Annotated in this window: 46 protein-coding genes (2 of these 46 running past the window's edge); 18 read left to right on the plus strand and 28 right to left on the minus strand. The window is 58.5% G+C overall.

Annotated elements, in window-relative coordinates:
* Nucleotides 1-627, minus strand: the beginning of a protein-coding gene (rlmKL, locus tag GF111_RS03700) for a bifunctional 23S rRNA (guanine(2069)-N(7))-methyltransferase RlmK/23S rRNA (guanine(2445)-N(2))-methyltransferase RlmL (RefSeq protein ID WP_087762369.1). It extends 1500 nt beyond the left edge of the window; the window shows 627 of its 2127 coding nt (coding positions 1-627); its start codon is at nt 625-627; its stop codon lies off the left edge, out of view.
* Nucleotides 628-730: 103 nt separating this feature from the next.
* Between rlmKL and GF111_RS03705 the strand changes: the two genes are divergently transcribed.
* Nucleotides 731-1834: a YcbX family protein gene (locus GF111_RS03705; protein ID WP_060442461.1), complete on the plus strand. Its 1104-nt coding sequence runs from the start codon at nt 731-733 to the stop codon at nt 1832-1834.
* Nucleotides 1835-1840: 6 nt separating this feature from the next.
* Here GF111_RS03705 and GF111_RS03710 read toward each other — a convergent pair whose 3' ends face one another.
* Both GF111_RS03710 and pyrD read right to left on the minus strand, forming a co-directional pair.
* Nucleotides 1841-2389: a cell division protein ZapC gene (locus tag GF111_RS03710; protein ID WP_004928171.1), complete on the minus strand. Its 549-nt coding sequence runs from the start codon at nt 2387-2389 to the stop codon at nt 1841-1843.
* Nucleotides 2390-2565: 176 nt separating this feature from the next.
* Nucleotides 2566-3576, minus strand: a complete 1011-nt coding sequence (pyrD, locus tag GF111_RS03715; protein ID WP_038874252.1) for a quinone-dependent dihydroorotate dehydrogenase — start codon at nt 3574-3576, stop codon at nt 2566-2568.
* A 258-nt stretch (nt 3577-3834) separates the two neighbouring features.
* Here pyrD and ssuE point away from each other — a divergent pair, with 258 nt between their 5' ends.
* The 5 genes from ssuE to ssuB are packed head-to-tail and all read left to right on the plus strand — an operon-like array spanning nt 3835 to nt 8148.
* Nucleotides 3835-4413, plus strand: a complete 579-nt coding sequence (gene ssuE, locus GF111_RS03720) for an NADPH-dependent FMN reductase (RefSeq protein WP_038874250.1) — start codon at nt 3835-3837, stop codon at nt 4411-4413.
* A gap of 24 nt (nt 4414-4437) precedes the next feature.
* Nucleotides 4438-5403, plus strand: a complete 966-nt coding sequence (locus GF111_RS03725) for a sulfonate ABC transporter substrate-binding protein (RefSeq protein ID WP_038874248.1) — start codon at nt 4438-4440, stop codon at nt 5401-5403.
* Between the two features lie 20 nt (nt 5404-5423).
* Complete coding sequence (gene ssuD, locus GF111_RS03730; protein WP_048233264.1) at nt 5424-6572, plus strand: FMNH2-dependent alkanesulfonate monooxygenase; 1149 nt, start codon at nt 5424-5426, stop codon at nt 6570-6572.
* A gap of 11 nt (nt 6573-6583) precedes the next feature.
* The gene (gene ssuC / locus GF111_RS03735; protein WP_033646585.1) at nt 6584-7378 is read left to right on the plus strand and encodes an aliphatic sulfonate ABC transporter permease SsuC; all 795 of its coding nucleotides are present in this window, start codon (nt 6584-6586) and stop codon (nt 7376-7378) included.
* Nucleotides 7375-8148 (plus strand): aliphatic sulfonates ABC transporter ATP-binding protein, encoded by a 774-nt coding sequence (gene ssuB / locus GF111_RS03740; protein ID WP_038874242.1) that lies wholly within the window; start codon nt 7375-7377, stop codon nt 8146-8148. The genes ssuC and ssuB overlap by 4 nt, the downstream gene beginning before the upstream one ends.
* Before the next feature lie 56 nt (nt 8149-8204).
* On the opposite strand, the gene pepN is transcribed toward ssuB, so the two are convergent.
* Nucleotides 8205-10823, minus strand: a complete 2619-nt coding sequence (pepN, locus tag GF111_RS03745; protein WP_048233263.1) for an aminopeptidase N — start codon at nt 10821-10823, stop codon at nt 8205-8207.
* Nucleotides 10824-11157: 334 nt separating this feature from the next.
* Here pepN and GF111_RS03750 point away from each other — a divergent pair, with 334 nt between their 5' ends.
* The 5 genes from GF111_RS03750 (at nt 11158) to GF111_RS03770 (ending at nt 18794) form a co-directional block, all read left to right on the plus strand.
* Nucleotides 11158-12858: a GGDEF domain-containing protein gene (locus GF111_RS03750; RefSeq protein WP_038874237.1), complete on the plus strand. Its 1701-nt coding sequence runs from the start codon at nt 11158-11160 to the stop codon at nt 12856-12858.
* Nucleotides 12859-13113: 255 nt separating this feature from the next.
* Nucleotides 13114-14319, plus strand: coding sequence for a nicotinate phosphoribosyltransferase (gene pncB, locus GF111_RS03755; RefSeq protein ID WP_048233260.1), 1206 nt, complete (start codon nt 13114-13116; stop codon nt 14317-14319).
* 213 nt (nt 14320-14532) lie between these two features.
* Nucleotides 14533-15933 (plus strand): asparagine--tRNA ligase, encoded by a 1401-nt coding sequence (gene asnS, locus GF111_RS03760; RefSeq protein WP_038874233.1) that lies wholly within the window; start codon nt 14533-14535, stop codon nt 15931-15933.
* 301 nt (nt 15934-16234) lie between these two features.
* Entirely contained in the window at nt 16235-17359 is a 1125-nt protein-coding gene (gene ompC / locus GF111_RS03765; protein ID WP_304622125.1) for a porin OmpC, read from the plus strand.
* Between the two features lie 244 nt (nt 17360-17603).
* On the plus strand, nt 17604-18794 hold the full coding sequence (locus GF111_RS03770; RefSeq protein ID WP_019454526.1) for an amino acid aminotransferase: 1191 nt from the start codon (nt 17604-17606) through the stop codon (nt 18792-18794).
* A gap of 72 nt (nt 18795-18866) precedes the next feature.
* On the opposite strand, the gene GF111_RS03775 is transcribed toward GF111_RS03770, so the two are convergent.
* The 7 genes from GF111_RS03775 to cmoM all read right to left on the minus strand — a co-directional run bounded on the left by GF111_RS03775 (nt 18867) and on the right by cmoM (nt 29595).
* On the minus strand, nt 18867-19514 hold the full coding sequence (locus GF111_RS03775) for an MBL fold metallo-hydrolase (RefSeq protein WP_038880818.1): 648 nt from the start codon (nt 19512-19514) through the stop codon (nt 18867-18869).
* A 64-nt stretch (nt 19515-19578) separates the two neighbouring features.
* A complete protein-coding gene (locus GF111_RS03780; RefSeq protein ID WP_025302289.1) occupies nt 19579-20127 on the minus strand; it encodes a YcbK family protein in 549 nt (182 codons plus the stop codon).
* 180 nt (nt 20128-20307) lie between these two features.
* Nucleotides 20308-22116 carry a L,D-transpeptidase gene (gene ldtD / locus GF111_RS03785; RefSeq protein WP_071605332.1) on the minus strand — a complete coding sequence of 603 codons (1809 nt, stop codon included), beginning with the start codon at nt 22114-22116 and terminating at the stop codon, nt 20308-20310.
* Nucleotides 22117-22336: 220 nt separating this feature from the next.
* Complete coding sequence (gene mukB / locus GF111_RS03790) at nt 22337-26785, minus strand: chromosome partition protein MukB (protein ID WP_060434201.1); 4449 nt, start codon at nt 26783-26785, stop codon at nt 22337-22339.
* On the minus strand, nt 26782-27510 hold the full coding sequence (gene mukE, locus GF111_RS03795; RefSeq protein WP_033637863.1) for a chromosome partition protein MukE: 729 nt from the start codon (nt 27508-27510) through the stop codon (nt 26782-26784). The genes mukB and mukE overlap by 4 nt, the downstream gene beginning before the upstream one ends.
* Nucleotides 27491-28813, minus strand: coding sequence for a chromosome partition protein MukF (mukF, locus tag GF111_RS03800; RefSeq protein WP_004928228.1), 1323 nt, complete (start codon nt 28811-28813; stop codon nt 27491-27493). The genes mukE and mukF overlap by 20 nt, the downstream gene beginning before the upstream one ends.
* Complete coding sequence (cmoM, locus tag GF111_RS03805) at nt 28810-29595, minus strand: tRNA uridine 5-oxyacetic acid(34) methyltransferase CmoM (RefSeq protein ID WP_015377334.1); 786 nt, start codon at nt 29593-29595, stop codon at nt 28810-28812. Before cmoM ends, mukF begins: the two co-directional genes overlap by 4 nt.
* Before the next feature lie 152 nt (nt 29596-29747).
* Between cmoM and elyC the strand changes: the two genes are divergently transcribed.
* A complete protein-coding gene (elyC, locus tag GF111_RS03810) occupies nt 29748-30521 on the plus strand; it encodes an envelope biogenesis factor ElyC (protein ID WP_038880809.1) in 774 nt (257 codons plus the stop codon).
* Nucleotides 30522-30528: 7 nt separating this feature from the next.
* On the opposite strand, the gene GF111_RS03815 is transcribed toward elyC, so the two are convergent.
* The 6 genes from GF111_RS03815 to GF111_RS03840 form a co-directional block, all read right to left on the minus strand.
* Entirely contained in the window at nt 30529-31425 is an 897-nt protein-coding gene (locus GF111_RS03815) for a YcbJ family phosphotransferase (protein WP_038880806.1), read from the minus strand.
* Nucleotides 31426-31571: 146 nt separating this feature from the next.
* Nucleotides 31572-32321 carry a 3-deoxy-manno-octulosonate cytidylyltransferase gene (kdsB, locus tag GF111_RS03820; RefSeq protein WP_038880803.1) on the minus strand — a complete coding sequence of 250 codons (750 nt, stop codon included), beginning with the start codon at nt 32319-32321 and terminating at the stop codon, nt 31572-31574.
* Nucleotides 32318-32500, minus strand: coding sequence for a Trm112 family protein (locus GF111_RS03825; RefSeq protein WP_004928237.1), 183 nt, complete (start codon nt 32498-32500; stop codon nt 32318-32320). Before GF111_RS03825 ends, kdsB begins: the two co-directional genes overlap by 4 nt.
* A gap of 297 nt (nt 32501-32797) precedes the next feature.
* Complete coding sequence (locus GF111_RS03830) at nt 32798-34024, minus strand: winged helix-turn-helix domain-containing protein (protein ID WP_038880800.1); 1227 nt, start codon at nt 34022-34024, stop codon at nt 32798-32800.
* 113 nt (nt 34025-34137) lie between these two features.
* A complete protein-coding gene (locus tag GF111_RS03835) occupies nt 34138-34359 on the minus strand; it encodes a cold-shock protein (protein ID WP_004928241.1) in 222 nt (73 codons plus the stop codon).
* A 222-nt stretch (nt 34360-34581) separates the two neighbouring features.
* The gene (locus tag GF111_RS03840) at nt 34582-34791 is read right to left on the minus strand and encodes a cold shock domain-containing protein (protein ID WP_019454537.1); all 210 of its coding nucleotides are present in this window, start codon (nt 34789-34791) and stop codon (nt 34582-34584) included.
* 525 nt (nt 34792-35316) lie between these two features.
* Between GF111_RS03840 and GF111_RS03845 the strand changes: the two genes are divergently transcribed.
* Nucleotides 35317-36723 (plus strand): VOC family protein, encoded by a 1407-nt coding sequence (locus tag GF111_RS03845; protein ID WP_047727926.1) that lies wholly within the window; start codon nt 35317-35319, stop codon nt 36721-36723.
* A 2-nt stretch (nt 36724-36725) separates the two neighbouring features.
* Here the strand turns inward: GF111_RS03845 and lpxK are convergent, their stop codons facing one another.
* From lpxK to ansB, 9 genes are all read right to left on the minus strand, one after another.
* A complete protein-coding gene (lpxK, locus tag GF111_RS03850) occupies nt 36726-37706 on the minus strand; it encodes a tetraacyldisaccharide 4'-kinase (RefSeq protein ID WP_147190067.1) in 981 nt (326 codons plus the stop codon).
* Nucleotides 37706-39454, minus strand: coding sequence for a lipid A ABC transporter ATP-binding protein/permease MsbA (gene msbA, locus GF111_RS03855; protein WP_047727931.1), 1749 nt, complete (start codon nt 39452-39454; stop codon nt 37706-37708). The genes lpxK and msbA overlap by 1 nt, the downstream gene beginning before the upstream one ends.
* Nucleotides 39455-39489: 35 nt before the next feature.
* On the minus strand, nt 39490-41760 hold the full coding sequence (locus tag GF111_RS03860; protein ID WP_080346873.1) for a ComEC family protein: 2271 nt from the start codon (nt 41758-41760) through the stop codon (nt 39490-39492).
* A 276-nt stretch (nt 41761-42036) separates the two neighbouring features.
* On the minus strand, nt 42037-42321 hold the full coding sequence (ihfB, locus tag GF111_RS03865) for an integration host factor subunit beta (RefSeq protein ID WP_004928264.1): 285 nt from the start codon (nt 42319-42321) through the stop codon (nt 42037-42039).
* A gap of 62 nt (nt 42322-42383) precedes the next feature.
* Nucleotides 42384-44057: a 30S ribosomal protein S1 gene (gene rpsA / locus GF111_RS03870; protein WP_004928267.1), complete on the minus strand. Its 1674-nt coding sequence runs from the start codon at nt 44055-44057 to the stop codon at nt 42384-42386.
* Between the two features lie 184 nt (nt 44058-44241).
* On the minus strand, nt 44242-44931 hold the full coding sequence (gene cmk / locus GF111_RS03875) for a (d)CMP kinase (protein WP_004928270.1): 690 nt from the start codon (nt 44929-44931) through the stop codon (nt 44242-44244).
* A gap of 266 nt (nt 44932-45197) precedes the next feature.
* Complete coding sequence (gene aroA / locus GF111_RS03880; protein WP_048233255.1) at nt 45198-46484, minus strand: 3-phosphoshikimate 1-carboxyvinyltransferase; 1287 nt, start codon at nt 46482-46484, stop codon at nt 45198-45200.
* Nucleotides 46485-46597: 113 nt separating this feature from the next.
* On the minus strand, nt 46598-47683 hold the full coding sequence (serC, locus tag GF111_RS03885) for a 3-phosphoserine/phosphohydroxythreonine transaminase (protein ID WP_033633446.1): 1086 nt from the start codon (nt 47681-47683) through the stop codon (nt 46598-46600).
* 302 nt (nt 47684-47985) lie between these two features.
* Nucleotides 47986-49032, minus strand: coding sequence for an L-asparaginase 2 (gene ansB / locus GF111_RS03890; protein WP_147190069.1), 1047 nt, complete (start codon nt 49030-49032; stop codon nt 47986-47988).
* A gap of 148 nt (nt 49033-49180) precedes the next feature.
* Between ansB and ycaO the strand changes: the two genes are divergently transcribed.
* The 4 genes from ycaO to pflA all read left to right on the plus strand — a co-directional run bounded on the left by ycaO (nt 49181) and on the right by pflA (nt 55623).
* Nucleotides 49181-50944 (plus strand): 30S ribosomal protein S12 methylthiotransferase accessory factor YcaO, encoded by a 1764-nt coding sequence (gene ycaO, locus GF111_RS03895; RefSeq protein WP_033640817.1) that lies wholly within the window; start codon nt 49181-49183, stop codon nt 50942-50944.
* A 460-nt stretch (nt 50945-51404) separates the two neighbouring features.
* Nucleotides 51405-52265: a formate transporter FocA gene (gene focA, locus GF111_RS03900; RefSeq protein WP_019454548.1), complete on the plus strand. Its 861-nt coding sequence runs from the start codon at nt 51405-51407 to the stop codon at nt 52263-52265.
* A 54-nt stretch (nt 52266-52319) separates the two neighbouring features.
* A complete protein-coding gene (pflB, locus tag GF111_RS03905; protein WP_016928324.1) occupies nt 52320-54602 on the plus strand; it encodes a formate C-acetyltransferase in 2283 nt (760 codons plus the stop codon).
* Between the two features lie 280 nt (nt 54603-54882).
* Complete coding sequence (gene pflA / locus GF111_RS03910; RefSeq protein ID WP_015377324.1) at nt 54883-55623, plus strand: pyruvate formate lyase 1-activating protein; 741 nt, start codon at nt 54883-54885, stop codon at nt 55621-55623.
* A 47-nt stretch (nt 55624-55670) separates the two neighbouring features.
* Here pflA and GF111_RS03915 read toward each other — a convergent pair whose 3' ends face one another.
* On the minus strand, nt 55671-56822 hold the full coding sequence (locus GF111_RS03915) for an MFS transporter (RefSeq protein WP_047727941.1): 1152 nt from the start codon (nt 56820-56822) through the stop codon (nt 55671-55673).
* Between the two features lie 163 nt (nt 56823-56985).
* Between GF111_RS03915 and GF111_RS03920 the strand changes: the two genes are divergently transcribed.
* Nucleotides 56986-57351: a DUF1801 domain-containing protein gene (locus GF111_RS03920; RefSeq protein WP_038880770.1), complete on the plus strand. Its 366-nt coding sequence runs from the start codon at nt 56986-56988 to the stop codon at nt 57349-57351.
* 51 nt (nt 57352-57402) lie between these two features.
* On the opposite strand, the gene serS is transcribed toward GF111_RS03920, so the two are convergent.
* Nucleotides 57403-57671 carry the 3' end of a serine--tRNA ligase gene (gene serS / locus GF111_RS03925; RefSeq protein WP_038880767.1) on the minus strand. The gene runs 1024 nt beyond the window's last position, so 269 of the gene's 1293 nt are visible here — the last part of the coding sequence; its start codon lies off the right edge, out of view; it ends in the stop codon at nt 57403-57405.

The following is a 57671-nucleotide window of genomic DNA, read 5'->3' on the forward strand; positions in this document are numbered from 1 at the left end:
CATTGCCGCTTCGATCAAGAGCGTGCCGGAGCCGCACATCGGATCGAGCATCGGCGTGCCCGGCTGCCAGCCGGAACGCAGCACGATGGCGGCCGCCAGGTTTTCCTTCAGCGGCGCCTGGCCGGTGAGATCGCGGTAACCGCGCTGATGCAGGCCTTCACCGCTCAGATCGAGCGCCACGCTGGCCATATCGCGCTGCAGGAAGACGTTAACGCGAATATCCGGCTGCTGCTTGGCGACCGTCGGGCGTTGGTCAAGTTTGCGGGTAAAGCTGTCGACGATGGCGTCTTTCACCTTCAGCGCGCCATACTGGCTGTTGCGGATCTCTTCGTTCACGCCGCTGAAATGCACGGCAAAGGTTTTATCCACGCCAAAAATGCTCGGCCAGTCGATCGCCTGCACCCCGAGGTACAGATCCAGATCGCTGTGCACGCGGAATTCGTTCAGCGGCAACAGAATGCGCGAAGCCAGGCGGCTCCACAGCAGGCTTTGGTACAGAAGACGATCGTCACCCTGAAAATGTACCCCACCCTGCACCACTTTGCAGTCGTGAGCGCCAAGCGCTTCCAGCTCGCTTTTTAACAGTTCTTCCAATCCACGCGCCGTGCTGGCAAACAAAGAGTTCATATCGTGCTTATCACCAAAAAGAAAATTGTTGCGCATTATAGCTAATCCGCACCGCTTGTCATAAAGTTGCTCCCTTCTATTTAATAATCGCACGGAGATAAGGGTGATCACGCTTTCCAGACTCTACGTCCATCCGGTTAAATCACTGCGCGGTCTGCAGCTTTCTTACGCCCAGGTCGGCAGCAGCGGTCTGGCCTTCGACCGCAACTTTATGATCACCGAGCCGGATGGCACCTTTATTACCGCGCGCCAATACCCGCAGATGGTGCTGTTCACGCCGGCGCTGCTGCCGGACGGGCTATTCCTGACCGCGCCGGACGGCGAAAGCGCCGCCATTCGCTTCAGCGACTTCGCCGCCGCGCCGCAGCCGACCGAGGTGTGGGGCAACCATTTCACCGCGCTGATCGCGCCGGATGAGATCAACCGCTGGCTGAGCGGCTATTTCCAGCGTGACGTGCAGCTGCGCTGGCTGGGACCGGAGTTGACCCGCCGAGTGAAGAAGCACCCCGAGATCCCGCTGACGTTTGCCGACGGCTATCCTTATCTGCTGATTAACCAGGCTTCGTTCAACGATCTGCAGCAGCGTTGCCCCGGCAGCATCAAGCTGGAACAGTTCCGCCCCAACCTGGTGGTGAGTGGCGCGTCCGCCTGGGCCGAGGACGGCTGGCAGGTGATCCGCGTCGGCGACGTCATGTTCGATCTGGTGAAACCCTGCAGCCGCTGCGTGCTCACCACCGTCAGCACCGAGCGTGGCCGCAAGCACCCGAGCGGCGAACCGCTGAGCACGCTGCAAAAATTCCGTTCCGCCGACAACGGCGACATCGATTTCGGCCAGAACATGATCGCGCGCAACAGCGGCATTATTCGCGTGGGCGATACGGTGGAAGTGCTGTCGACCAAACCGCCGCGCCCTTATGGCGCAGGCAAAGTGGTGGAGAGCGTGCAAGCGCCGCAAGACAGCGAGCACAGCGTCACTATCGAATACGAAGGAAAGGTGTTTACCGGCAATAACCAGCAGATCTTGCTCGAGCAGCTGGAACAGCAAGGCATCCGCGTACCTTACTCCTGCCGCGCCGGGATTTGCGGCAGTTGCCGCATTACGTTGCTGAGCGGTGAAGTCGCGCCCCTGAAGAAAAGCGCGCTGGGCGACAACGGCACCATCCTGTGCTGCAGCTGCATCCCGAAAAGTGATTTGACCCTGGCGTAATCCGCCTTATACCGCCCTGTCGTAAGCCGGGGCGGCGCTTTCATCCTGCGCGCAGGGTTTCAACCGATCGTGCATCACCTTGATGGCATCGCCCAATACCATGGTGCGGCCGGCGACCGTCAGCTGATTTTGCGCCAGCAGACACAGGCTGGCGTTATCCCCGGCCTCTACCACCAGCAGGCGCGCTTCCGCGCCGCTTTCCATCACTTTCACCGCCGCCAGCTCGCCGTTTTTCGGCTGCAACGGGTAATGCTGCTGCGAAAAATGCCAGCTCTTCGGCATCAGCGGTTTCAGGAAGCGGTAGGCGACCAGCGCATTCAACACCAGCTCGGCGCGCTGCTCATGGCTGAGCTTGACCTGTTTGCACTGTTCTTCATAGGTGAAATAAAGGGCGGCGTCATCCACGCAAAAAGCGCATTCATCGAAGGCGTCCGGCGTTAACATTTTGGCCGGGAAACGTGAACGAAAGATCATACCATTAGCTAAATCCAACATTAGCCGATCGTGTTCGGCATCAAAATACCAACGCCAATTATCGTCAGGTTTTATCTTCATTTCGTATCCTTCTCGCTGCCTATGCCAACGCCGCACTCACCCTAAAAGGCGATTTTATCACCGATAAAATAGCTTAAACATCGGATAATTCCGCGAACGATATTTATGCTAACGAACAAAATATAGACGAGCCGGGGGCAGAAATAAACCCCCGGAATAAAATGAGAGGAAAAATATTAGATATGGGTAACGATATCTTTAATCAAACGCGGGCCGTGATAGATAAATCCGGAATAAATTTGCAGCAGGCTCGCGCCGGCCTCCATTTTTTCGCGCGCCGCCGTCAGCGAATCGATGCCGCCCACGCCGATAATCGGCAAGCGCCCTTGCAGTTCGGTGGAGAGACGACGGATCACTTCGGTGCTGCGTGATTGCAACGGACGCCCACTTAACCCGCCCGCTTGTTCGCAGTAATTCAGCCCCTGGATCAATTTTCGATCCAACGTGGTATTGGTGGCGATCACGCCATCGATATTATGCCGCACCAGGCTATCGGCAATTTGGATCAATTCTTCTTCTGAAAGATCCGGCGCGATCTTTACCGCCACCGGCACATATTTGTGATGGCGCGCATGTAATTCCTGCTGCTTATTTTTAATCGCCGCCAAAAGATCGTCCAGCGCTTCACCATACTGTAAGGATCGTAACCCCGGCGTATTCGGTGACGAGATGTTAATCGCGATATAACCGGCATACGGATAAACTTTATCCATGCAGATCAAATAATCGTCTTTACCCTGTTCGACCGGGGTATCTTTATTCTTGCCGATATTGATCCCAAGAATGCCGCCGAAATGGGATTTCTTAACGTTTTCAACCAGATTGTCCACGCCATGGTTATTGAACCCCATGCGGTTGATCAGGCCTTCCGCCTCAACCACGCGGAACAAGCGCGGCTTGTCGTTGCCCGGTTGCGGGCGCGGCGTCACGGTGCCGACTTCCACATGGCCGAAGCCCATCGCGCCGAACGCATCGATGCACTCGCCGTTTTTATCCAGACCGGCGGCCAATCCCAGCGGGTTTTTAAACGACAGCCCCATGCAGCTGACCGGTTTGGTCGGCACGGACTGACGGATAAGAAACGCTAATGGGGTGCCGGTAATACGGCTGAGCTGACGAAAGGTCACTTCGTGCGCACGTTCCGGATCGAGCTGGAACAACGCTTTCCTGATGAGGGGGTAGTACATGGACTCTCCTGATTTCCCGGTTGCAAACCGGGGGCGTATTATCCGGCATCCCCCGCCCAATTGGAATTGATTAAAGGCAAAAAAAGCGGTTTTTACGCAACCGTTTTCCCGCTTCGCCGCCAAATCGGCGCCAATCCGCTTTTGCGCATATCGAAATCAAAAAATGAGATTTAAAAAACGCGCCCGATTGCTGGTAGGTTTAAAACACTTCCTGTTTATTTTCTAATTAAACCTAACTTTTAGTTATAAGGAGTGGCAATGCGCGTTATATCACTGGCCGGCAGCCCACGCATCCCATCACGTTCCGCCGCACTGCTCGCGCTGAGCCAGAACTGGCTGCGGCAGCAAGGGGTGGACGTGACGGCTTATACCCTGCACGACTTCGATGCCGAAGACCTGCTGTATGCCAACTTCAACAGCCCGGCGATCAAGGCATTTGCTGACCAGCTGGCGCAGGCCGACGGCCTGCTGATTTCCACGCCGGTTTATAAAGCGTCGTTTTCCGGCGCGCTGAAGACCCTGCTGGATCTGCTGCCGGAACGCGCTCTGGATCATAAGGTGGTGCTGCCGCTGGCAACCGGCGGTTCGATCGGCCACATGTTGGCGGTGGACTATGCGCTCAAACCAGTGCTGGCGGCGCTGAAAGCGCAGGAAGTGCTGCACGGCGTGTTCGCCGACGACAGCCAGATCCAGCTGACCGGCGAAGGCGCCACGCTCACCGACGCCGTCGCCGCCCGGCTGGAAGAGGCGCTGGCCAGTTTTTATCTGGCGCTTGGCCGCCGCAAACCGCCCGCGCTGCGCGTCGCGTCGCCGCTGGCGGCGCGTCAGACCGCCTGAAAGGCCTGGAAAAGGAGAGCCTGAATGAAAAAACGCATCGCTTTACGACGCTGGCTGAGCGCCGCAACCCTCACCGGCCTGCTGTCGCTGGTCTGGGCCAATGCCGCCGCGGCGCAGGATCCGGCGCAGTTCCGCATCGGCTACCAAAAAGGGTCGGTCAGCCTGGTGCTGGCGAAGAGCCACCGGCTGCTGGAGGAACGTTTCCCCGCCACCCGCATCAGCTGGATCGAGTTTCCCGCCGGCCCGCAGATGCTGGAGGCCTTGAACGTCGGCAGCATCGATCTGGGCAGCACCGGCGATATTCCGCCGATCTTCGCGCAGGCCGCCGGCGCTGACCTGCTGTATGTCGGCGTTGAGCCGCCCAAACCTAAGGCGGAAGTGATCCTGGTGCCGGAAAACAGCCCGATCAAAACCGTCGCCGATCTGAAAGGCCATAAGGTCGCCTTCCAGAAAGGCTCCAGCTCGCACAACCTGCTGCTGCGATCGCTGCAAAAGGCCGGCCTGCAGTTCACCGATATCCAGCCCGCCTATCTGACGCCCGCCGATGCGCGCGCCGCCTTCCAACAGGGCAACGTCGACGCCTGGGCCATCTGGGATCCCTATTATTCCGCCGCGCTGCTGCAGGGCGGCGTGCGGGTGCTCGGCGACGGCACCAATCTGAACCAGACGGGTTCCTTCTATCTGGCGGCGCGCCCCTATGTCGAAGCCAATGGCACCTTTATCAGCCAGGTATTGACGGTGCTGACCCAGGCCGATGCACTCACCCGCAGCGACCGGGCACAAAGCGTGACCCTGCTGGCCAACGCCATGGGATTGCCGGAACCGGTGATCGCCAGCTATCTGGATCACCGCCCGCCAACCGCCATCACACCGCTCGATGCGCAGACGATCGCCGCGCAGCAGCAAACCGCTGACCTGTTTTACGCCAACCGGCTGGTGCCGGTGAAGGTTGACATCTCGCAACGCATCTGGCGCCCAAGCGCGCAATAACTTATGGGAAAAGATTAACGATGAGCCTGAACGTTTTCTGGTTTTTACCCACCCACGGCGACGGCCACTATCTTGGCAGCGCACAGGGGGCGCGCAGCGTCGATCACAGTTATTTGCAGCAGATCGCCCAGGCGGCTGATCGGCTGGGATTCGGCGGGGTACTGATCCCCACCGGCCGCTCGTGCGAAGACTCCTGGCTGGTGGCCGCCTCGCTGATCCCGGTTACCCAGCGGCTGAAGTTTTTGGTCGCGCTGCGGCCGGGCATCATCTCCCCTACGCTGGCGGCGCGCCAAGCAGCGACGCTGGATCGCCTGTCCAACGGGCGTGCGCTGTTCAATCTGGTCACTGGCGGCGATCCGGAAGAGTTGGCGGCCGAGGGGCTGCACCTTAGCCATGAAGAGCGCTACGAAGCCTCAACCGAGTTCACCCATATCTGGCGCCGGGTGCTGGAAGGCGAAACCGTCGATTTCGACGGCAAGCATATTCAGGTGAAAGGCGCCAAACTGCTGTACCCGCCGGTGCAGCAGCCGCGCCCGCCGCTCTATTTCGGCGGATCCTCCGCCGCCGCGCAGGATCTGGCCGCCGAACAGGTAGAACTGTATCTCACCTGGGGAGAGCCGCCGGCGCAGGTTAAAGAGAAGATTGAAGAGGTGCGCGCCAAAGCGGCAGCGAAAGGCCGCCAGGTACGCTTCGGTATCCGCCTGCATGTCATCGTGCGGGAAACCACCGAAGAGGCCTGGCACGCCGCCGACCGGCTGATCGCGCACCTCGATGAGGAAACCATCGCCAACGCGCAGCAGGCCTTTGCGCGTTTCGACTCCGTCGGCCAACGGCGCATGGCGGCGCTGCACGGCGGCAAAAAGGATAACCTGGAGATCAGCCCGAACCTGTGGGCCGGCATCGGCCTGGTGCGCGGCGGCGCCGGCACCGCATTGGTGGGCGACGGCCCGACGGTCGCGGCGCGCATGCAGGAATATGCCGATCTGGGCATCGACACCTTCATTCTCTCCGGCTATCCGCATCTGGAAGAGGCCTACCGCGTCGGCGAACTGCTGTTCCCGCACCTCGATCTGACGCAGGAGGAAACACCCGCGCGCCTTCAGCCGGTGCGCCCGCAGGGCGAAGTGGTGGCCAACATCTATGTTCCGCAAAAAGTGTCGCAGAGCTGAGGAGCGCCCCGATGGCAAAGAACGCGCAACGCATCCTGTATCGGCTGGCCCCCTGGGCGCTGCCGCTGGCGCTGGTGATCCTCTGGCAGATCGCCGTCGAAACCGGCTGGCTGTCCAACCGTATTTTACCGGCGCCGAGCGCAGTGCTGGCCGCCTTCTGGAGCCTGAGCCAAAGCGGCGAACTGTGGCAGCATCTGAGCATCAGCAGCCAGCGCGCGTTGATCGGCTTTGCCATCGGCGGCAGCATCGGGCTGATCCTCGGCTTTATTACCGGGCTGTCGCGCTGGGGCGAACGCCTGCTGGACAGCTCGGTGCAAATGATCCGCAACGTGCCGCACCTGGCGCTGATCCCGTTGGTGATCCTGTGGTTCGGCATCGATGAATCCGCCAAGATCTTTCTGGTGGCGCTCGGTACGCTGTTCCCGATTTATCTCAATACCTATCACGGCATCAAAAACATCGATCGCGGCCTGTTGGAGATGGCCCGCAGCTACGGCCTGAGCGGTTTCCGCCTGTTTACACAGGTGGTGCTGCCGGGTGCGCTGCCGTCGATTATGGTCGGCGTGCGTTTCGCTCTCGGCTTCATGTGGCTGACGCTGATCGTCGCCGAAACCATCTCGGCCAATTCGGGCATCGGCTACCTGGCGATGAACGCGCGTGAATTTCTGCAAACCGACGTGGTGGTGGTGGCGATCGTGCTGTACGCCCTGCTCGGCAAGCTGGCGGACGTGGGCGCGCAGCTGCTTGAGCGCGTCTGGTTGCGCTGGCATCCGGCCTATCAACTGAAACAGGGAGAAGCGCTATGACCCTTCCCGCTCGCCTTGCGCAAGGCACGCCGGTGACGCTGGAGTCCATCGGCAAAGGTTACGGCAACCGTACGGTGCTGGACAATATTCAGCTGCACATCTCCGCCGGGCAGTTCGTGGCGGTGGTCGGCCGCAGCGGCTGTGGCAAAAGCACCCTGTTGCGCCTGTTGGCCGGCCTGGAACAGGCCAGCAGCGGCGTGCTGCTCAGCGGCAACGCGCCGCTTGCCGCCGTTAAAGAGGATACCCGGCTGATGTTTCAGGATGCGCGCCTGCTGCCGTGGAAAACGGTGATCGACAACGTGGGGCTGGGGCTGCGCGGCCAGTGGCGCGATGCGGCGCTGCAGGCGCTGGACGCGGTCGGCTTGGCGGATCGCGCCCGCGACTGGCCGGCGGCGCTGTCCGGCGGGCAAAAGCAACGGGTCGCCCTGGCGCGCGCGCTGATCCACCGCCCTCGCCTGCTGTTGCTGGACGAACCGCTCGGAGCGCTGGATGCCCTGACGCGCATCGAGATGCAAGGGTTGATAGAAACGCTGTGGCAACAGCACGGTTTTACCGTGCTGTTGGTCACGCATGACGTCAGCGAAGCCATCGCGCTGGCGGATCGGGTGATCCTGATCGAAGAGGGACGCATCGGGCTGGATCTCTCCCTCGATCTGCCACGGCCGCGCCGCAAAGGCTCGGCCCGGCTGGCGGAACTGGAAGCCGAAGTGCTGGAACGGGTATTATCGCCGCCGGCTACCGGGGCCAGCCCGCGCCAGGCGGCGAATTGAACGGATAAAAAAAGGGACGGCAAAAGCCGTCCCTTGATCTATTCAGCGTGAAAAAATCAGGCGTCGAGCGCCTTACTGATCTTCTCGTACAGATCGCCGGACAGATTTTCCAACCCTTTCAACTGTTCCAGCGCCTTGCGCATCAGCGCCTGGCGGCCCGCGTCGTAACGCTTCAGGCGAATCAGCGGTTCAATCAGGCGCGCGGCGATCTGCGGGTTACGCTGGTTGAGATCGCTGAGGATCTCCGCCAGGAACTGATAGCCGCTGCCGTCCGCCGCATGGAACGCCGCCGGGTTACCGGAAGCGAAGCCGCCAATCAACGAGCGGGTGCGGTTCGGGTTGCTCAGGCTGAACGAGCGGTGTTGCAACAGGGCACGCACCTTGCTCAGCACGTCTGCCGCCGGGCTGCTGCCCTGCAGCACGAACCATTTGTCCATCACCAGGCCATCCTGATGCCAGCGCTCGTCGAACGCCGCCAGCAGCGCATCGCGGCACGGCAGCTGGGCCGCGACCGCGGCGGACAGCGCCGCCAACGAGTCGGTCATGTTATCCGCCTGGCGATACTGTTCGCTCACCAGCCGATCCGCCAGCGCCACATCTTCGCCGAACGCCAGGTAGCCCAGGCAAACATTGCGCAAGGCGCGCTTGGCGATCTCGGCGTGCTCCACACGGTAGCCGTCGGTCTTGTTGGCGTGATACACCGCCAGCCATTCATCGGCCAACTCACGCGCCAGGCAGCGTACTATCGCTTCGTGCACCGCAGCGATCGCTTCCGGATCGATGGTGGCGAACAGCTCGGCGATTTCGTTCTCCGACGGCAGCGTCAGGATCTGCGCCGCCAGCGCCGGATCCAGTTTTTCGTCCAGCAGCACCGCGCGGAATGCATCGGCCACGTGCAGCGGCAGCGACAGCGGCTGCTTCTGCTGGTGCCGCGCCACGTTCAGCTTGATATAGGTCGCCAGCAGGCTCTGCGCCGCATCCCAGCGCGCAAATTCATTGCGCGCGTGCTGCATCAGGAAGGTCAGCTGCTGATCGCTGTACGGATAGTCCAGCTTCACCGGCGCGGAGAATTCGCGCAGCAGCGACGGCACCGGCTTGTGCGCCACGCCGTCGAACACGAAGGTCTGCTCCGCTTCGGTGACGTTCAGCACGTTGTTGACCGGCAGGCCGCCCTTTTGCAGCGGAATGACGTTGCCTTCGCTGTCGTACAGTTCGATATCCAGCGGGATATGCAGCGGCAACTTCTCCGGCTGATCGGCGGTCGGCGCGGTTTTCTGGCTGACATGCAGGCGATACTGCTGGGTTTGTGCGTCGTATTCGTCGCGTACCGTCAACAGCGGCGTGCCGGATTGGCTGTACCAACGGCGGAAGCGCGACAGATCGACGTTGGACGCATCCTCCATCGCCTGCACGAAATCGTCGCAGGTGGCGGCGCTGCCGTCGTGGCGTTCGAAATAGAGCTGCATCCCTTTCTGGAAGTTCGCTTCCCCCAGCAAGGTGTGCATCATGCGGATCACTTCGGAACCCTTTTCATATACCGTCAGGGTGTAGAAGTTGTTCATCTCGATCACTTTGTCCGGGCGGATGGCGTGCGCCATCGGGCTGGCGTCTTCGGCGAACTGCGCGCCGCGCATCACGCGCACGTTATCGATGCGGTTGACCGAGCGCGATCCCAGATCGGAACTGAACTCCTGATCGCGGAACACCGTCAGCCCCTCTTTCAGGCTGAGCTGGAACCAGTCGCGGCAGGTCACGCGGTTACCGGTCCAGTTGTGGAAGTATTCGTGGCCGATCACCGCTTCGATGTTCAGGTAGTCCTTGTCGGTGGCGGTTTCCGCCTTCGCCAGCACATATTTGGAGTTAAAGATATTTAACCCTTTGTTCTCCATCGCGCCCATATTGAAGAAATCGACCGCCACAATCATATAAATGTCGAGATCGTATTCCAGGCCGAAGCGGGTCTCGTCCCACTTCATCGAATTCTTCAGCGAAGTCATCGCCCAGTCGGCGCGATCCAGGTTGCCGCGATCGACGAACAGCTCCAGCGCAACCTTACGGCCGGAGCGGGTGGTGAAGCTGTCGCGCAGCACGTCGAAGTCCCCCGCCACCAGCGCGAACAGGTAACAAGGTTTCGGGAACGGATCCTGCCATTGCACCCAGTGGCGGCCATCGGCCAATTCGCCCTGGCCGATGCGGTTGCCGTTCGACAGCAGGAACGGATAGCGCGCCTTGTCGGCCACGATGCGGGTAGTAAAGCGCGCCAGCACATCCGGGCGATCCTGATAATAAGTAATGTGGTGGAAGCCTTCGGCTTCGCATTGCGTGCACAGCGCATCGCCGGACAGGTACAACCCTTCCAGCGCGGTGTTTTTCGCCGGGTGAATGTCGTTGACGATGGTAAGAGTGAATTGTGCCGGCAACTCTTCGATGATCAGTTGGTTATCCTGCTGACGATAGGCACTCCACGGTTGACCGTCGACCTGAATGCTCACCAGCGTCAGATCTTCGCCATCCAGCACCAGCGGGGCGCCGGCCGCACCCTGACGTTTGATTTTACTGACGGCGGTCACGCGCGTAGTTTCCGCATCCAGACTGAAGTCCAAATCGATATCGGTGGTGGTGTAATCAGGCGCGCGATAATCGTGGCGATATTTTGCCTGTGGCTGTTGTGTCATAAAAACCCTTAAACGTCTCAGTGAGTTATAGGTGCAGGCCGCTCTTCTCCTCCGCGCCGCAGCCGGTGTGTTCCCCTGCGGCGCACGGCGGACCTGATTGTGAATAAACTGTATCACAGCTGGCCGAAAAGCCCAGAGCCGCCGGGCGACCACGAGAGAGAAATCAGAGGCAAATCATAAATCGCCGCCAGACGACAGCGCGGGTGACCAATGGCTAAATAGAAATCAGCATTTAATGCTAAAAAAACGCCGTCCGGGCGCGCCGGCATAGTTGAGGCGGCACAGGCGGCATAGTGGTATAATTGCCAAATCAGGCCCAGGGATGACTCGCACTATGAAAATCAAATACGCAATCTATTTTTTTACCCTGTGCCTGATGACCTCCTTCTCGCTGTTCATCGTCGAGGAGCTGCTCGAAGCCCATACCGACTACCGCGATAACCAGCTCAACCTGTATAAGATCGATCGCGCCAAAGAAATTTCCGAGGCCTTCCAGGCCTCACTGCAGGCTCACCGCCTCAAACGATTGAGCCTGATCGATCCGCAAATCACCCGCGCGCAATGTTTGGCCGCCGATCGGGTGGCGCGTGAGAAAATTACCCGGATCCGCGAACATCTGAACGACACGGTCGCCAGGCAGCTCGGAGTACGGCAAAAAATCGCCGCGCTGTCGATGATCGGCCTGATGGAACAGCTGTTGGATAACGACAACCTGCAGCTTTCGCAGGTCAACAACGCCAATGCCAATCTGTTCAACATCAACAGCGCCTATTACATCTCGCAAACCAGCAAGAGCTATTATCGCTACACCTACGATACCCGGATGGTGGATACCGATTCCTTTATGTTTCTCGAGGCCATTCGCCTCAACAACCGGCTGAATATGTCACTGACGGAGTTAAGCGATCAGATTATCGACGTCAACGTCAACCCGCTCGATCGCAAAGACGCCTACCTGAAGTCCATTCAGTTGACCGGCGTGCTGAACGCACTGAGCACCCGATTGATCTTCATGAAGATCAACTACGACGACGTGCAAACCACCGAGCTCGTCAATCAGTTGCTCACCCTGGTGTCGGCCGAACGTCTCAAGCAGGTCACCGATGGGTTATACACCGCCATCAACACCCAAAAACCCTATCCCGCAGCGCTTATTTCGCGCTATGTCGACGAGCTGAGCGGGCTTTCGCAGGCGCTGTATCAACGCAGCTTCGAGCTGGAAACCGTCGCTTCGCGTCACAAAATTTACGATAGCCAGACCACCATTTACGGCATGATCGCGCTCGCCGGCCTGGTGGTGTTGCTGTTCATTTTGCCGGCGCTGGTGTTCTGCACCAACATCAACCGTTGGCTGACCAAGACCCACAACAATATCGTTCGGCTGTCCCGCGGCGAGATGAATATCGATCGCAACGACGCCTTCTACAGCCGGGAACTGATCGCCATCAGCGACGCCATTCAGCAGCTCAGGCAATACCAGCTGGACAAGGTCTCGCTGGAAAGTGAGAAGCAACTGTTGATTAAAGAGCTCGAGGCCTCTTCCTTCCTCGATCCGCTCACCAATATTTATAACCGCCGTAAATTCTTCCTTGAATGTCAGCTGCTGGGTGACAGCAGCTATCCACAGGCCTTTTGCCTGATCGATATCGACAACTTCAAACAGCTCAACGACAGCTATGGCCACGACGTGGGTGACCAGGCGCTGGTGGCATTCGGCCACCTGCTGCAACGCGCGTTCCGCGCCAGCGACATTTTCTGCCGCTACGGCGGCGAAGAGTTCGCGGTGCTGCTGGGCAACTGTTCGTTGGACAACGCGCGGGACATCATGGAGCAATTGCGCACCCGTACTCATCGCCTGACGCTAAATCTGACCGACGGACGGCAAGTGCGTTTCACCACCAGCTGCGGCATTGCGCCGGTCAACGCGTTCACCGCGCTGCAGGCGGCGATCAAACAGGCGGACGAAGCGCTCTATTTTTGCAAAAAGAACGGCAAGGATCGGGTCAGCGTACACACTCAGGTCGGGTTTATCTGATTCGCTGTTTAAAATAATTAACATTATAATTTTTATGACTAATTAGGCTAAGTCATTCACCTTACACGCATATCTGGCTTTTTTTCTTCCCCGCCGCCGCCAGGCCGCCATAAAGGCACGTTTAATCCTCGACCCGCTTTGGTGATTTATGGTGTGATGCAGCTTCAATAACAGGATAATCCGGGTATACTCCACCCCCACTTTTATGATTATCCGGATTTGGACACGCGCCTGACGAGGATGCTGTAACGCGCTATGACTCAATACGCTTCCCCGATTTTGACATCACTGCTTGATACCGATGCTTATAAGCTTCATATGCAGCAAGCAGTGTTCCATCGCTATCCCGCGATCAGCGTGGCGGCGGAATTCCGCTGCCGCGGCGACGAACTGCTGGGCGAATATGCCGACGAGATCCGCGCCCAGGTGGCGCTGATGAGCAGGCTGGCGCTGACCGACGCCGAATTCGCTTATCTCTCGGGCCTGCCCTTCTTCCGTCAGGATTATCTGAACTGGCTGCGGACGTTTCGCTACGATCCGCAGCAGGTGATCGTCGAGAACCGTGACGGCAAGCTGCACATCCGCATCGCCGGGCCGTGGCGCGAAGTGATCATGTGGGAAGTGCCGCTGCTGGCGGTGATCAGCGAAGTGGTGCACCGCCGCCGCTCTGCGCAGGTGACGCCGGAACAGGCGGTGGCACATCTGCAGACCAAGCTGGCACAGTTCAAGACGCTGGCGGGCGATCTGGACCTTTCGCGCTTCAAGCTGATGGACTTCGGCACCCGTCGCCGTTTCTCTCAGGGCGTTCAGCAGGCCATCGTCAGCACCTTGCAGGCCGAATTCCCGTACTTATCGGGCACCAGCAATTACGATCTTGCTCACCAGCTCGGCCTGGTGCCGGTCGGCACGCAGGCGCATGAATGGTTCCAGGCGCACCAGCAGATAAGCCCGGTGCTGGCCAACAGCCAGCGCGCCGCATTGCAAGCCTGGCTGGATGAATACCCGGACCAGCTTGGCATCGCGCTCACCGACTGCATCACCATGGACGCCTTCCTGCGCGACTTCGGCCCTCAGTTCGCCGAGCGTTATCAGGGGCTGCGCCACGATTCGGGCGATCCCGTTGAGTGGGGCGAAAAGGCCATTGCCCACTACGAGAAACTGGGCATCGATCCGATGAGCAAAACGCTGGTGTTCTCGGACAACCTGGATCTGGACAAAGCGCTGGCGCTCTACCGCCACTTCTATCAACGCATCAACCTCGGATTCGGCATCGGCACGCGCCTGACCTGCGATATTCCCGGCGTCAAGCCGCTGAATATCGTGATCAAACTGGTCGAGTGCAAAGGCAAACCGGTGGCCAAGCTCTCCGACAGCCCCGGCAAAACCATTTGTCAGGATCAGGCGTTCGTCAGGGCCCTGCGCAAAGCCTTCGATCTGCCGCTGGTGAAGAAAGCCAGCTGATCCTTCTTTATATAGGGAGAAAGCCGGCCCGGTTCACGCGCCGGCTTTTTTGTTTTTATCCCGAACGCCCTCTTTTCAGCCAGCCACGATAAATGTTGCGCCAATCCGATGATTTCTGCTTGTGCTCTGCACCGCGGCAAGTAACATAGCCATTACCCCCATATTCTTGGGTTGTAAGCTATTTCTAAACCAAATTATTAAAGAGAGAAATCTATGAGCGTAGTGCCTGTAGTCGACGTACTGCAAGGTCGTGCTGCGGTTGACAGTGAAGTCACCGTACGCGGCTGGGTACGTACCCGGAGAGATTCAAAAGCTGGTATCTCCTTCCTGGCCGTCTATGACGGTTCCTGCTTTGATCCGTTACAGGCCGTCGTTAATAATTCTCTGCCGAATTATCAGGATGAAGTACTGCACCTGACCACCGGTTGCTCGGTTGAAGTGACCGGTAAGGTCGTCGCCTCACCGGGCGAAGGCCAGAGCTTCGAACTGCAGGCCACCGCGATCAAAGTGGTCGGCTGGGTCGACGATCCGGACACTTACCCAATGGCGGCCAAACGCCACAGCATCGAATACCTGCGCGAAGTGGCCCACCTGCGCCCGCGCACCAACCTGATTGGCGCCGTGGCGCGCGTGCGTCATACCCTGGCGCAGGCGATCCACCGCTTCTTCCATGAAAACGGCTATTTCTGGGTGTCCACCCCGCTGATCACCGCCTCCGATACCGAAGGCGCCGGCGAGATGTTCCGCGTGTCCACGCTGGATCTGGAAAACCTGCCGCGCACCGACAAGGGCACCGTCGACTTCAGCGAAGACTTCTTCGGTAAAGAAGCCTTCCTTACCGTTTCCGGCCAGCTGAACGGCGAAACCTACGCCTGTGCGCTGTCCAAGGTTTACACCTTCGGCCCAACCTTCCGCGCCGAAAACTCCAACACCAGCCGCCATCTGGCAGAATTCTGGATGATCGAGCCGGAAGTGGCCTTCGCGACGCTGGACGACGTTGCCGGCCTGGCCGAAAGCATGTTGAAGTATGTGTTCCAGGCGGTGCTGGATGAACGTGCCGATGACCTGAAATTCTTCGCCGAGCGCGTGGATAAAGACGCAATCTCTCGTCTGGAGCGTTTCGTTTCTTCCGATTTCGCTCAAGTGGACTACACCGACGCCATCGAGATCCTGCTGGCCTCGGGCCAAACCTTCGAAAACCCGGTTTCCTGGGGCATCGATCTCTCTTCCGAGCATGAACGTTACCTGGCTGAGAAACACTTCCAGGCGCCGGTGGTGGTGAAAAACTACCCGAAAGACATCAAAGCGTTCTATATGCGCATGAACGAAGACGGCAAAACCGTCGCGGCCATGGACGTTCTGGCACCGGGCATCGGCGAAATCATCGGCGGCTCGCAGCGTGAAGAACGCCTCGACGTCCTCGACCAGCGTCTGGAAGAGATGGGGCTGAATAAAGAAGACTACTGGTGGTATCGCGATCTGCGCCGCTACGGCACCGTGCCGCACTCCGGTTTCGGCCTGGGCTTTGAACGTTTAATCGCCTATGTCACCGGCGTGCAAAACGTGCGCGATGTGATTCCATTCCCACGCACGCCACGTAACGCAAGCTTCTAATTTATACGATCAAACGTTTTTTAAACGATTTCGTTACAAAACAAAGGCCAGCATCGCTGGCCTTTCGCATTTTTTAATATTGACGCACGTCACAAAGCTCCCTAAAAATTACATTTGGTTACATATATTTTCTTTTTGCAACCCGATTGGAACATTGGTATCATTTTCGTCCTAGATTAACCCGCCTGTGAATGGAACACTGCGTTCAGACACAGGACGACACCAATCTATCAACAATAGTTCCCAAAGAATTATTGGCGGCAGTGGCAAAGGTGTCCGAATAACACCAATGAGGGTAATAATGATGAAGCGCAACATTCTTGCAGTGGTTATCCCGGCTCTGTTGGCTGCTGGTGCAGCAAACGCAGCTGAAATCTACAACAAAGACGGCAACAAGCTGGATCTGTACGGCAAAGTTGACGGTCTGCACTACTTCTCCAAAGACAAAGATAATGACGGCGATAAGACCTATGTTCGTTTTGGCTTCAAAGGTGAAACCCAGATTACTGACCAACTGACCGGTTACGGCCAGTGGGAATACAACGTTCAGTCCAACCACTCCGAGTCTCAGGGCACCGAAGGCACCAAAACCCGTCTGGGCTTTGCCGGTCTGAAATTCGCTGACTACGGCTCCTTCGACTACGGCCGTAACTACGGCGTACTGTACGACGTGGAAGGCTGGACCGATATGCTGCCAGAGTTCGGTGGCGATACCTACACCTACTCCGACAACTTCATGACCGGCCGTACCAACGGCGTTGCGACCTATCGTAACAACAACTTCTTCGGTCTGGTTGACGGTCTGAACTTCGCTCTGCAATACCAGGGCAAGAACCAGAACGACGGTCGTAACGTTAAGAAACAGAACGGCGACGGCTGGGGTATCTCCTCTACTTATGACATCGGCGAAGGCGTAAGCTTCGGCGCTGCATACGCTTCTTCCAACCGTACCGACGATCAGAAACTGCGTTCCAACGAGCGTGGCGACAAGGCTGACGCATGGACCGTGGGCGCGAAATACGACGCCAACAACGTTTACCTGGCGGCCATGTACGCAGAAACCCGTAACATGACTCCATTCGGCGGCGGTGACTTCACTAACACCTGTGCTGCTTCTGAAAAATGCGGCGGTTTCGCCAGCAAAACTCAGAACTTCGAAGTGACTGCTCAGTACCAGTTCGACTTCGGTCTGCGTCCAGAAGTGTCTTACCTGCAGTCTAAAGGTAAAAACCTGAACGTCCCAGGCGCGGGTTCTGACCAGGATCTGGTTAAATATGTTTCTGTTGGTACCACTTACTACTTCAACAAAAACATGTCCACCTACGTTGATTACAAAATCAACCTGCTGGATGACAACGCGTTCACCAAAGCAACCGGCACCGCTACTGACGATATCGTAGCTGTTGGTCTGGTGTACCAGTTCTAAGTTGTCTCGCTTAACGGCGGTTTACCGTCGGCTAAGTTAAAAAACAGGGCTTCGGCCCTGTTTTTGTTTGTGTCAGCCGGTAATTTTTTATCCTGCCAATTTCTCCTTCCCCATCATTTTTTCTGCCTAATACTCCCCCTTCGCAAGATCGCGGTGTTTTTATCGCAAACGGTTGGCAAAGCCGGTAACTGGCGTTACCCTGATGCTTCTGTCTGCTTAACTCCGAGATTTGGAAGCACCTGACATGTTTGAAAAAATCACCGCCGCACCCGCCGACCCGATACTGGGCCTGACCGACATTTTCCGCGCCGACGCCCGCCCGAATAAAATCAATTTAGGGATTGGCGTTTATAAAGACGAAACCGGTAAAACCCCGGTGCTGACCAGCGTAAAAAAAGCTGAGCAGTATCTGCTGGAAAATGAGACCACCAAAAACTATCTCGGTATTGAGGGCATCCCGGCGTTCGCCAGCTGCACGCAAGAACTGTTGTTCGGCAAAGAGAGCCCGATCGTCGCCGATCGTCGCGCGCGCACCGCACAGACGCCAGGCGGCACCGGCGGCCTGCGCGTGGCGGCAGACTTTATCGCTAACCAGACCAGCGCCAAACGCATCTGGATTAGCAACCCAAGCTGGCCGAACCACAAGAACGTCTTTAGCGCCGTGGGCCTGGAAGTGCTGGAATACGCCTACTACGACGCCGCCAACCACGCGTTGGATTTCGACGGCCTGCTGAACAGCCTGAAACAGGCGCAGGCCGGCGATGTGGTGCTGTTCCACGGCTGCTGCCATAACCCGACCGGTATCGATCCAACGGCGGAGCAGTGGGCGCAGCTGGCCGAACTTTCCGTCGCCAACGGCTGGCTGCCGCTGTTCGACTTCGCTTATCAGGGCTTCGCCAATGGACTGGAAGAGGATGCGCAGGGCTTGCGTATTTTCGCCGCCAAACATAAAGAGCTGATCGTCGCCAGTTCCTACTCGAAAAACTTCGGTCTGTACAATGAGCGCGTCGGCGCTTGCACCATTGTGGCTGCCGATGCCGAAACCGCCGATCGCGCCTTCAGCCAGGTGAAAGCGGCGATTCGCGCCAACTATTCCAACCCGCCGTCACACGGTGCGGCCGTGGTGGCCACTATTCTGGGCAACGACGCGCTGCGCGCGATGTGGGAGCAGGAACTGACCGACATGCGCCAGCGTATTCACCGCATGCGTCAGCTGTTTGTGAACACCCTGCAGGAGAAAGGCGCACAGCAGGACTTCAGCTTCATCATCCAGCAGAACGGCATGTTCTCGTTCAGCGGCCTGACCAAAGAACAGGTGCTGCGTCTGCGCGAAGAGTTCGGCGTCTACGCCGTTAACTCAGGCCGGGTGAACGTGGCTGGCATGACGCCGGACAACATGGCGCCGCTCTGTGAAGCCATCGTCGCCGTGCTCTAAAAGCATCGACGCAGGTCATAAAAAAAGGGGCGCTCTATGCGCCCCTTGATTTTTCCTGCCGGGAAATAATCGTTACCACACCGCCGGCTCTTCGCGCAGGAACGGGTTGGTCTGGCGCTCGTGACCGAAGGTCGACATCGGGCCGTGGCCAGGAATAAAACGCATGTCGTCGCCCAACGGCAACAGTTTGGTACGAATAGAGGCAATCAGCGCCTGATGGTCACCGCGCGGGAAGTCGCTGCGCCCCACGCCGCCGTTAAACAGCACGTCGCCCACCAGCGCCAAACGCGCCTGCTCATTGATAAAGACGATGTGGCCCGGCGTATGCCCTGGACAGTGCAGCACCTTGAGCGTCATCTCACCCACCTGCATCTCATCGCCTTCCGACAGCCAGCGGGTCGGCGTCAGCGGCGCGCACTCTTCCAGTCCAAACATCCGGCTCTGCGCCGGCAAACCGTCCAGCCAAAACGCGTCTTCTTTATCCGGGCCGTAGATCGGCACCTGATAATGGTCCGCCAGCTCCGCCGCCGCACCGACGTGATCCAAATGGCCGTGCGTCAGCAGAATCTGAGTGATCGTCACCCCCTGCCGCGCGACTTCCGCTTTGATTTTCTCCGCTTCACCGCCGGGATCGACCAACGCCGCCTGCTGCGTGTTTTCGCACCAAATCAGGCTGCAATTCTGGCTAAAGGCGGTAACGGGAATAAGATGGTATTTCATAAGGCTCCAACGACAATAACGCCGCGTCCGCAAGGGGCGGCGTTATTCACTGATGGCACAGCGATTACCAGGTCCGAACCGGGCCGGTATCGATGTGTACAAAGTTGCTACGTGGGTAATATCCTACACCACCGGCGCGCATTTTTAACGCCGCTTTACGTATATTACTCAATTGGATGCCTTCGATATGGAAATCCATCGCCTGGCCTTTGGTGTGGTAGCTGTGCTTGGCCACGCCGCGACTATGCGCACGCAGTTCGTTGTTGGTATCTACGGAACGGTATCCGGAGATCAGCTGCACCGGCTTGCTGGTGCCCAGCAGCCCCTGCAGGCGATAGAGGTGATCAAACAAGCGGGGATCGATCGATTTAACCTTGTTGGCGCGATAATCGCGGAACAGATGATTTAGCCGCACCAACTCTTCTTTATTGTATCCTTTGCCGTCAAAGAACTCGGCTTTAATAGATTCACCGGTATTCAGGTTATTCAGCACTAAAATACGCGGTCGAGCGGTGGAAAGACTGGCAAACGCCTGCCCTGGAAGCAGCGCTATGCCCATAGCGGCGCCACCTAGCGCCAGCCATTTACGGCGGTGATGATCAATTTTGTCCATGACTCTATTAAACCCGGCAAGAATGTCAAAATAAATGCACAAAGCAGCGCACTGTCCGAACCATAACCGCCTGCGTATGCTGAGTCAACCCGCGATACGCCTAGGTTTACAGGCCCCCGGCGACGAGGGCCTGCGGTATAGCCAAACATTCTGACCGTTATTTATTTATAATTACTGCATTTACTGCATTAATTTTTTGGCCTGAGCCAAAATTTGTGCGCCCGATCGCACCGTATTATCATAATTGTAAATATCTGTACGGAATTGCGGTTGGCCGTCATCCGAAACCCAGGCGGTCAGATAATACAGTTTTACAGGAATACGCTGGCGAATATTCACATAAGTGGTATTCCCCTCTTTCAGCGTGGAAGACACGCGGCTGTTGTTCCAGCCGGCGTCCTGCAGCAGCATATTCGCCAAATCGGAAGCCTTATTCACCCGCACGCAGCCGGAGCTGAGTGCGCGGATATCTTTCTGGAACAGGCTGTGGTTCGGGGTATCGTGCAGGTAGATGGCGTCCGAGCTCGGCATATTGAACTTGAAGCGCCCCAGCGAGTTGGTGGCACCCGGCGCCTGACGGACGCGGTACGGGAAGTTGCGCGCAGAAACCATACTCCAGTCGATCATCGCCGGGTTGATCACTTCCGCATCGTTGCTCCAACCCGACAGTACCGTATAGCCGTGTTTCTGGAAGTAATTACCGTCGCGCATCGCCTTCGGCACAATGTCCTCGCGCACCAGCGTGGTCGGCACGTTCCACGGCGGGTTGACCACCACGTTGTTCAACGCGCTGCTCATCAGCGGCGTCTTACGGCTCGGCCGCCCGACGATCACGCGGGAAGACAGCACTTCATTGCCGTTCTGGTAGTAGGTCAGCGAGTAGTTGGGAATATTCACCATAATGCCGGTGCCGACATGCCCCGGTAAAATTCGCAGGCGTTGGATATTCAGCGCCAGCAGCGCGGCGCGGGTTTTCGGTGACACGTTGAGCCACTCACGGGTGCGCACGCCGATCACGCCGTCCGCCGTCAACCCCTGCCATTTCTGGAAGCGCTTGACGCCCTCCACCAGCTCATTGGTATAAAGATTGTCGCTCACCACGCTGCCAATCTGCGGCGGCGTCTGCTCCGCAGTCAACTCCGTTACCGGCGCCGCCGATGGGCTGACCGTCACGCGGCTTTTCTCTTCGTCTACCGTCAGCCCGCCATCGTCGGGCTCATTGCTCTTCGCCGAGACCACCGCCGGTTCCGGCTCCGCTTCCGGCGCCGAGGCAGCCAGCATGCCGGTACGCGTCAGGATCTCACGCAGCGCCGGGATATCGTTGCTCATTTGGCCTGGGCGCAGGCTCGGGCCGCTGCCCACCTGTGGCCACGGACGATTGTCCGCCAGCATGTCGCGCAGCGCCTGATGCATCTTGGCGTATTGCGGATGCTGCGGCGCGAGCGAATTCACATAGCTCAGGGTACGCGCCTGGCGCACCGCCAGTTGCCATTGGTTGATCACCGCGGTGGGCGGCAAGCCAAGCTTGTAGGGAATATTGCTGTACAGCCAGTTGTTGCCGTTGGCACCGATGGCAGAGACGAACTGTAAATAGCCCAGCATCGCATCGGACAGCACCGCATCGCGGCCCGCTTCACTGAGCGCCGGATCGGTCAACATTTTCACCCATTGGGTAAACTGCGGCTGCACGCCGGACATCGCCAGTTCGGCCAGCTGCTGCTGAAACTGCTGAACGGCTTCGCGATCCTGCCACATCGGCTGCATGTGATTCGCCGCATACAGCGGTGCCAACGTGGAAAGGTAGTGCAAATCCATGCCGCGCGGCAACGCGGCCAGCAGCTCAGAACGGCTCTGCGCAACGGACATGCCTGCTGATGCCACCGGCAACGCCGTGACGGTAGCCGATGCGGAAAACGACGACACAAGACTACAGGCGATAGCGCCACTCAGCGCCAAACGTCGTAGAGAGTTTCCCTTTTTAAGCAACATCCCTTGCCCCCTGTATGCTCACAAAAAAAACGTCAAAAACTGCATATAGTTTCAGTATACAAACAGAAAGGCCGTTTCGCCCTGCGGGCGTCGAATAACTGTTTATGTGATTAAACTAACCGCTTTTCAACGGATAAAAAAGCAGGACTATCATCCACGCGCACAAAAAAATAGCCACCCTGCGGCGGCTATTTTCGGATTTTTAGGGCGTTTTTCTGCGTTACGGCGTTTCAACCGGCGCAGTACCCAGCGCCGGCGGCTCGCCGGCGAAACCGCGCAGCCCCACCACGTGCACATGCTCGTGGTTCTGGAACACTTTACGCACCAGTTTATAGGTGGTGCCCTTCTCCGGACTGATGTTTTCCGGCGCCGCGATGATCAGCTGCATCTCCAGACGGTCGCACAGTTCGAACAGCGTAGCGATCGACTTGGCGTCCAGACGCGCCGCTTCATCGAGGAACAGCAGGCGACACGGCGAGATGTCTTTACCGCGCAGGCGGCGGGATTCTTCTTCCCAACTCTGCACCACCATCACCAGGATTGACATCCCGGTACCGATGGCTTCACCGGTAGACAACGCGCCGCTTTCCGCACGCAGCCAGCCGTCGGAGCCACGGTATACCTCCACTTCCATCTCCAGGTAGTTGCGGTAGTCCAGCAACTCCTCGCCGATGGTCTGTGGCGTGCGCTGCCCCATGTCGATCTGCGGATTCAGGCGCTGATACAGCTTGGCCAACGCTTCGGAGAAGGTCAGACGGTTGCTGTTGAACAGATCCTGATGCTGTTCCTGCTGCTCGGAGAGCACGTCCAGCAGGGTGGCATGCGCTTCGCGCACATTGACGTTCAGGCGCACGCTCTTCACCTGGCCGAAGGAAACGGCCTGCAGCCCCTGGTTCAGCATGCGAATGCGGTTCTGTTCGCGCTGAATGGTTTTGCGAATGATGTTGGCCACGCTTTTCGAACTGATCGCCAGCTTCTGCTCGCGCGCGGTCAGCTCTTCGGTCAGACGGCCCAGCTCGATTTCCATCTGTTCGATGGCCTCGACCGGATCGTCGGTGCGGATGATGTCCTGACGGATGCGCTCGCGCAGGTGCTGGTACACCGCGATATAGAACTGAATCTTACGCTCCGGCCGCTTCGGATCTTCCGACAGGCGCAGCACGTCGCGCAGGTGTTCGTTATCTGCCACGGCCAGACGCAGCGCACCGAGCGCCTTATCCGACATCGAGCGCAGCTCGTCGCCATCCATATACGCCAGCTCGCGGCGGTGCAGGCGGCGTTCCACGCCGTTGTCTTTCACCAGGCGCATCACCGCGCACCAGCCCGCCTTGGCGGTCACCACCTGCTCGCGCAGCTGATGATAATCGCGTTCCAGCTTGCGCAGTTTCTTCTGCAGGCCGTCCATTTCGGCTTCGCAGAAGGTCAGCTGTTTCTCCAGCTGATTGCGGCGAGCGCGGTTGTTGCTCAGCGCCGCATGCAGTTCGTCGCGACGCGCGCGGGCGCGCGCTTCGGCATTGGCGTCGGCCTGCACGCCGATGTCCACCAGCTCCTGGCTCAGCTCTTTCAGCATGTCGCGCTTGGCGTCGTACGAGCTTTTCAGCGAGGCCAGCACCTGGCTGTACTGGGTGAACTGGGTTTGATACTGACGCAGTTGCTCACGGGCGCGGGCGCGTTCGGTTTCCGCCTGCTCCAGTCGCTGGCGCAGCTTATCGTTCAGATCGTTGTTGGCATTCTGCATGCCGGCAGAGTCGGTGTAGCTGAAGTGCGCGCGACGCTGCACCACTTCAGTCAGCGCGAACGCCTGCTGTTTAGCCTGACGCTGCACGCTTTGCGCCTGCGCGTAGTCCTGCTGCAGCTGTTCATGCTGCTGCGGATCGCTCTGCAGCACCGACAGCAGCGGTTCCAGCTTGGCCAGCGACACGCCGTGCTGTTGGATATGACGCGCGGCGTCCTGCGCTTCTTCCAGCTCTTCGCGGATCTCGTCGACGCGGTCCTGCAACGTTTCATCGTTCAGCAACGACACCAGCGGCATCAGGCGGTTGAGCGCGGAAATGCCCTCTTTGGCCTGTTCATACTGCTGACGCTGCTGCTGGTTCTGCGCTTCGTGATTGTTCAGCGCACGTTCGATCTCGCCACGACGGGCGTTCAGGCCGCGGATCTCCGCTTCCGGGTCGGCGTCGAACGCCACCGCCAGATGGGTACCGATAAAGCGGCTGAAAGCCTGGTGCGAGCGCTGGGTTTTCTGCACGTCGAACGACAGCGTGGCGTAGCGCTCCGCCAGCGTTTCACGCTCGGCATGCAGCACTTCCAGACGGTTTTCGCGCGCCGCGCGGCCGAACAACGGCACTTCCGGATAACGGGAGTAACGCCACTGGCGATCGGCGATCTTCACCACCACCGCTTTGTCCTGCTCTTCGACGGCGAACACGCTGTCATCGAACGACTGCGGATCCCCTTCGATCAGGTAAAGATCTTCCGGGCAATCTTCCAGCCCTTCAAGCATCTCACGCACCAGCGACAGATCCGGCACCACGATAGCGTGGCGCGAAGGGCCGTACAGCGCCGAGAAGTAAGGCGCGTCGTCGATGGTGACGTCATCGTAAATTTCCGACAGCAGCACGCCGCCGAAACGTTCGGCCAGCGTGACCAGGCGCTGATCTTCCGCGCCGCCCGGCTGGCTGAGACGTTCGATCTGCGCTTCCACTTCACGTTTGCGGGCCGCCACTTCGTCGCGCTCGACGGTGGTTTCACGCTCGCGCTCCAGCAGCTGCTGCATGTATTCGGTCACCTGCTGGCTGTTTTCCAGCGGCTCTCCGCTCTGATCGCTGAGCTGGCCCAGGGCGTCCTGCGCCGCCAGCCACACCGGCGCGCGCGCCGTCAGCTCACGGATGCGCTGCTGGATCTGCTCCAGCTCCTGGCGCATCTCCATGCGGCGTTCGCCGGCTTCGCTGACGTTCTGCGACAGCGCTTCCAGGCGCTCTTCCAGCTCCTGCTGCAGCATATCGAGATCGTCAGGCTGGTACTCTTGGCCATGGCGTTTGCAAAACTCTTGCAGCAGGCGCTCGGCGTCCTGCTGCGAGCGCAGACGCTGTTCCAGTTCGCTCAGGCGCAGGCGCAGCGGCTGAACGCGCTCGGCGAGGTGCTGCTGCGAAGGCCAGTCGCGCAGCAATTCGCGCGCGCACTGCCAGGCTTCGCTGCGGCTGACCTGGCCGGCGATTTTCCCCACCAGCTGATAGGCCTGTTCGAACTGGCCATGCGCGGCGTCGGCCACGCTCAGCTTCTGTTCCAGCATCAGCAACGCTTCGGTCGCTTCCTGTTCGCGGGCCTGGAAGGTGTCCAGCCACTGTTCGGCGTTATCTGCAGTCAGATCCGGCAGTTGGCACAGGGCGCGTGCGCGCTCCAACGCCTGCAGCGCCTGCTGGTACTGAATGGCGCGGGTCTGCTGCACGTCGAGCGCCTGCTGGTAGTCGGCCAGCTGGCTCTTCAGCTCATCCACTTCCAGCTCGGCCGCTTCGGCGCGCGCTTCGTTTTCGGCCTGTTGCTCGCTCGCCTCGGCCACCACTTCGTTCTGCTCTTCCAGACGGTAGGTCAGCTCTTCCAGATCGGCTTCATAGCGTTCGATCTTCTCCTGCTGACGCATCGCCGTCTGCACCAGATTCAGGTGATCGCTGGCGGCCTGGTAATCGGTTTCCAGATCGGATTCGGCACCGCTCTGTTCGCTCAGCTCACGCGCCATTTCCACATGGCGATACTGTTCAGCGGCCAGCTGCTTGCGGCTGCCCAACAGATCGCTGCGCAGCGCCAGCGCGCCGTCCAGATGGATGCGGCGTTCGTTGGCGTGGCGCATATAGTCCGCCGCCACATAGGAAGTGGCCTCGGAGATCAGATGTTTGAACAGATCGCGGTCCGACTGGGTGACGCGAATCGCCTCCAGCGTCATGCGGTTTTCGCGCAGCGCCGCTTCCATGTCCTGGAACGCCTTGCGCACGCCGCTGTTTTCCGGCAGCAGGTAATCGCGCAGCGAGCGGGTGATGGCGCTGGAAATACCGCCGTACAGCGACGCTTCAATCAGACGGTAGAACTTGCTGCGATCGGCGGACGAACGCAGACGCTTCGGGATCACGCCCAGATCGAACATCAGCGAGTGGTAATCGGTGATGGAGTTGAACTGCTTGAACTGCACCCCCTCCATCTCTTCCACGCGATCCTTCAGCTCCTGCAACGACAGCACGCGCGCCTGGCGCTCACCCACGGTCTGGGTCAGCAGCTCGGTCGGCTGCACCGCGGTCGGCAGGCCCTGGATGGTGAACGGTTTGATGTCGACCTTGCGATCGCGCCCCGCCACCTGCTGCAGACGCACGCCCACCACCACGCGCTGGTGGCGCGAGTTGACGACGTCGAGAGTCGAGTAACACACGCCGGCGCGCAGCTTGCCATGCAGGCCTTTATCGCGCGAGCCGCTGGTGGCGCCCGCTTCGGTGGTGTTACGGAAGTGCAGCAGCGTCAGATCGGGGATCAGTGCGGTGACGAAGGCCGCCATGGTGGTGGATTTCCCTGCCCCGTTACCGCCGGACAGCGTGGTCACCAGCTCATCCAGATCAAAGGTGCGGGCGAAGAAGCCGTTCCAGTTAACCAGCGTCAGCGAGCGAAATTTACCGCGTTCAATCATTCCTGTTCATCCTCTGCACCGTCAGGAGCGTTATCAACCTGCTGATCCTCAGCCTCATTCTCATCGTTCAGCGACAGGCTGGTTTCAACCGGCATCGCCTCGCCGTCGCGAATCATGCGCAGCTGCGCTTCACGCGGATCGTCGCCGCTGCGCACGTCGGCACCGAAGCGGAACACCGCCTCGGTAATGCGGAACTTGCTGCTGTCATTGCCCATGAAGTAGACCATGCCGAGGCGGCGAAGGCGGTTCAGCGAGGTACGCACCTTTTCGTGCAGCTTCTGCCGATCGAGATCCGAGCCGGTGGAGCGCTGGTTGACGAACTTCAGCAGCTTGTTCTCATCGGCCAGGCTCAGCAGCTCGTCGTACAGCTCCTGATGGCTGAAAATGCCCTCATGCGCCAGGCGCTCGGGGCTGAGATACAGGTAACACAAGATTTTACCGACCATCATATCCAGCTCGGACAGCACCGAACGCGGGATCAGCGTGGTGGAGCGCGGGCGCAAATAGAAGAAACCTTCCGGCGCCCGAATCAGCTCGACGCTGTAACGGGTGTAAAATTCTTCCAGCTCATCCTGGAAATCCATTAAAAAGGCGTGGTTGTCCAGCTCATCGATACCGATGTGACGACCCGCGCGCAGTTGGCTGTCCAGCGCCGGGAACAGCGAGTTGGACAGTGCCTTGGCCAGCTTGACTGGCATTACTTGTTCAATATTTGTCGATGACATGGGCCTGGACCTTGGCTCCGTAATCATTGATTGCCTGCCATTCCGCCGGCAACCCTGAGAAATCTGCTTCAGCCACACCGAGGCGCACTGCCTGGTCGACCACTAAGCGTGCCACGTCGAAATGACGCGCACGCGGATATTGCGCCAGATAATCGCGCATCACCGCTGCAAGGTTGAGCGGCATCTGCTGTTCCTGATACACCTTCAGCGCCTCTTCGATCATTGCCGCCAGCTGTTCGCGAATTTCGCTGAACTCTTCGAACTCCAGATCCGGCGGCAGTTCCCCGGTCACTTCCTCGCTGCGCAGCGCCAGTTCTTCGTCGCGCATGTCCAGCAGGCGATCGGCATTGGCATGGGTCAGCGCCCACGGGTGGTCGAAATAGGTTTGCACCGACTGGCGCAGGCGTTGGGCGAACACGCGGTTTTTATCCATATCGATAGCGGTACGGATAAATTTATGTACGTGGCGATCGTAGCCGATCCACAGGTCGATCGCCTGCTGGCCCCAGCTGATGATGCGATCAAGCTTGCTTTGCAGATCGAACACCAGCTTGTCGACAAAGCCCAGCTCCACGTTGCCGAGGGTCGCGTCCTGGATACGCAGCAGGTTGGCCTGCAGCTTATCGCCCGCCGCATCCAGCGTATCCTGCAGCTCGCGCAGGGTGCCCGAGGTTTCCGACAGCAGCATCTCGCAGCTGGAGATCGCCGCCCGCCAGTCTTTGCTCAGCAGCGCCGCGATGTCGTTTTTCACGCTCTGCTGCTGCTCGTCCATCACGCGTTGGGTCATGTCGATGCTGTCGAAGATTTCCGCCACCGAATATTTCAACGGCGCGAACACGTTGCGGTGCCAATGGAAATCGTCGCCGCCCTCGTCGGCGGCGTCGGCGGCGCGCTTGAGTTCCTGCGCCACGATCGACAGCTGCATCGACAGACGCAGCGTGGAGAATTCGCGTTGGCGAATATAGTAATCGGTAATGCCGATACCCAGCGGCGTGAGGCGGTAAATCGCGTTGCCGTCCGCCAGTTCGCTGGTAAAGCGGTTCAACAGGCGCTGGCGCACCATGTCGTTGATCGCATTGTTGGCGCGCATCGCCACCGTTTCATGCGTCTGTTCAAAACCCTTGCTGACATGGCGAAATGCATCAACCAGCTCACCTTCGCTCATCTCGCCGTCCAGCCGTTCGCCGTTCAGGGTGGCGATGGCGAGCAGAAATGCGAGACGCTCCGTAGGGAGCGAAATAGAGAAATCATTTTTCCGTGCCCAGGCGACCAGTTCGGGTACTGTCTGGGAAAATTCACTCATAGTTCGTCCTTCAGGTTTGGTTTATGCGCCATGACGTGAATATAGCGCCCCAAACTCACGTACGGCTCCTGCCGGCAATAGTGCTGTTCAAGCGCCAGTAACTCTTCAAATTTTTGTGTTTGCAGCTGTCTGCTCTGCAGATAGTCGTGGAACACCCGCACGCCGGTTTTGCCGCCGATGCGCATGCCCAGCTGTTCCAGCCAACCGTAGACCAATAGCGGATCGTGCGGATATTGCGGCGACAGCGAACGCTTGCGGCGCCGCCTGACCTCGGGATCCACCAGTTGGAAATTACCCAACACCACGTTGCGCATCAAGAGGCCGTTGGCGTTGAAGAACATCAGCGACAGCGCGCCGCCCGGCGTCAGGCAGTCATACAACGCCTGCAGCGCCGCTTCGGGCTCGGCGATCCATTCAAGCACTGCATGAAACAATATCAGATCAACCGGCTGTTCCAAATGTTGAGCGATATCCTGCGCAGAACTTTGTACGAATTGCATGTTCTGGCTCACACCTTTCTGCTCAGCCAGCTGCGCGGCGCGCTGGATCATCTCACCAGAAAGATCGCACAACAACACCTGATGTCCTAATTCTGCCAGCTGGCAGGCCATATGGCCTTCACCGCCCCCGGCGTCGAGGATGCGCAGCGGCCGCTGCGGCAACTGCGCCAGCAACCCGGTCAGATCCTGCCAAACCACCGCCTGGCGGATTTTTCCTTTCGTGGTGCCGTAAATATTACGCGCAAATTTTTCAGCAATATCGTCAAAATTGCGATCCTGCATGGACAACGGCTCCGCTGATCCCATTCTTGTCGGCGGCAAAGCGCACGCCTATTCAAACCTGCTATTTTGGCACAGACTGGCTTAGAATGTATCTTCTTGCGGCCGGTTTATGCCTGGATGCCGATTTTTCACCCAAAAGGATCTGATTTTCGATGCTGTTCAACCTGAAAAAGTTCTTTGGCGCCATGCTGATGCCGCTGCCGCTGTTGATGCTGCTGATGGGGCTGGCGCTGCTGCTGCTGTGGTTCACCCGCTGGCAAAAAAGCGGTAAGACGATTTTTACGCTGAGCTGGCTGTTTTTACTGCTTTTCAGCCTGCAGCCGGTGGCCGACCGGCTGCTGCGGCCGATCGAAGCCCAATACCAGACTTATCGCGGCAACGATCCGGTCAGTTACATCGTGGTGTTGGGCGGGGGCTATACCTACAATCCCGATTGGGCGCCCAGCTCGAATTTGCTCGGCAACAGCCTGCCGCGCGTGACGGAAGGCGTGCGGCTTTACCTTGCACACCCCGGCGCCAGAATGGTGTTTACCGGCGCATCCGCCGGAAGCATGCAAAGCAACGCCGCCACGGCGGCGCTGGTGGCCGAAAGCCTGGGCGTGCCGCGCAGCGATATGGTGATCCTGAGGGAACCGCGCGATACCGAGGAAGAAGCCGCTCAGGTCGCCAAGTTGGTCGGCGAGCAACCGTTCATTCTGGTGACCTCCGCCAACCATCTGCCGCGCGCCATGCGCTTCTTCGAGGCGAAAGGCCTGCACCCGATCCCGGCGCCGGCCAACCAGTTGGCGATCGACTCGCCGCTGAATATCTGGGATCGCGCCACACCGTCCTCGATGTTCCTCGGCCATACCGAACGTGCCTGGTATGAAACGCTGGGCAGCCTGTGGCAGTGGCTGAAAGGCGCGGATCGCGCCGGCGCCGAGTAAGGCCCGTTCAACCGGCCAGCCAGGGCAGCAGCTGTTGCGACGCATAGTCGAACGGCCGCCGCTCCAGCTTGCCGGTATGAACCAAGCGCCCTACCGCTTCCCACACCACATACAGCCAGCGCCGCGCCAGGAAAGCGTCGGCGACCGGCGCGCGCTGCAGATAGCGGAATAGCAGTTGGCTGGGCATACCCGCCTCGCACAGGCGGAAAAGATCGTATTCGCGCGGCGCCCACAGCACCACGCCGGGATTAAGCATCGCCAGCAGCTGATCGCTTTTGGGATCCTTCAGCATGCTGCGCAGCGACAGGTTACCGTGCACCAGAACACAGGGATCGTCGAAGCCGACGAAGAAATGGGTCAGCGTTTCGCGCGTGCGGTACAGCAAACGCCGATCCGCCATGGTCAGCTGCGGGGTGGTGAGATTGACTACCGTCGCCCACAGCACTTCGACCCGCTGTTGATACCAGCAAAACCAGTCGTTCTCCTGCGTGCTGTCAACGCTGCCGACGCTGCCGTGGCTGTCGATGCGGTGCCAGGCCAATATCCCGTCAACGATCTGTTCCATCAGCATGTTCCAGCGATCCGGCGAGCGCGTCGGCGCTTCAGCCGACACGCCGCGCAGGCGCTCGATCAGCAGGATTTCCTTATACGGCGTCTGTTGAGTACACACCACGCCGTACACCGTGGGCAGCCGAATATCCCCGTCGCGCGCCAGCATCGACAGCTTGTAAGCCTCCTGCTGGGCGATGCCTTGACAGATAAAGCTTTTCGCCATCAGCGGGATCGCGTTGCCCTGCCGATCGTACAGCGAATACATATGCGCATAAGGCTGCTCGCTCACCCGCTCCAGCCGGCTGATGGACTCACCCAGCACAATGCTCAGTTCGGCGCGTAACTGCTCCATAAGGCATTCACCTCAGGCTAATAAGGGGGGATGTAACATCATCGAACGGTGAGCGGAAAAATTCTTCAACGCAGATCAACAAAACGGGGAACAATCATGGGGATTGCATCGTCGGCGCGTTGCGCGGCGCGCCGACGAACTCAGGCTCAGGGTTGGATGCTGTCGCGCACGCGCTGGAGATCTTCCGGCGTATCGACCCCCACGCTCGGGATCGCTTTCGCGACCGCCACGTGGATTTTTTCACCGTACCACAGCACGCGCAGCTGTTCCAACAGCTCGATCTGTTCCAGCTGGCTCGGCGCCCAGCTGACGTAGCGACGCACGAAGCCGGCGCGGTACGCGTAGATGCCGATATGACGCAGCAGACTGTCGCCGATGCTCTCTTTCGACGCGGCGAAACGTTCACGGTCCCACGGAATGGTGGCGCGTGAAAAATAGAGCGCGTAGCCCTGCGCGTCCATCACGACCTTCACCGCGTTGGGGTTGAAAGCCTCTTCGACACTCTCGATCGGCACCGCCAACGTCGCCATGCCGGCCTGGCTGCCCGCCAGGTTCTCCGCCACCTGACGCACGATCACCGGTGGGATCAGCGGTTCGTCGCCCTGCACGTTAACGATGATCTGGTCGTCGGCAAAGCCGTAGTGCGCGATCACTTCCGCCAGCCGCTCGGTGCCGGAATGGTGATCCGGGCTGGTCATGCACACTTCGCCGCCGGCGGCTTCCACCGCTTTGGCGACTTCAGGATGATCGGTCGCCACGATGACGCGGCTGGCGCCGGACTCGCGGGCGCGCTCCATCACGTGTACCACCATCGGCTTGCCGTGAATATCGGCCAGCGGTTTACCCGGCAAACGGGTCGAGGCGTAGCGGGCGGGAATAATAGCGATAAAACTCATGCGTGCTTCTCATCCAGCGACAGCGCACGCGCTTCATTTTCCAACAGCACCGGAATGCCATCGCGCAGCGGGTAAGCCAACCCGTCCGCTTTGCACACCAGTTCCTGGTTTTCTTTATTGAAATAGAGTTTGCCGTTGCATACCGGGCAGGCAACGATTTCGAGTAAACGGTGGTCCATGCATCCTCCGTAAGGGGATAGGTCATCTGGGAAAGGCTGTGAGGATAGCATAACGCCCGGCCTCAGGTTAATCACCGGTGGCGCCAACCCACCGATATTTCCTCATCGCGCGGGGGCAACAGCTTGAACTGGGGCGCATCCCGGCGTAGAATTTTGTGATGTAAATCACAAAAAAAGTCCGTGATACGTGATCAAACGTCTGCATAAAATCATCGCTCTGTTCGCTAACTTCAGCCACTGAGCCCCTTTGTAACGAGCGGCGCTGAACTTCGTTTTACCCACCGACGGCGTCGTTCGTTATCCCACTTCCCAGCCGGCCCCCCATTCAGCGGCCAACGCCGCCGGAATGTCGCCCAGCGCGACGCGTTGCGCACCGTGCCATTTGGCCGTACGCGCGATGGCCTGCCGGATATCCTGCGCCCGCTGTTTGCCGAAGCGCACCTGCGGCTCCGCATGGAAACTGATGATCTCGAACACCCCCTGGCGACGGTGCGCCTTGGCGTCAATGCGCCCCACCAGCTCACCGCGGTGCAGCACCGGCAGGGTGAAGTACCCATAGCGGCGTTTTTCTTTCGGCGTATAACACTCCAGCCGATAGTCAAAGTTGAACAGCTCCAGCGCCCGGCGCCGATCCCATACCACCGGGTCAAAGGGGGAGAGCAGGCTGGTGACCGTCGATTTGAGTTTGCCCTGTTCCGCCAGCGGCAGCAGTTCCGCCAGAGATTCATGCACATAGAACGGCCCTTCCAGCCCCTCTACCTGCACTGGCGTAATCTCCCCCTGCTCCTGCAGCTCTGCCAGCAAGGCTTTTGGCGCCACGCGTTTCAGCCGATAGTAATCTGCCAACCATTCAGCGCGAAAGATACCCAGATAGCGGCAGGTGCGGCGCAGCATCTGCCTGCGCGCCTGCTCCGCAGGCAGCGTATGACGCGCATCGTCCCAGGCCGGCAGCAATCTTTCGGTCAGATCGTAAACCCGGTGGAAGTTGCGGCGTTCGGCTACCATCAGCTTGCCGGCGGTAAACAGGATCTCCAGGTGTCGTTTCTCCGGTTTCCAGTCCCACCATCCGCTGTTGCCCTTTTTCTCGGCGCTGAAATCGGCGGAGCGCACCGGCCCCTGTTGTTCGATGTGCCGCAGCAGGCTGTCCATCGCCGCCTGGTGCTGCTGCACCCAGTCGGCTGAATATTTCCAGCCCATATCATGAGGCGCCAGCATGCGGTGCCGCAGCAAACCAAAATCCTCAATCGGCAGGAAACAGGCTTCGTGCGCCCAATATTCGAACAGCTTGCGGCCGGCAAGCGCCTGCTCCAGCCACTCCGACTGATAGGCGCCCAAACGGCTGAACAGCACCAGATACGGGCTGCGGGCGACGACGCTAATGGTATCGATTTGTAACAGCCCCATGCGCTGGATCGCGCTCACGACGTCATCGGGCTTAGCCTGGCGTTTAAGCGGAGAAAGCAGCCCCTGGGCGGCAAGGTGCAGCGCGCGAGCAGCGGTAAGGGAAATTATCGGGGTGGTCATCCTGATATCCGTGGCAAGTAGGCAGTGGCCTGATAATAGTGGATATCGAGGGATTTATCTTCGCCAGTGCTTGCGGGTGGCGACACCGGCACTGGCGAGGAAGGAGGATGCGATCAGAACGCGATAACGTCTGCTGCGGACAGCCCATGCGAGCTGCGATAGATCGAGAACTCAACGTTCTGACCTTCGTTCAACGACTTATTTTTGGTGTTGGCGATAGCGTTGCGATTGACATAGATTTCGTCGCTGCCATCTACCGGTGAAATAAAACCATAGCCTTCGGCCTGATTAAACCATTTCACGCGGCCCATTTTTAACACAGTATTTTTAAACATAACTTATATCCTTTTACTTGAGCATCCTTGACAACGTCATTTTTTATATTTTCTGGACGCTACCAGCCCATCCTAAAGTTTTTCGTAACAAACCTCTCGTGAGCAAAAAAATAAAAAACCCGCACTAAGGCGGGCTTGTTGAACTTAATATCTTCCGCATGACTCGGCGCTAAAGCGTCACCATGGTTGTATTAAGATCTCTTATACGCGTTCCCTGTAATCTTACAGAGCAACTACGTTGGCGGCAGCCGGCCCGCGCGGGCTGTCCTGGATGGTGTACTCGACGCGCTGGCCTTCAGCCAGGGTCTTGAAACCGTCGGTCATGATTGCGGAGAAGTGTACGAATACATCTTTGCCGCCGTCGTTCTGCTCAATGAAACCAAAACCTTTGCTTTCGTTGAACCACTTAACCTGACCAGTCTTCTTAGACATTACATTTACCTTTAAATATATTTACAAAACCTGCCATAAGAGGCAATTGGGGCCATTTCAGAAACATTACTTATGGGAGGCACTTAGAAGGTTCGTCTTTGAAGCGGAATCGGATGATAACGTTTTTGGAGGAACTGCTTAACTCTAAACTCGAACATAAATAGGTCTGGATTACAGGCCGACTTGCATTTACTCATAAATCTGGTGAATGCACAAGAGGTTTATTGCATTAAATTCGCCATTACGCCGAATTTATTTTTATCCCCCTGAATACACATGAATTAATTTACCGTTCTTCGCAGCCCATCCACCGCCTCTTCCCCCAGGCCGGCGCATCATTTGTCCGTCTGTGCGCTGCAAATGAGAGCTAACGCATAAAACTCTAATATGCTTGGCGCCTCTATAACAAATCCCAAATCAGATGGCTAAACTTGAGGGGAAAACAAGGCAGACGACTTTTTCGCCAGCACTTTTGCCGCTAAAAACACGATTTTTCAGATTATGCTGAATCAAGGAGCTATGCGCATGACCGCCCAGCAGTTCGTTTCACCTAATGAAATCCGCGCCAGATTCTCCCACGCGATGTCGGACATGTACCAAAAGGAGGTACCGCTGTACGGCGATCTGCTGGAGTTGGTGGCGGAAACCAATCGACAGGTTCTGCGCGAAGACGCCGCTCTGGCTCATCAGTTGCAAATCACCGGCGAGATAGAACGCCTCGCCATGGAGCGCCACGGCGCAATCCGGGTCGGCACTGCAGGCGAGCTGGCCACCCTGCGCCGCCTGTTCCGGGTGATGGGCATGGCGCCGGTCGGTTACTATGACCTGTCGGTAGCGGGCGTTCCGGTGCACTCCACCGCTTTTCGCGCCGTACATGAAGACGCGCTGCAGATCAGTCCTTTCCGCGTGTTCACCTCCCTGCTGCGCCTGGAACTGATAGAAGATCCCGCGCTGCGTGAGCTGGCCGAGCGCTTGCTGGCGCGCCGCCGCATCTTTACCGATCGCGCGTTGGAACTGATCGCGCTGCAGGAAGCGCAAGGCGGATTGAATGCAGCGCAGGCGCAGGAATTTGTCGAACAAGCGCTGGAAACCTTCCGCTGGCACAATCAGGCGACGGTCAGCGCCGAAGAATACCGGCAGTTGCACGATCAGCATCGCCTGATCGCCGACGTCGTGGCGTTTAAAGGGCCGCATATCAACCACCTGACGCCGCGCACGCTGGATATCGATCGCGTTCAACAGGCAATGCCCGGCCGCGGCATTACGCCCAAAGCGGTCATCGAGGGCCCGCCGCGCCGCCGCCGTGCAATCCTGCTGCGCCAGACCAGCTTCAAGGCGTTGGAAGAAAGCGTCGATTTCGTTGAGCACGACGGCCACGCCATCGCCGGTCACCATACCGCGCGCTTCGGCGAGATCGAACAGCGCGGCGTGGCACTGACGCCTAAAGGGCGCGCACTCTACGACCGCCTGCTGCAGGCGACCAACGATGCGCTGCAGGCACCGCCAAGCGAGAAGAACGCCGAGCGCTACTACCAACTGCTGGAGGAAAACTTCCGGGCGTTTCCGGATGATTACGCCACGCTGCGCGAGCAACAGCTGGCCTGGTTCCGCTATTTCCCGACCGAATGCGGCCTGGCGGCCAAAGAGTCGCTGGATAAGCACAGTACCCTGGAGCAACTGCTCGAGAAAGAACACGTTCGCTTCCAGCCGCTGGTGTATGAAGATTTTCTGCCGGTCAGCGCAGCGGGGATTTTCCAGTCAAATCTGGGGGACAGCCGCCACGCACAGTACAACGCCGCTTCCAGCCGGGCTGCGTTTGAACAAGCGTTGGGCAGTGAGGTGATCGACGAGCTGGCGCTGTATCAGCAAACCCAGCAGCGTTCGCTGGAAGCCTGCGCGCAAGCCCTGGGGCTTGTCACGCTGGCATCCTGAGGTTACTTGGTCAGCAGAGATTCGATATCCTGCAGCAGTTGCTCAGCCTGAGCGGACGGTAACACCGCATCAACCGGTAAATACCACCAATTAGGCTGGGCAAAGGCGCGGCACTTCACCGCGTCCTTCTCCGTCATCAGCAGCGTTTGCTCTGCGGTAACCAGCCCCGTCAGCTGCGGCTGCTGATATTCCTGATGATCGGCAAACGCCACTTCCAGCACCACCTCGACGTTCAGCTTTTCCAACGTCGCGAAGAAACGCGGCGGATGACCGATCCCCGCCATCGCCACCACGCGCGGCAGCTCGGCTGCCGGGCGACGTTCACCGCTCAGCAGGTTCACCGCGTCACGCGCCTGCAGGCGCATGGCAATCTCCCCCGCCTGTGCCACGCCGCCATTGGCGACGCACGCATCGACGCTGCCAAGCCGCGCGGCACGCTCGCGCATCGGCCCGGCCGGTAACCACCAACCATTGCCGAAACGGCGCACGCCGTCGATGACCACCAGCTCGAAGTCACGCTGTAAGGCATAGTGCTGCAAGCCGTCGTCGGTGATGATCGCATCCAGCGGCTGTTGTTGCAGCAAGGCCTGCACCGCCTCGGCTCGCTTGGGCGCGATCGCCACGGGCGCGCCGGTGCGCTGATAAATCAGCACCGGCTCATCCCCCGCCTCGCGGGTCGAGGTATTCTGATTGAGCACCAGGGGATAGACCGCCGACTTGCCGCCGTAGCCGCGCGAAACCACGCCAACGCGATAGCCCCGCTGCTGCAGGTGTTCCACCAGCCAGATCACCATCGGCGTTTTGCCGTTGCCGCCGGCGGTAAGGTTGCCCACCACCACCACCGGCACCGGCGCGCGCCAGCTTTTGCGCAGGCCACAGCGATAACTGAGGCGAATCAGCCAACTGAGCAGGCCATACAGCCAGGAGAACGGCAGCAGCGCCAGATAAAGCAGCGAACCGCCGGACCAGATGCGCTCAATCATTATTGACCAAACTGCATGCGGTGCAGTTGCGCATAGGCGCCCTGTCGCTCAAGCAATTCGGCGTGCTCGCCGCGTTCGACGATGCGGCCGTCCTCCACCACCAGGATCTCGTCCGCCTTCTCAATCGTCGACAGACGGTGCGCGATCACCAGCGAAGTACGGTCCTTCTGCAACTCGTCCAGCGCAGCCTGGATGGCACGTTCGGACTCGGTATCCAGCGCAGAAGTCGCCTCATCCAGGATCAGGATCGGGCAGTCGCGCAGTAACGCACGCGCGATGGCGATACGCTGACGTTGGCCGCCGGACAGCATTACGCCGTTCTCACCGATCACCGTATCCAGGCCGTTCTCCATCTTGTTGATGAAGTCCATCGCGTACGCCATTTCGGCCGCTTTCTCAATCTGCTCGCGGCTGTATTCGCTCTCGCGCGCATAGGCGATGTTATTGGCGATAGTGTCGTTGAACAGATGCACGTTTTGCGAGACCAGCGCCACCTGATTACGCAGTGAGGCCAGGGTATATTCGCGCAGATCGTGGCCATCCATCAGGATTTCGCCTTCCTGGATATCGTAGAAGCGCGTCAACAGGTTGGCGATGGTGGATTTTCCCGAACCGGAACGGCCCACCAATGCGACGGTCTTGCCTTCGGCGATTTTCAGGTTGATATCACGCAGCGCCGGCGTTTCCTTGGACGGGTAGTAGAAGGTAACGTTGCGGAATTCGATATCGCCTTTCGCACGCTTCACTTCGCGGGTGCCGGTGTCTTTTTCCTGTTCCATATCCAAAATGGAGAACAACGTCTGGCATGCCGCCATCCCGCGTTGGAACTGGGCATTGACGTTGGTCAGCGACTTCAGCGGGCGCATCAGCGCGATCATCGACGAGAACACCACGGTAATGGTACCGGCGGTCAGGGTTGACATCACGCTTGGGAAGCTGGCGGCAAACAGCACGAACGCCAGCGCCAGCGAAGCGATCAGCTGAATGATCGGATCGGAAATCGAAGACGCGGAGACCAGTTTCATGCCCTGTTGACGCATGCGGTTGCTGACCGAGTTAAAGCGCTCGGTTTCCACCTGCTGGCCACCGAAGATCAGCACTTCTTTATGGCCTTTCAGCATCTGCTCGGCGCTGGTGGTCACCTGCCCCATGGTGTTCTGCATGTTCTTGCTGATGTTGCGGAAACGCTTGGACACCAGGCGAATGGCGATGGAGACGATCGGTGCCAGCACGATCAGGATCACCGACAGCTGCCAGCTGTAGTAGAACATCATGATGAACAGGCCAATGATCGAGGCCCCTTCACGCACCACGGTCACCAGGGCGCTGGAAGAGGAGGAGGCCACCTGCTCGGAGTCATAGGTAATGCGCGACAACAGCGTCCCGGTAGACTGCTGATCGAAGAAGGCCACCGGCATTCTCATCATGTGGCCAAACAGGCGGCGGCGCATCTGCATCACCACCATGCCGGAAACCCAGGAAATGCAGTAGCTTGAAACAAAGCTGGTCACGCCGCGCATCAGCATCAGCGCAATCACCGCCAGCGGCATCCACACCAACACGCTGCTGTCGGTTTTTCCAAACCCATCGTCCAATAGCGGTTTAAGCAGAGACAGCATCAGCGTGTCCCCCGCTGCGTTCATAATCAACGCAATGGCGGCCACAATCAGCCCGGTCTTAAAAGGAGTGATCATCGGCCAGAGTCGACGGAACGTCTGCCAGGTCGAGAGATCTTTATCATTCATCATGCAAATACCAGCATCGGAAGAAATAGCGGCCTATTTTACTCATTATCACCCTCTACGCCAAACCGCTGATGGTACCAACGGGGCATTAATTGTTCGCGAAAGCCTTTAATTTGCCAATCGTTGTCGAAAAAAAGTACCGATAACTGGCCGGAGCGCGTCGTATCACGCCATGTAATGCCATTTGCCCGGTATCTGGCGACCACTTGACGCGCCGGCAATCGCCATTTGTTGTAACGAGATGCTGACGCCAGCGCCACCTCAGGATTGACCGCGCGCAGAAACGGCGGCGTCGAAGACGTTCTGCTGCCATGGTGCCCCACCTGCAATACCGTGGCCGCTAAACGGTCGCGGCGCAATCGAATCAGCTGTGCTTCCGCCTTCTTTTCCGCGTCGCCGGTAAGTAGCAGGCTGTATTTCCCGTCGTCGATGCGAATCACACAGGAGTCGTCATTGACCGGCCTTTTGAGCGTTTTCGGCGGCCACAGCACCTCGAATTGCAACGACTGCCAGCGCCAACGCTCACCGGCGACGCAGGGCAAGTGCCCCTCCCCGCGTATCGGGCTGCGCACCGTCGCCTGTGGAAACGCACTCTGTACCGTCGGCAGCCCGCCGATATGATCGAGATGAGCATGGCTGATAATGATCTGTTCCAGTGCAATACCCCGCCAGTTCAGCATCGGTAAAATATGCCGCTCGGCGGCGCTGCCTGCAGGCCAACGATCGCCGGTGTCATACAATATGCCTTTGCCGTTTTGCTCTATCACCATCGCCAGGCCGTGCCCGACATCAAGCATATCGACGCGCCAGCGGTATCCCGGTTCTTTTCCTCGCCACAGCACGCAGCATATCGCGATCGTCGCCAGGCCCGGCGCATAGCGCCACCACCAATGAAAGCGCCAACAGATAACGATAAGCCATCCCGCTATGCTGGCCAGCAGCGAGGCAGCCCCCAAATCCACCCAACCTCGCTGCAGGTAATGCAACGGCACAAACACCCCGCTCAACGTGAAATCGGCCAACCACCAAAGCCCGTAACTCAGCGAGGGGAAGACGCCGCCGATCACCGCCAGCAAAATCAACGGCACCGTCACCAATGAAACGATGGGCACCGCCCAGAGATTGGCCGGCAACGAGGTCAGCGTCAGGCCTAAAAACAGCGCCACCTGCATCGGCACCAGCAGCAGCGTCATGCCCAACTGAATATGCAGCCAGCGTACAGGCGCCCAATACCAGGCGGAACGAAATCGCTCGCCGAGCGGCGCCCATTCGAACCAAAAAATCAAACACCCTACCGCCAGCACCGACAGCCAAAAACTGTCTGACAATACCGCCAGCGGATCGCACAACAAAATCAGCCCGACGCACCACAGCCACACTTGCCAGGAAGAACAATGAACGCCGCGCAAACGAAGCAGCATCCACAGCGTCATCGCCAGCGCGGTGCGTACCGCCGGTGGCTGGGCGCCCACCAACCAGACATAGATCAGCGTCGCCACCCAGCCCGCGACCAGCGGAAAGCGATAACCAATCAGATGGGCGGGAAGAAAAAACTGCAGCGCACGCAGCACCGCCCAAAACAAAATGGCGACCATCGCCACATGTAGCCCCGAAATAGCCATCAGGTGCGCAATGCCGGTTTTCAGCATCAGCGTGCGCAAAGCCTGTTCCAGTGCGGTGCGTTCCCCAAACGCCAGCGCCAGCAACACCGCTTTGTAACGCAATTCACCGATGTTGGTTTCCGCATGGCTGATTATGCGCTGGCGCAGGCCGCAATCGCCATCCAGCAAACGAGCCTGCCTGACCTGCGCGGTCAAAGGTTGGCGCTGCGCGATTGCCCAACGCTGGCTGTCAAAGCCGCCTTCATTGAGCTTGCCGTGCACCGGCCGCAAACGCAGTTTCAACTGCCAACGCTGCCCGGCGCACAGCCGCTGCCGTTCTGGGACCCACGTCGTGGTAAACGCCAGCGCAGGCACCAACCAATGGCCGTCGACTCGTTCGATGCGCATCAGCGTCTGCTTACTGGCGGCAGGCTTCAGTGCGACACTGCTCACCTGCGCCACCGCCGTTACATCCGGCATGCGGCTTAGGCGCTCCATTTGCCCAAGCAGGCTTCCGGCGTTGAAAACCGCCCATAGGAATCCCAAACCCAGGCAGGCCAAATAACGGCAGATCGGCCAACGGGTGCGCAGCAGTAAACAGGCGACAAACAGCATCGGCCACAGCAGCCATGGCTCTGGCAACCGCGGTAAAACCAGCAGCGGCAGGATGCCGCAGATAACGGCGAATATCGCCAGATCCAGCGAAATTTTGATCGCTCTTCTCCCATCGACTCCACCATGAGCAAAAACGCGTCACGGCAAGCAAGCAGGATCGTTGAGGCGATATGTCACCGCCAGCGGGCTTTAACGAAGATGCGGTGAGCATGGCAGAATAAGAGAGGCCTATGCAGCAGCCACACCGCAAATGCGGCGCAGTACGCAATTCACTAGCGTATCGTGGAGAATCGCAGGCGAAAAAAAACGGCGCCTTAAAGGCACCGTTTTATATTCTTTACAAGCAACAACGCTATGAGCAGTCAGCGACTAGCCATAGATATTGGCGCGGTCACGCAACTCTTTGCCGGGTTTGAAGTGAGGAACGTACTTGCCGTCCAGCTCAACTTTATCACCGGTTTTCGGGTTGCGGCCTACACGCGGGGCACGGTAGTGAAGAGAAAAACTGCCGAATCCGCGGATCTCAATGCGTTCGCCCTCGGCCAGCGTTGCGGCCATGTGCTCAAGCATCTCTTTCACTGCATCCTCAACGGCCTTCGCCGGAATATGAGATTGCTGGCCAGCAAGTCTTTCAATAAGTTCAGACTTGGTCATAGTACCTCCAAGCTTTGCAGCTAAACTACCGTATCGGGGCGGTCAGAAACCGCCCCCCGTCATTACTCGCCTTTAGCCGCTTTGAAAGCTTCAGCCATTGCGTTAGAGAAGTTGCCTTCTTCCTGTTTGTTGTTAACAGTTGCGATGGCGTCTTTCTCGTCAGCTTCGTCCTTAGCACGTACGGACAGGCTTACAACGCGGTTCTTACGGTCAACGCCGGTGAATTTAGCTTCAACTTCGTCACCTACGTTCAGAACCAGAGTTGCATCTTCAATGCGGTCGCGAGAGGCTTCAGATGCACGCAGGTAACCTTCTACGCCGCCTGCCAATTCAACTGTAGCACCTTTGGCGTCAACTGCAGTGACTTTACCAGTAACAATAGCACCTTTCTTGTTCATAGACAGGTAGTTATTGAACGGGTCTTCAGCCAGCTGCTTCACGCCCAGGGAGATACGCTCGCGCTCTGCGTCAACTTGCAGAACAACCGCTGCGATTTCGTCGCCTTTCTTGTATTCACGTACTGCTTCTTCGCCTGCAACGTTCCAGGAGATGTCAGACAGGTGAACCAGGCCGTCGATGCCGCCGTCCAGGCCGATGAAGATACCGAAGTCAGTGATAGACTTGATTTTACCTTCAACGCGGTCGCCCTTGTTGTGGGTTTCTGCGAACTGCTGCCATGGGTTGGATTTGCACTGCTTCAGGCCCAGGGAGATACGACGACGTTCTTCATCGATGTCCAGAACCATCACTTCCACTACGTCGCCCACGTTAACAACTTTGGACGGATGGATGTTTTTGTTGGTCCAATCCATTTCAGAAACGTGTACCAGACCTTCAACGCCTTCTTCGATTTCTACGAAGCAGCCGTAATCAGTCAGGTTGGTTACACGACCAGTCAGCTTGGTGCCTTCTGGGTAACGTTTCGCGATAGCAACCCATGGATCTTCGCCCAGCTGTTTCAGGCCCAGGGATACACGAGTACGCTCGCGGTCGAACTTCAGCACTTTAACAGTGATTTCATCGCCAACATTGACGATTTCGCTTGGGTGCTTAACGCGTTTCCAAGCCATGTCAGTGATGTGCAGCAGGCCGTCTACGCCGCCCAGATCAACGAATGCACCGTAGTCAGTGAGGTTCTTAACGATACCTTTAACTTCCATGCCTTCCTGCAGGTTTTCCAGCAGTTGATCGCGCTCAGCGCTGTTCTCGGATTCGATAACCGCACGGCGAGAAACGACAACGTTGTTGCGCTTCTGATCCAGCTTGATGACTTTGAACTCAAGCTCTTTGCCTTCCAGGTGCAGAGTGTCACGTACCGGACGCACGTCAACCAGGGAACCTGGCAGGAACGCGCGGATGCCGTTCAGCTCGACGGTGAAGCCACCCTTCACTTTGCCGTTGATAACACCGGTTACAGTCTCAGCTTCTTCGTAAGCTTTTTCCAGCGTGATCCAAGCTTCGTGACGCTTAGCTTTCTCACGGGACAGCAGGGTTTCACCGAAGCCGTCTTCAACAGCATCCAGAGCAACGTCAACTTCGTCACCAACCTGGATTTCCAGCTCGCCCTGGGCGTTTTTGAATTGCTCAGCCGGGATGGCAGACTCAGATTTCAGACCGGCGTCAACCAGTACGATATCTTTGTCGATAGCAACAACGACGCCACGAACGATGGAACCCGGGCGGGTTTCGATTTCTTTTAAGGATTCTTCAAAGAGTTGAGCGAAAGATTCAGTCATGTTGTTAATCTTCAGGGTTCTTTAGTTTAACGTCCATTTAGCGTCCCGCCGAATGGGGTTGTTTCACATACCCCGCCATTGGCTCCATGCCGACAGGGTTTAAGGTTACAGGGGTAAAATTTTACCCGATATATTGCGATACCGCTATGACAAATATGACAAAAAGCCAATAGCGCCGCCGCGCTTATTGCTGCGGCAACGCCAACACTTTCTGTGCATACGTCAACGCCTGCCGGATCACTTCTTCGATCGACATGCTGGTAGAATCCAGCACGAGGGCGTCAGAAGCGGGCACCAGAGGCGCGATAGGCCGATTACGGTCACGGTCGTCCCGTTCCTTTATCTCGGCTAAAAGACGTTCAAAGTTAACATTAAAGCCCTTCTCCTGCAACTGCAGCATGCGGCGGTGCGCGCGCTCCTCCGAGCTGGCGTCGAGGAAAATCTTGACCGGCGCGTCCGGGAACACCACCGTGCCCATGTCGCGGCCATCGGCAATCAGGCCGGGCGCCTCGCGGAATGCGCGCTGGCGGCGCAGCAGCGCCTCGCGCACGCGCGGAAACGCCGCCGCTTGCGACGCGGTGTTGCCGACGGTTTCGGTGCGGATCTCATTGCTGACGTCCTCACCTTCCAAAATCACCTGCAGCTTGCCGTCCTGGGCAACGAAGCGAACATCGAGATGTGCGGCCAGCGGAACCAGCGCTTCCTCAGAAGTGATATCCACCTGATGATGCAACGCCGCCAGCGCCAGCACGCGATAGATCGCGCCGGAGTCCAGCAAACGCCAACCAAGGGACTCGGCCAACGCTTTACACAGCGTGCCTTTGCCTGCGCCACTTGGTCCATCAACGGTTATCACCGGGGCTGTAGCCGTCATTTCTCTCTCCTTCAGGTAGAAAACCTCACAGAGACACGGTGCACCTCGGCTCAAGGCCCGCGCGCCGTACTCTCTGTCACCTGCCCAATCAGGGGCAAATACGGTGGCGTATTATACGCTGCCCTACGGCAATCTGTTACCCTGGAACTGTCCGGTTGTTGAAAATAAGCGCACAACCGCGAAAAAGTATAGAAGAAACGCCGGTTGCCAAAGGTTAAAAACGATAAAGGCCCACAAAGGGGCCCTAAAATAAACGATTTGACGGGTTACGCCGGCTGGCTGATGCGCGCCAGCTGTTCGAAATAGTCCGGGAAGGTTTTCGCGGTGCATTTCGGATCGAGAATGGTGACCGGAGTATCCGACAGCGCCACCAGCGAGAAACACATCGCCATGCGGTGATCGTTGTAGGTGCCAATCTCGGCAAACTGCAGTTTGGCCGGCGGCACGACGTGAATGTAGTCTTCGCCTTCGTCCACTTCCGCCCCCACTTTACGCAGCTCGGTGGCCATCGCCGCCAGACGGTCGGTCTCCTTCACCCGCCAGTTGTAGATATTGCGAATGGTGGTCGGCCCCTCGGCGAACAGCGCTGCGGTGGCGATGGTCATCGCCGCGTCCGGAATGTGGTTCATGTCCATGTCGATACCGCGCAGTTCACCGCGGCTGCATTCGATGAAATCGTCGCCCCAGGTAATGCGCGCGCCCATTTTCTCCAGCACGTCGGCAAACTTGGTGTCGCCCTGCACGCTTTTGCGGCCGATGCCGGTCACGCGCACGGTGCCGCCTTTGATAGCCGCCGCCGCCAGGAAGTAAGAGGCGGAAGAAGCGTCGCCCTCAACCAGGTAATCGCCCGGCGCGATATACGTCTGACGCCCCTGGATGTGGAACACCCGGTAGTTGTCGTGGCTCACCGATACGCCGAAGGTGCGCATCAGATGCAGCGTGATGTCGATGTACGGCTTGGAAACCAGCTCGCCCTTGATGTGGATCTGCGTATCCTGCGGCGCCAGCGGCGCAGTCATCAGCAACGCGGTCAGGAACTGGCTGGAGACGCTGCCGTCAACGGTGACGTCGCCGCCCTGGAAGCCGCCGCGCAGGCGAATCGGTGGGTAATCGGTCTGCTCGAGGTAATCAATCTGCGCCCCGCCCTGGCGCAACGCGTCCACCAAATGGCCGATCGGGCGCTCTTTCATGCGCGGTTCGCCGGTCAACACCACGTCGCCTTCGCCGAGGCACAGCGCCGCCGCCAATGGGCGCATCGCCGTCCCGGCGTTGCCGAGGAACAGTTCCAGCGGCTGCTCGGCCACCAGCGGCCCGGCCACGCCGGTCACTTCGCATACGGTGCGATCGGCGGAAAGCTGATAGTTCACGCCCAACGCCTGCAGCGCGTTCAGCATATGACGCACGTCGTCGCTGTCCAGCAGGTTGGTCAGCCGGGTCGTTCCTTTCGCCAGCGCCGCCAGCAGCAGAGCGCGGTTAGAAACGCTCTTGGAGCCGGGTAAGTTGACGGTGCCATTGACCAGGGCGACCGGGTGTAACGTCAGGGAATCCACCATGTGAACAAAACTCTCCAATTCTGATAAACGAAACGGCTCCGGGATAATGCCGGAGCCGCTTTAATGCAAAAGGACAACAGCCTGAGCAGCCCGCGCCGGGCGGGCTGACGGAATCAACCGTGACGACGTTCGAAGTCGGCCATGAAGTCGGTCAGCGCCTGCACGCCGGCCAGCGGCATGGCATTGTAAATAGAAGCGCGCATGCCGCCAACTACCCGGTGCCCTTTCAGCGCCTGCAGGCCGATGGCTTCGGCCTCGCTGAGGAACACCTTGTCCAGCGCCGCATCGGCCAGCTGGAACGGCACGTTCATCCAGGAACGGTTGGCGATCGCCACCTGGCTGCGGTAAAAGTCGGATTTATCGATGGTCGCGTACAGCAGTTCGGCCTTGGCCTGATTGCGTTTTTGCATCTCCACCAGGCCACCCTGCTCTTTCAGCCATTTGAACACCAGCCCCGACAGGTACCAGGCGAAGGTCGGTGGAGTGTTGAACATCGAGTCGTTCTCGGCCAGCACGGTGTAGTCGAGGATCGACGGCACTTCTTTGCGTGCCTTACCCAGCAGATCGTCGCGCACGATCACCAGCGTCAAGCCGGCCGGGCCGATATTTTTCTGCGCGCCGGCGTAAATCACGCCGAAACGGCTGACGTCGAGCGGGCGGGACAGGATGGTCGAGGAGTAATCGCCGATCACCACCTTGTCGCCGAAGTCCGGCGTTTCATCGATGGCCACGCCGTCGATGGTCTCATTCGGGCAATAGTGGACATAAGCCGCGTCGGCGCTGAGCTGCCACTCTTTCATCGGCTTGATGCCGCTCAGGCCGTCGATACGGGTTTTCACGTCGATGACGTTCGGGGCGCAATACTTTTCCGCTTCCTTGATGGCGCTGTGCGCCCAATAGCCGCCGTCGATATAGTCGGCGGTGGCCTTGTCGCCCAGCAGGTTCAGCGGCAGCGCGGCGAACTGCGCGCGCGCGCCGCCGTGGCAAAACAGCACTTTATAGTTGGAGGGGACTTTCAGCAGATCGCGCAGATCCTGTTCCGCCTGCTCGGCAACGGCGATGAATTCTTTGCTGCGGTGACTGATCTCCATCACTGACGTGCCCAGCCCGTGCCAGTTGCACAGTTCCTGTTCCGCACGACGCAACACTTCCACCGGCAGCATCGCCGGGCCAGAGCTAAAATTATAAACCTGAGTCATTTCCCCTCACCACATTCACTGTTCGCCGCAGAAAAGCGACCTGTCGAAAAGACGCCCGAAGTTAACGCTCGCGTTAACCAACCCATCGGTTTTATCACTCACGCCCCATGGCTGCAACGCTTATTCACCCGTCGGCGGCAAACGGCCGCGCCGGGTGATGACAGGCTCTGCGGCCGTCGCGATTGTTTGGACGATAAAACCCTGCGACATGGGGAAATTCAGCGGGTTAACGCGGTGTTTTATGCTGTATTCAGCCAAGATAGCTGCGGGAGCCCGACCGGCCCCCGCAGAAGAGAAAACGATCAGTACTGATTGAACATCTGCTGGATTTGCTGCGCGTCTTTGGTTCGCGTCAGCGCCAGCTGCAGCAGAATGCGCGCTTTTTGCGGATTCAGCGTGCCGGCGGCAACAAAGCCGTACTTGGCGTCGTCCACTTCCGCATCTTCGGTGGTGGCGCCGGTCGGCACCCGCGATGAACGCACCACCGCCACGCCGTTGTGCGCCGCCGTCGCCAGGGTGTCAAACACCGTTTTATACAGGTTGCCGTTGCCGACCCCGGCGCTGACGATGCCCTGATAGCCTTCGGCGATCAGCGCCTTGGCCGGCGCATCGGAGGCGTTGGCATAGTTATAGACGATGCCGACCTTCGGCAGTTCGTTCAGCTTGCTGACGTCGAACGGCGTATCCCGGGTATGCTTACGCAGCGGCGAGCGCTGGTAATCGACCTTGCCGTTGTGGATATACCCCAGCGGGCCGAAGTTCGGCGACTGGAAGGTCTGCACGGCGGTAGTGTTGGTCTTGGTGACGTCGCGCGCATCCAGCACCGTGTCGTTCATCGCCACCAGCACCCCGCGGTTGGCCGATTGCGGATCCGCCGCCGTCACCACCGCGTTGTACAGATTGAACGGGCCGTCGGCGCTCATCGCCGTCGCCGGGCGCATCGCCCCGACCAGCACCACCGGCTTGTCGCACTTCACCGTCAGATCGAGGAAGTAGGCCGTCTCTTCCAGCGTATCGGTGCCGTGGGTGATGACGAAGCCGTCGGTCTTGCTGCAGTCGGCGTCGATCTTCTTCGCCAACGTCAGCCATACCTGATCGTTCATGTCCTGCGAACCGATGTTCACCACCTGCTCCCCCTGCACGTTGGCGATGTTTTTCAGCTCTGGCACCGCATCGACCAACGCCTCGACGCCCAGCTTGCCCGCCGTATAGTTGGATTTCGTCGCCGAATCGCCGCCGCCGGCAATGGTGCCGCCGGTCGCCAGCAGAGTGATGTTGGGCAGCGCCAGCGCCGAGGCGCTGAAGCCGGTCAACAGGAGGGTTAACGCGCTGAGTTTCACTGATTTCATTAGATTTCTCCGTGACAGATAACTCGCTGAATTATGGCCTTTATCCTTAAAAAAACTGTGACTTTGCCGCCGCTTTAGGAATACGTGGAGCTCCAGCGTAAAACCCCGTATCATTGCGCGTTTTTAGTACGCGCAAAAAGTGAAGACAATGACGCAAACTTTTATCCCCGGTAAAGACGCCGCCCTGGAAGACTCCATCGCCCGTTTCCAGCAGAAACTGAGCGATCTCGGTTTCAACATCGAAGAAGCCTCCTGGCTGAACCCGGTGCCGCACGTGTGGTCGGTGCACATTCGCGATCGCGATTGCCCGCTGTGCTTCACCAACGGCAAAGGCGCCAGCAAAAAAGCCGCGCTGGCCTCCGCGCTGGGTGAATATTTCGAGCGCCTGTCCACCAACTACTTCTTCGCCGATTTCTATCTGGGCCGGCAGATCGCCGAAGGCGACTTCGTGCACTACCCGAATGAGAAATGGTTCCCGATCCCTGAAGACGACGCGCTGCCGGCCGGTATCCTCGACGAACGCCTGCACGCCTTCTACGATCCGCAGCAAGAGCTGAGCGCCAGCGATCTTGTCGATCTGCAATCCGGCAACGCCGATCGCGGCGTGTGTGCGCTGCCGTTTACCCGTCAGTCCGACCAGCAAACGGTGTACATCCCGATGAATATCATCGGCAACCTGTATGTTTCCAACGGCATGTCCGCTGGCAACACCGCCAACGAAGCGCGCGTGCAGGGCCTGTCGGAAGTGTTCGAGCGCTATGTGAAAAACCGCATCATCGCCGAATCCATCAGCCTGCCGGCGATCCCGGACGAAGTGCTGAACCGTTACCCGGGCGTGGTGGAAGCCATCGCCAAGCTGGAAGAGGAAGGTTTCCCGATCCTCTCCTATGACGCCTCGCTGGGCGGCAACTACCCGGTCATTTGCGTGGTGCTGTTCAACCCGACCAACGGCACCTGCTTCGCTTCGTTCGGCGCGCACCCGGACTTCGGCGTGGCGCTGGAGCGCACGGTGACCGAACTGCTGCAGGGCCGCAGCTTGAAAGATCTCGACGTGTTCACCGCACCGACCTTCGATGACGAAGAAGTGGCGGAACACACCAACCTGGAAACGCACTTCATCGACTCCAGCGGCCTGATCTCCTGGGATCTGTTCAAACAGGACGCCGATTACCCGTTCGTTGACTGGAACTTCAGCGGCAGCACGCAGGAAGAGTTCGCCACCCTGATGAGCATCTTCGACAAAGAAGACGCGGAAGTGTACATCGCCGACTACGAGCACCTTGGCGTCTACGCTTGCCGCATCATCGTGCCGGGCATGTCCGACATTTATCCGGCGGAAGACCTGCTGCTGGCCAACAACAGCATGGGCGCGCACCTGCGCGATACGCTGCTGGCGCTGCCGGGCAGCGAGTGGGAGCCGGAAGAGTACCTGGCGCTGATCGAGCAGTTGGACGACGAAGGGCTGGACGACTTCACCCGCGTACGCGAACTGCTGGGCATTGCCAGCGGCAAAGACAACGCCTGGCATACCCTGCGCGTGGGCGAGCTGAAGTCGATGCTGGCGCTGGCGGGCGGCGATCTGGATCAGGCGCTGATTTGGACCGAGTGGACGCAGGACTTCAACGCCTCGGTGCTGAGCCCGGCGCGCAGCAACTACTACCGCTGCCTGCAAACGCTGCTGCTGCTGGCGCAGGAGCCTGAGCGCGAAGCGGCGCAATACTATACCGCGTTCGTGAAAATGTACGGCCAGGAAGCGGTGGACGCGGCCTCGGCCGCCATCAGTGGTGAAGAGCGCTTCAACGGGCTGTTCGCCGTCGATGCCGATCTGAAGGCGCTGCCGGCCCATCAGGCGCTGCTGGCGGCCTACGAGAAGCTGCAGGCGGCCAAGCGCCGTCACTGGGCCAAGGCCTAATCGCCATTGGGGGTACCGCCACTTTTGGGGTACCCTCCCCGGTCAAACGCCGCACTCCGCTGCGGCGTTTTCATTTTGCGGTTTATTTCAACGCATTCTGTTTTATTTTCCCGCAGAAAAATAGGCGGTTAAACGAGCATAAGAATAAATAAACCGGCGATTGTTGCCAGACGGTGAAATAATAATTAACCGATAATTAAACTTTCAGCGACGAACGGCGACAAAACGCCTAAAAATTTAACTTTACCCTACGCCGTCCACCCGATGAATTCAAAAAATTTTGCAAACATTAAAAAAATGTTTTTATTTAAAAATCAATAAATTAACCTAAAAAACCACACAAAAAACACGCCATTTTGCCGCTCTACTTCCCCGCCTTATGATCCAAATCAAATTTTCCCCTATACTGCTTTGCTAGTATCTCATTGCGTTGTTTTAACCCTTAAGAGCGAGAGTTAGTTTGAAAACTGACAGCCCATTCGATCTGATTTTACCTGCGGCAACGGCGAAAATCGCTGAAGATGCCGGCGTGTATAAAGCCACCAAACATCCGCTGAAAACGTTTTATTTGGCGATCACCGCCGGTGTCTTCATTTCCATCGCCTTCGTTTTCTACATCACGGCGACCACCGGCACCGCCGGCGTGCCTTTCGGGCTGGCGAAACTGGTCGGCGGCATCTGTTTCTCTCTCGGGTTAATGCTGGTGGTGGTGTCAGGCGCCGACCTGTTCACCTCTACCGTGCTTATCGTCATCGCCAAGGCCAGCGGCCGCATCAGCTGGGGCCAGCTGGGCGCCAACTGGCTGAACGTTTATCTCGGCAACCTGGTCGGCGCGCTGTTCTTCGTGGCGCTGATCTGGTTCTCCGGCGAGTATATGGTCGCCAACGGCCAGTGGGGCCTGAATGTCCTGCAAACCGCAGACCACAAGCTGCATCACACCTTTATCGAAGCCGTGTGCCTCGGCATTCTGGCTAACCTGATGGTCTGCCTGGCGGTCTGGATGAGCTACTCCGGCCGTACTCTGACCGACAAGATGCTCGCCATGGTGCTGCCGGTCGGGATGTTTGTCGCCAGCGGCTTCGAACACAGCATCGCCAACATGTTTATGATCCCTATGGGCATCGTGGTCAAACACTTCGCCACGCCGGAGTTCTGGCAAGCCGTAGGGGCGGTACCTGAGCAATTCGCTCATCTGACAGTAAGCAACTTCATCATCGACAACCTGATTCCGGTCACCATCGGCAACATCATCGGCGGCGGTCTGCTGGTTGGGTTGACTTACTGGGTAATTTATCTGCGCGGGGGCCGCGAACAGCACTAAGCTGTGAGTTACCGCGCGCAGAGTTAGAAATCCACAATCAAAGGTAGGTGTACAATGACCGAACTTAACGAGAAATTAGCCAACGCTTGGGAAGGTTTCAGCAAGGGTGACTGGCAGAATGAAGTCAACGTTCGTGACTTCATCCAGAAAAACTACACGCCTTATGAGGGTGACGAATCCTTCCTGGCTGGCGCAACTCAAGCCACCACCACCTTGTGGGACAAGGTTATGGAAGGGATCAAACTGGAAAACCGCACTCACGCGCCGGTTGATTTCGACACCAACGTTGCTTCAACCATCATTTCTCACGACGCGGGTTACATCGCCAAAGAGCTGGAAACCATCGTAGGTCTGCAGACCGACGCCCCTCTGAAACGCGCGCTGATCCCGTTCGGCGGCATCAAAATGGTCGAAGGTTCGTGCAAAGTGTACGGCCGCGAACTGGATCCGCAGCTGAAAAAAGTGTTCACCGAATACCGTAAAACCCACAACCAGGGCGTATTCGACGTTTACACCAAAGACATCCTGAACTGCCGTAAATCCGGCGTGCTGACCGGTTTGCCAGATGCCTACGGCCGCGGCCGCATCATCGGCGACTACCGCCGCGTGGCGCTGTACGGTATCGACTTCCTGATGGCCGACAAACTGAACCAGTTCAAATCGCTGCAGGAAAAACTGGAAAACGGCGAAGATCTGGAAATGACCATCCAGCTGCGCGAAGAGATCGCTGAACAGCACCGCGCTCTGGCTCAGATCAAAGAGATGGCCGCTAAATACGGTTACGACATCTCCGGCCCGGCCACCAGCGCGCAAGAAGCGGTGCAGTGGACCTACTTCGGCTATCTGGCCGCGGTGAAATCCCAGAACGGCGCCGCCATGTCCTTCGGCCGCGTGTCCACCTTCCTCGACGTGTTCATCGAGCGCGACATCAAGGCGGGCAAACTGACCGAAGAACAAGCGCAGGAACTGATCGACCACCTGGTGATGAAACTGCGTATGGTGCGCTTCCTGCGTACCCCTGAGTACGATGAGCTGTTCTCCGGCGACCCAATCTGGGCAACGGAATCCCTGGCCGGTATGGGCGTCGACGGCCGTACCCTGGTCACCAAAAACAGCTTCCGCTTCCTGAACACCCTGTACACCATGGGGCCGTCTCCGGAGCCGAACATGACCATTCTGTGGTCTGAGAAGCTGCCGCTGAACTTTAAGAAATTCGCGGCGAAAGTGTCCATCGACACCTCTTCCGTTCAGTACGAAAACGACGACCTGATGCGCCCTGACTTCAACAACGATGACTATGCCATCGCTTGCTGCGTCAGCCCGATGATCGTCGGCAAACAAATGCAGTTCTTCGGCGCCCGTGCCAACCTGGCGAAAACCATGCTGTACGCCATCAACGGCGGCGTTGACGAAAAACTGAAAATGCAGGTCGGCCCGAAAGAAGCGCCGATGATGGACGAAGTGCTGGACTATGACAAAGTCATGGCACGCATGGACCACTTTATGGATTGGCTGGCCAAGCAGTACGTGACCGCGCTGAACATCATTCACTACATGCACGACAAGTACAGCTACGAAGCTGCGCTGATGGCGCTGCATGACCGTGACGTTTATCGCACCATGGCTTGCGGCATCGCCGGTCTGTCCGTGGCAGCCGACTCCCTGTCTGCCATCAAGTACGCGAAAGTCACCACCATTCGCGACGAAGACGGCCTGGCCATCGACTTCAAAGTGGAAGGCGAGTATCCGCAGTTCGGTAACAACGACGCCCGCGTCGATGACATCGCTTGCGACCTGGTGGAACGTTTCATGAAGAAAATTCAGAAACTGCGCACCTACCGCAATGCGGTACCGACTCAGTCCGTACTGACCATCACCTCCAACGTGGTGTACGGTAAGAAAACCGGTAACACCCCGGATGGCCGCCGCGCAGGCGCACCGTTCGGCCCAGGTGCCAACCCGATGCACGGCCGCGACCAGAAAGGCGCAGTAGCCTCCCTGACCTCGGTAGCCAAACTGCCGTTTGCCTACGCGAAAGACGGGATCTCCTACACCTTCTCCATCGTGCCTAACGCGCTGGGTAAAGACGACGACGTGCGTAAAGCCAACCTGGCGGGCCTGATGGATGGTTACTTCCACCATGAAGCCTCCATCGAAGGCGGCCAGCACCTGAACGTCAACGTAATGAACCGCGAAATGCTGCTGGACGCGATGGAAAACCCTGAGAAATACCCTCAGCTGACCATCCGCGTTTCCGGTTACGCCGTGCGCTTCAACTCGCTGACCAAAGAGCAACAGCAGGACGTCATTACTCGTACCTTCACTCAAACGATGTAATACGCCAACCGGGCGGGAAACCGCCCGGTGCCAAAGTCAGGGCCGGTTCTGCCGGCCCTTTTCTCCCACCGCTCTCCCCTGACTCTGTAGAGTCTGTTTTGCCGGACATCTATACTGAATGGATAGCCGGCAAAACAGTTATCCGGCAACTGACCGGCCGACAGGCATCATTACCCCCGGTGGCGGGCTCACACCGCCACTGCATCGCAGATACCTGGCCGGCGGCCACGCGCCTATTTTTAGACTGCGTTTGACAGTCAATATTGGAGAAAACCCCGCAATGTCAGTAACTGGTCGCATCCACTCCTTCGAATCCTGCGGCACCGTCGACGGGCCAGGGATCCGCTTTATCGTCTTCTTCCAGGGCTGCCTGATGCGCTGCCTCTATTGCCATAACCGCGACACCTGGGATACCCACGGCGGCAAAGAAGTGACCGTTGAAGAGCTGATGAAAGACGCGGTGGCCTACCGCCACTTCATGAACGCCTCCGGCGGCGGCGTGACCGCGTCCGGCGGCGAGGCGATCCTGCAGGCAGAATTCGTGCGCGACTGGTTCCGCGCCTGCCACGCCGAAGGCATCAATACCTGCCTGGACACCAATGGCTTCGTGCGCCGCTACGATCCGGTGATCGACGAGCTGCTGGACACCACCGATCTGGTGATGCTGGACCTGAAACAGATGAACGACGAGATCCACCAGAACCTGGTCGGCGTCTCCAACCACCGCACGCTGGAATTCGCCCGCTACCTGGCGAAACGCAACCAGCGCACCTGGATCCGCTACGTGGTGGTGCCGGGTTGGTCAGACGACGACAAGTCGGCGCACCTGCTGGGCGAGTTCACCAAAGACATGACCAATATCGAGAAAATCGAGCTGCTGCCCTACCACGAGCTGGGCAAGCACAAATGGGTGGCGATGGGGGAAGAGTACAAGCTGGACGGCGTTCATCCGCCGAAGGCCGAGACCATGGATCGCGTCAAAGGCATCCTGGAAAGCTACGGCCACAAAGTCATTTACTGATTGGCGCAGCGCCAAAAAAAACCGGCTCATGGCCGGTTTTTTTATGCTCAGGCGGCAGCGAACGGCGTGTGATGGTGATCCGGCTTCTGCTTCTTCAGCAGCATCAGCAGGTAAACCAGCGCCACGGCAGCGATCATCACGAACAGCACGCGATCGGAGTAGTTTTGCATCAGCAGCGCCGTCATCGACGGGCCCAGCAGGCTGCCGATGGTGTAGCTCATCAGCAGCGCCTGGTTCATCGCCACCAACTCGTGCGGTAGCGCCTTCTCACAGGCCCAGGACATCGCCACCGGGTACAGGGTAAAGCCGGCGCAGCCGAGGATGAACAGCGAAGGCGCCATGGCGTAGTTACCGAGCATCGCCACGCTGGCGAGGATCACCACGAATACCTGAATGCGCAGCACCAGCAGACGCCCGTAACGATCGGCCAGGCGACCGACCGGCCATTGGCCGACGATGCCTGAGCTGACCAGCAGCGCCATCCAGTAACCGACGTTGGCGTCGCTCATGCCCTGATGGGAGAGGTACAGCGGCATCAGGCCGTACAGCGAACCGAGCACGATGCCGGAAATGATGCAGCCATTGATGCCGAGGCGCGCGCTGCGGCGTTTCAGCATTGTCCACACCGCTGCCTGCTGCGGCTCGTCTTCATGGCGGTTGACCCGCGCAAACAGCATCGGCAACATCGCGCTGATCACGATGGCGGTCACCCACGGCACCACGTGCAGCAATTCCGTCGAGGTCATGCTCAACAACAATTGGCCGGTCACCGTACCGAGGTAATAAACGATCATATAGGCCGCCAGCAGCTGGCCACGGTTGCTGAGATTGCCGCTGCGCAACAGCGCGCTTTCCACGATCACCCAAATCCAGGCGCAGCCGACGCCGGCGAAGAAGCGCCAGCCCAGCCAGCTCCAAAAATCGATCGACAGCACCATGCCGGCGGTTGCGGCGGCGAACACCAGACAAGAAAGATGATAGCTGCGGGTAAAGCCGACGCGCTGGATCAGTTTGCCCGCTACCAGCGTGCCCAACAGGTTGCCGCTGAAATAAGAGGAGCTGACCATTCCCACCTGCCAGGTCGACAGCTGAGCATGGGTTAACCAAAGAGGCACGAGCGTATTCAAAACGGCAATGGATACCGTGAGCAGCAAGAGGCCGCAGAGCAATAAGAGCACTGGGCGAGAGTATGCGGACATAGTGAGATTGTGACCGAACGCGCAATGAGAGTGCGCGCATCATGCCACTGGCGATAAAAAAGTCAATCGCCTCTTATCATTTCACCGCACGATTTGTTTCCGGCTAACCGGCTGAAAAAGCGCTATGCTCAGCACAGTGCGAATTTGACGACGGAGAAACAAGATGAGTCAGGCAAATAATGCGGTGGTAGAGGCCCTGCTGGCGGACATCGGCAGCACGCAAGGTGACCTGCTGGCCATTGTGCAGCAGGTGCGGCGGATCGCTGCGGAGAGCGGCAACGGCGTCACCGAATCGGTCAAATACGGCGGCATCATGTTCTCGCATAGCCAATTTTTCTGCGGCGTTTTCGCCTACCGCAATCACGTCACGGTGGAATTCGGCCAAGGGCACCGACTGGAAGATCGCTATCAGCAACTTGAAGGCAGCGGCCAGTATCGGCGGCACATCAAGCTCCACTCGCCCGACGAGGTGAAAAGCAAGCATCTGGCGGACTACATTCAACAGGCTTATACGCTGACTACGGGCTGAATTCTCGACATAAAAAAAGCGCCCGCAGGCGCTTTTTTCGTGGTTTGCCGTTTAGCCGATATATTCCAGGCCGCCCATATAAGGACGCAGCACTTCAGGTACCTGAATGCGGCCGTCGGCCTGCTGGTAGTTTTCCAACACCGCCACCAGCGTACGGCCAACCGCCAAGCCCGAGCCGTTCAGGGTGTGGACCAGACGCGGTTTCTTGTCGGCTTTGCTGCGGCAGCGCGCCTGCATGCGGCGAGCCTGGAAGTCCCACATGTTGGAGCAGGACGAGATCTCGCGGTAGGTATCCTGCGCCGGCAGCCACACTTCCAGAT

This window comes from Serratia sp. HRI (genome assembly GCF_010119335.3).
In the GTDB taxonomy this organism is placed as follows: domain Bacteria; phylum Pseudomonadota; class Gammaproteobacteria; order Enterobacterales; family Enterobacteriaceae; genus Serratia; species Serratia nevei.

Excerpts from the sequence above, each read along its gene's own strand:
- elyC (WP_038880809.1), top strand. The coding sequence starts at position 29,748 with ATGCTGTTCAACCTGAAAAAGTTCTTTGGCGCCATGCTGATGCCGCTG.
- GF111_RS03725 (WP_038874248.1), top strand. The coding sequence starts at position 4,438 with ATGAAAAAACGCATCGCTTTACGACGCTGGCTGAGCGCCGCAACCCTC.
- pflB (WP_016928324.1), top strand. The coding sequence starts at position 52,320 with ATGACCGAACTTAACGAGAAATTAGCCAACGCTTGGGAAGGTTTCAGC.
- GF111_RS03825 (WP_004928237.1), bottom strand. The coding sequence starts at position 32,500 with ATGGACCACCGTTTACTCGAAATCGTTGCCTGCCCGGTATGCAACGGC.
- asnS (WP_038874233.1), top strand. The coding sequence starts at position 14,533 with ATGAGCGTAGTGCCTGTAGTCGACGTACTGCAAGGTCGTGCTGCGGTT.
- ycaO (WP_033640817.1), top strand. The coding sequence starts at position 49,181 with ATGACGCAAACTTTTATCCCCGGTAAAGACGCCGCCCTGGAAGACTCC.
- rpsA (WP_004928267.1), bottom strand. The coding sequence starts at position 44,057 with ATGACTGAATCTTTCGCTCAACTCTTTGAAGAATCCTTAAAAGAAATC.
- pepN (WP_048233263.1), bottom strand. The coding sequence starts at position 10,823 with ATGACACAACAGCCACAGGCAAAATATCGCCACGATTATCGCGCGCCT.
- GF111_RS03830 (WP_038880800.1), bottom strand. The coding sequence starts at position 34,024 with ATGACCACCCCGATAATTTCCCTTACCGCTGCTCGCGCGCTGCACCTT.
- ssuD (WP_048233264.1), top strand. The coding sequence starts at position 5,424 with ATGAGCCTGAACGTTTTCTGGTTTTTACCCACCCACGGCGACGGCCAC.
- cmk (WP_004928270.1), bottom strand. The coding sequence starts at position 44,931 with ATGACGGCTACAGCCCCGGTGATAACCGTTGATGGACCAAGTGGCGCA.
- lpxK (WP_147190067.1), bottom strand. The coding sequence starts at position 37,706 with ATGATTGAGCGCATCTGGTCCGGCGGTTCGCTGCTTTATCTGGCGCTG.
- GF111_RS03815 (WP_038880806.1), bottom strand. The coding sequence starts at position 31,425 with ATGGAGCAGTTACGCGCCGAACTGAGCATTGTGCTGGGTGAGTCCATC.
- GF111_RS03835 (WP_004928241.1), bottom strand. The coding sequence starts at position 34,359 with ATGTTTAAAAATACTGTGTTAAAAATGGGCCGCGTGAAATGGTTTAAT.
- mukF (WP_004928228.1), bottom strand. The coding sequence starts at position 28,813 with ATGAGTGAATTTTCCCAGACAGTACCCGAACTGGTCGCCTGGGCACGG.
- serC (WP_033633446.1), bottom strand. The coding sequence starts at position 47,683 with ATGACTCAGGTTTATAATTTTAGCTCTGGCCCGGCGATGCTGCCGGTG.
- ssuC (WP_033646585.1), top strand. The coding sequence starts at position 6,584 with ATGGCAAAGAACGCGCAACGCATCCTGTATCGGCTGGCCCCCTGGGCG.
- GF111_RS03915 (WP_047727941.1), bottom strand. The coding sequence starts at position 56,822 with ATGTCCGCATACTCTCGCCCAGTGCTCTTATTGCTCTGCGGCCTCTTG.
- pyrD (WP_038874252.1), bottom strand. The coding sequence starts at position 3,576 with ATGTACTACCCCCTCATCAGGAAAGCGTTGTTCCAGCTCGATCCGGAA.
- pflA (WP_015377324.1), top strand. The coding sequence starts at position 54,883 with ATGTCAGTAACTGGTCGCATCCACTCCTTCGAATCCTGCGGCACCGTC.
- GF111_RS03845 (WP_047727926.1), top strand. The coding sequence starts at position 35,317 with ATGACCGCCCAGCAGTTCGTTTCACCTAATGAAATCCGCGCCAGATTC.
- ansB (WP_147190069.1), bottom strand. The coding sequence starts at position 49,032 with ATGAAATCAGTGAAACTCAGCGCGTTAACCCTCCTGTTGACCGGCTTC.
- mukB (WP_060434201.1), bottom strand. The coding sequence starts at position 26,785 with ATGATTGAACGCGGTAAATTTCGCTCGCTGACGCTGGTTAACTGGAAC.
- msbA (WP_047727931.1), bottom strand. The coding sequence starts at position 39,454 with ATGATGAATGATAAAGATCTCTCGACCTGGCAGACGTTCCGTCGACTC.
- GF111_RS03920 (WP_038880770.1), top strand. The coding sequence starts at position 56,986 with ATGAGTCAGGCAAATAATGCGGTGGTAGAGGCCCTGCTGGCGGACATC.
- mukE (WP_033637863.1), bottom strand. The coding sequence starts at position 27,510 with ATGTCATCGACAAATATTGAACAAGTAATGCCAGTCAAGCTGGCCAAG.
- ihfB (WP_004928264.1), bottom strand. The coding sequence starts at position 42,321 with ATGACCAAGTCTGAACTTATTGAAAGACTTGCTGGCCAGCAATCTCAT.
- aroA (WP_048233255.1), bottom strand. The coding sequence starts at position 46,484 with ATGGTGGATTCCCTGACGTTACACCCGGTCGCCCTGGTCAATGGCACC.
- GF111_RS03770 (WP_019454526.1), top strand. The coding sequence starts at position 17,604 with ATGTTTGAAAAAATCACCGCCGCACCCGCCGACCCGATACTGGGCCTG.
- ssuE (WP_038874250.1), top strand. The coding sequence starts at position 3,835 with ATGCGCGTTATATCACTGGCCGGCAGCCCACGCATCCCATCACGTTCC.
- kdsB (WP_038880803.1), bottom strand. The coding sequence starts at position 32,321 with ATGAGTTTTATCGCTATTATTCCCGCCCGCTACGCCTCGACCCGTTTG.
- ssuB (WP_038874242.1), top strand. The coding sequence starts at position 7,375 with ATGACCCTTCCCGCTCGCCTTGCGCAAGGCACGCCGGTGACGCTGGAG.
- GF111_RS03780 (WP_025302289.1), bottom strand. The coding sequence starts at position 20,127 with ATGGACAAAATTGATCATCACCGCCGTAAATGGCTGGCGCTAGGTGGC.
- GF111_RS03750 (WP_038874237.1), top strand. The coding sequence starts at position 11,158 with ATGAAAATCAAATACGCAATCTATTTTTTTACCCTGTGCCTGATGACC.
- GF111_RS03775 (WP_038880818.1), bottom strand. The coding sequence starts at position 19,514 with ATGAAATACCATCTTATTCCCGTTACCGCCTTTAGCCAGAATTGCAGC.
- ompC (WP_304622125.1), top strand. The coding sequence starts at position 16,235 with ATGATGAAGCGCAACATTCTTGCAGTGGTTATCCCGGCTCTGTTGGCT.
- cmoM (WP_015377334.1), bottom strand. The coding sequence starts at position 29,595 with ATGCAGGATCGCAATTTTGACGATATTGCTGAAAAATTTGCGCGTAAT.
- GF111_RS03840 (WP_019454537.1), bottom strand. The coding sequence starts at position 34,791 with ATGTCTAAGAAGACTGGTCAGGTTAAGTGGTTCAACGAAAGCAAAGGT.
- pncB (WP_048233260.1), top strand. The coding sequence starts at position 13,114 with ATGACTCAATACGCTTCCCCGATTTTGACATCACTGCTTGATACCGAT.
- GF111_RS03710 (WP_004928171.1), bottom strand. The coding sequence starts at position 2,389 with ATGAAGATAAAACCTGACGATAATTGGCGTTGGTATTTTGATGCCGAA.
- ldtD (WP_071605332.1), bottom strand. The coding sequence starts at position 22,116 with ATGTTGCTTAAAAAGGGAAACTCTCTACGACGTTTGGCGCTGAGTGGC.